Origin of the sequence: Raineyella antarctica, assembly GCF_900092135.1 — a bacterium.
Taxonomy (GTDB): Bacteria; Actinomycetota; Actinomycetes; order Propionibacteriales; family Propionibacteriaceae; genus Raineyella; species Raineyella antarctica.
On record NZ_FMYF01000001.1, the window covers coordinates 306,624 to 364,294 of the forward strand.

A 57,671-nucleotide genomic window follows, 5' to 3' on the forward strand; every position below is an offset into this window, starting at 1 on the left:
TCGACCAGCTCGGTCGGCATGGTGTCCGCCTGGGCCGACACCAGGATCCGGTCGTAGGGTCCCTCGTCCGGCAGGCCGAGGACGCCGGGGATCGCCTGGCGGACCTGCGCCCAGGGCAGGTGCTGGTCCTCCACGGCCTTGCGGGCCCGGCGGGTCAGCTCGGGGATGCGCTCCACGCCCAGCACCCGGCCGGTCTCGCCGACCAGGCGGGCCAGGATGGCGGTGGTCCAGCCGGAGCCACAGCCGACGTCCAGCACCGACGCGCCCGGCTCTACCTCCAGCAGTTCCAGCATGTTGAGCACCGTGCTGGGCTGGGAGTTCGTCTGGCCGTGGCCGATCGGCAGCGGTGCGTCGACGCCCGCGTACGGTCGCTGGTCCGCGGGCAGGAACGGCCGGCGCCCCAGCTCCCGCATCACGAGCAGGATCTCGGCCGCCGTCGCGGCGCCTGCCGCCTGGTCCGCCATGCCGCGCCTCCTGACCCACGTGGGTGCTGGATCCCTTCAGGCTAACCACCCCGGACGGGGGCCACAACGGATTCCCCAGGACGGGGCCGCCGGACAGCCCCGCACGGCGACCGCGAACCGCTCGGCTGCGAGCCCGAAACGGCCCCAGAGCAGGCCCCCGAACAGGCCCCCAACAAGCCCCCGACCCGGCCGGGGACCGTGATCCGGGGTACCTCCGGACTCTCCCTCGGTGACCCCCGGGCGGGTCCAGACTGACCGGTGGCGGGCAGCACCGACGGCGACCACGCCAGGGCCCGGGGAGCGAGGACGACCATGCTGTGGAGGATGCTGCGGACCGACCTTCGGCGCACCGGTGCCATCGGCGTGGTGCTGGCCGGCCTGGTCGCGATAGCCGCACTGCTCGCCGCCCTGGGCGGCACCGCCCTGGTGCAGCTCACCGGCTCCCTGGACCGCCTGTTCACCACCGCGCGGACCCCTGACATCGTGCAGATGCATGTCGGCGACATCGACGCCGACGCGATCCAGGACTGGTCCGCCGGCCAACCGGCCGTGCAGGACGCCCTGGTCTCCACCACCGTCCCGATCCCGGTCGACCGGCTGGTCATCAACGGCGTTCCGGAGACCGGCAGCGTGCTCCAACCGGCCCTGACCGTGCAGAACCCGGAGTTCGACCACCTGCTCGGGATGGACGGCCAGGTGCTCACGGTCCGGTCCGGCGAGATCGCGCTGCCGGTCTACTACGCGCTGCAACGCGACGTGGAGGTGGGGGACCCGGTCACCGTCCGCCTCGACGGCGCCACGTACGACTTCCGGGTCGCAGCCTTCCTGCGCGACTCGACGATGAACCCGACCTTCGTGACCTCCAAGCGGCTGCTGGTCTCCCCCGAGGACCTTGCTGCCGTGCTGCCGCACGCCGGCGAGCCCGAGTACCTGGTCGAGTTCCTGCTCACCGACACCAACCGGACCCGGGAGGTTGCCGAGGCGTACGCGGACTCCGGCCTGCCGCAGAACGGCATGATGATCGAGCGGTCCTCGTTCTACCTGTTCAACGCCATCTCCCACGGCATCGTTATCGCGGTGCTGGCCCTGTTGGCCGGCCTGCTGGTGGTGGTCGCCGTGATCGCGCTGCGGTTCAGCTTCCTGACCTCGATCGAGCGCGACCTGCGCGAGATCGGGGTGATGAAGGCGATCGGCCTGCCCCGGCGTACGATCCGCGGCCTCTACCTGGTCAAGTACGCCGCCCTCGTCGGCGTCGGCGGACTGGTCGGGCTGCTCGCCTCGGTGCCCGCCGCGCGCGTCCTCACCGCCGGTCTGCGCCAGCAGTTGGGCGCGGCCGACCGCTCGGTCCTGCAGGTGCTCGTGCCGGTCCTCGCCGCCGCAGCGGTCGTGCTGCTGGTGATCGCCATGGTGGCGCTGGTGCTGCGCCGCTTGGACCGGATCACCGCGATGGATGCCCTGCGTGCCGGGACGGCCGTGGGGCCGGGGCGTCGCCGTTCGCCACGACTGCGGCTGTGGCGCTCCACCCGGCTGCCACCTCCGGTCTGGCTGGGGTTGAACGCGATCAGTCGCAACCTGCGGGCGCACGGGATGCTGCTGACCGTGCTGACGCTGTGCACCTTCATCATGGTGGTGCCGCTGAACCTGCACACCACCGTCACCTCCCCGGCCTTCATCACCTACATGGGGGCCGGCCGCTCGGACCTGCGGCTGGAGCTACGCGACCAGCAGGTCGTGGCGCAGGCGCCGGCCCTGGGTCGCGCCCTCGCCACCGACCCGCAGGTCGGCCGGTTCACCGAACTGGTCACCATCCGCCAGGAGGTGCGCAACCCGGCGGGGGAGTGGGAGTCGCTCAACGTGGAGAACGGCGACCACACCGTCTTCCCGGTCTCCTACCTGGAGGGGCGGGCGCCGACCACGCCCGACGAGATGGCCCTGTCCTCCCTGGCCGCCTCCGGGCTCGGCGTGCGCGTCGGTGATGCCGTCCCGCTGCGGGGCGCGACCGGCGAGCGTCGGCCGACGGTCAGTGGCATCTACCAGGACGTGACCAACGGGGGTCGTACGGCCAAGGCGGTGCTGCCCACGGCAGGGGAGCCGGTGCTGTGGGACACGATCGTTCTCGACCTGGCAGCCGGAGCCGACCCGGCCGTGGTCGGCCGGCGCCTGGCGGCGCAGTGGCCGGGGGTCCAGGCGGTCGACGTACAGGAGTTCACCCGCCAGAGCCTGGGCGAGCTGGTCGACCAGACCCGTACGCTGACCGGCGTGGCCGCCGCCGTGGCGCTCCTGCTGGCCTTCCTGATCACGGCGATGTTCGCCACCATGGTCATCGCCCGGGACACCTCCCAGATCGCCGTGCAGCGTGCCCTCGGGATCTCCGACACCTCGCTGCGCACCCAGTACCTGACCCGGTTCGTGGTCGTGCTGCTCGCCGGGGTGCTGCTCGGCACGGTGCTGACCGCCACCCTGGGCCAGTACGGGGTCGCCGCCGCCCTGGGCGCCTCGCTGGGGGCGCCCGCGATCCGCTTCGACGTCGACCCCCTGCTGGCGTACGGCGTCTTCCCTCTCGCCCTGGTCCTCGCGGTCGTGCTGGCGACCGTGCTGGCCACCCGTACCTTCCGCCGCACCACCGTGACGCAGCTCTCCGAGGAGTGACATGTCCATCACCGCCGACGCCACCACCGACCAGTCGACCGCCATCCGTGCCCGTGGGGTGCGCAAGTCCTTCGGGGAGGGGAGCGCCCGCACCGAGGTGCTGCACGGGATCGACCTCGCCGTCGCCGAAGGGGAGTTCCTCGCCATCATGGGCCACTCGGGCTCGGGCAAGTCGACGCTCCTGTACTGCCTCAGCGGGATGGACGCGGTCACCGATGGCACCGTCCACGTCGGCGGGCAGGAGATCACCGCGATGTCCCAGAAGGACCTCGCCGCCGCGCGGCTGACCACCATGGGCTTCGTGTTCCAGCAGGTCCACCTGCTGCGCAACCTCACCGTCCTCGACAACGTGGTCCTCCCCGGCGTCACGGCCACGCCGAGGGACCGGGCCGCCGTCGTGGCCCGGGCCCGGGGCCTCCTCGAACGGGTGGGGATCGGCGAGCTCGCCGACCGTGACATCACCGAGGCCTCCGGCGGCCAGCTCCAGCGCGCCGCGATCGCCCGGGCGCTGGTCAACCGGCCGGCCGTGGTCTTCGGTGACGAACCGACCGGAGCGCTCAACGCGACGGCCGCGAGGGGGATCCTCGACCTGCTCGGCGAGGTGAACGCCGAGGGCCGGACCGTCGTGGTGGTCACCCACGACATCAACGTCGCGGCCCGTACCCGGCGGGTGGTCGTGCTGCGCGACGGTGCCGTCGACGGCGACCTGCGCCGCGGAGCGGACCACGACGACGCCTCCTGGCTGGCCACGCTCGGCGGTTGGCTCACCGGCCGCGGCGTCTGAGGGCGTCGGAACACCCTCCCAGCCCCGGAATCCCGGCAATTGCTGACAACCGGGCCTCCGGATTTATTTCCACTCCTTCGCTGGTGGTATTCCTTTACAGGTGTCCTGTCGGCGTGCGGGACAGCACAGGCGTGAGGGCCGTCCGATCGTTCGGATGCCCGCCTGTCGGGCGGTCGATGACGATCCGTGCCCGGGCCGAGGCCGCTGTCGATGCGCCGGGACCCCACCCCTTGGGAATCCGTGATCGGTGCTGCTCACTCCTGCCTCCGCGGATGCAGACCGATTCCCGTCGCGGCGCGCGCTCGACGTACGCCGATCCCCGCTCCGGCGCCCTGGCTCCGGGACACCCACGTCACAGGAGGTAGCAGTGAACGCAGCCGAAGCAGTCCTCGCCGGATCAGGCGGGACCACGGCCTGGCAGGAGGAGCTGTACAAGGACCTCCACCGCCACCCCGAGCTGTCGATGCAGGAGAGCCGGACCGCCGCCACCATCACCGAGCGACTGGCGGCCTTCGGGTACGAGGTGAAGCAGGTCGGTGGTGGCGTGGTCGGTGTCCTCGCCAACGGCGAGGGCCGGAACGTGCTCTACCGCGCCGACTTCGACGCGCTGCCCGTCACCGAGGACACCGGTCTGGAGTACTCCTCGACGGTCCAGGGCGTCATGCACGCCTGTGGCCACGACATGCACGTGGTCGCGGCGCTGGGCGCGGCCGAGCTGCTCGCCGCCCGCCGGGACGCCTGGTCGGGCACCTACATTGCGCTGTTCCAGCCCGGTGAGGAGACCGCAGCCGGGGCGCGGTCGATGGTCGAGGCCGGACTGGCCGACCAGATCCCGCACCCCGACGTCGCGATGGCCCAGCACGTGCTGACCAAGCCCGGGGCCGGCCACGTCGGCACCGCCGCCGGTCCGGTGCTGTCCGCCGGTGACTCCATCCGGATCACCGTCTTCGGCAAGGGCTCCCACGGGTCCATGCCCCAGCTCGGCGTCGACCCGGTGGTGCTCGCCGCCTCCATCGTGATCCGGCTCCAGACGATCGTCTCCCGCGAGATCTCCCCGAGCGACTTCGGCGTGGTGACCGTCGGCAGCCTGCAGGCCGGTTCCAAGAGCAACATCATCCCGGACCGGGCCGAGCTGCTGCTCAACCTGCGTACGTACGACACCGCCGTCCGCGAGAAGATCGTCGCCGCCGTCGAGCGGATCGTGCGGGCCGAGTGCGAGGCCTCCGGCTCCCCGCAGGAGCCCACCTTCGAGTACTACGACCAGTACCCGCTGACCAGCAACGACGTGGAGACCAACACCGTCGTCACCTCCGCCTTCGTGCAGCACTTCGGTGCCGACCGGGTCGAGCACCTCGACCCGATCACCGCCAGCGAGGACTTCAGCAACATCCCCGACCAGCTCGGGGTGCCGTACGTGTACTGGGGCCTGGGTGGCTTCCTGCCCGGCATGCCCGTCTTCCCCAACCACAACCCCAGATTCGCACCCGCGATCCAGCCGACCCTGGCGACCGGCACCGAGGCCGTCGTCGTGGCCGCGATGGCCTACCTCGGAAAGAACTGACATGACCACTACCGTGATGAAACCGACCGACACCGGCTACAAGGGCACCGAGAAGCTCCTCTGGGGCATCGTCCTCGCCGTCGTCACCTACTGGCTGTTCGCCGGCACGATGGGAACCGTCGCCGTCAACGTGCTGGCCAACCTGAACCGCGGCGGGGAGGTGATGAGCGCCGACGGGATGAACCTGGCCGTCGCCATCACCGCCCTGTTCTCCGGGATGTTCATCGTGGTCATGGGCGGCGTCGCCGACAGGATCGGCCGCGTCAAGATCACCCTGGTCGGCAACCTGATGGCCATCGTCGGCTCGTTGCTGGTCGTCCTGGCCACCGGCAACGCCTCGCTGCCGCTGATGCTCGCGGGCCGTGCGATCCAGGGCTTCTCGGCCGCCTGCATCATGCCCGCCAGCATGGCGCTGGTGAAGACCTACTGGGACGGCGCCGCCCGCCAGCGCGCCGTGTCGATGTGGTCCATCGGCTCCTGGGGCGGTAGCGGCCTGGCAGCGATCTTCGGCGGCTACATGGCCACGATGGTCAACTGGCGCGCGATCTTCATCGTCTCGATCATCGTCTCGGTCGTCTCCATCCTGATGATCGTCGGCACTCCGGAGTCCAAGGTCGCCGCCACCGGCGAGAAGAAGCGCTTCGACGTCGCCGGCATGCTGGTCTTCATGGTCACCGTGCTGGTCCTGCTGGTCGTGCTGACCTTCGGCGGCAAGTTCGGCTGGGGTTCCCCGCTCACCTTGGTTCTCGCCGCGGCCGCCGTGCTCGGCATCGTCGGCTTCCTGCTGGTCGAGCGCGGGGCCGAGCAGCCCTTCGTCGACTTCAAGCTCTTCGAGAACCGTACGTTCACCGGCGCGACCATCTCCAACTTCATCCTGAACGCCTCCATCGGCATGCTGATCGTCTCCCAGCAGCTGCTGCAGCTCGGCGGCAGGATGAGCGCCTCCCAGGCGGGCCTGCTGACCCTCGGCTACGCGATCACCATCATCGGGTTCATCCGGGTCGGCGAGAAGCTGCTGCAGCGCTTCGGCCCGCGCAAGCCGATGGTCTGGGGCTCGCTCATCGTCGGCCTGGCCGTGATCCTGCTGCTGCCGACCAACCTGCTGCTCGAGCAGTACAAGGTCCTGGCCATCATCAGCTACGCGCTGTTCGGTCTCGGCCTGGCCTTCTACGCCACCCCGTCGACCGACGCCGCACTCTCCAACCTGCCCGCGGCCCAGGCCGGCTCCGGCGCGGGCATCTACAAGATGGCCAGCTCGCTCGGCGGCGCCATCGGTGCAGCCGCGTCGCTGGTGCTATTCACCGGCTTCGCCAAGGGCGGGCCGATCCAGCTGGTCGGCAACGTGCTGGTCAACCACGGCCTCACCGTCAACGTCGCCGTCCGGCAGGCCGCGTTCATCGCCCTGCTGTTCAACCTCGTCATGGTGGCCCTGGCCGTCGTGTCGATCATGTCCACCGTGCCCAAGGGCCGGGAGGTCGAAGCGCAGCGCTGAGAGCGCTCTGCCCGTGCACCACGGCTCCCGAGAGGATGTCCTGGGGCCCCGCCCCGCCCCGGTCCGGGGCGGGGCGGGGCGGGGCGGGGCGGGGCGCCGGGTGGATCGGGGCCACGTACGATCCGAAATGTTAGAGTCGGCTGCCGCATCCGCAGCGCGGCTCGTCACCTCGTGCGGTGAGCGGGAGGCCGCTCCCGGGAACGGAGTCCCCCGATGACCGAGCTCTACCTCGTCCGCCACGGCCAGACCGAGTGGAGCAGGACGGGTCGGCACACGTCGATCACGGACCTCGACCTCACCGAGACCGGGGTGGCGCAGGCCGAGGCGCTGCGTACGCGCCTGAACCCCGCCGACTTCCAGCTGGTGCTGAGCAGCCCACGGCTGCGGGCCCGCCGGACCGCCGAGCTGGCGGGCTTCGGGGACCACCTGGAGGTCGAGGAGGACCTGGCCGAGTGGTACTACGGTGACTTCGAGGGCCTGACGAGCGACCAGATCCGCCAGCAGCACCCCGGCTGGCGGATCTGGTTCAACGGCTGCCGCGGTGGGGAGTCGGCGGACCAGGTCCGGGCCCGGCTGACCCGGGTGGTGGCCCGGGTGCGCGCCTCCGGGGCGGAGCGGGCGATCTGCTTCGCGCACGGGCACTCGCTGCGCGTCCTCGCCCTGAGCTGGCTGGACTTCCCGCTGATCTTCGGGCAGAGCTTCCCCCTGGAGGTCGCCAGCGTGTCGGTGCTGGGGCGGGAGAAGGAATCGCCGGCCGTGATCCGCTGGAACAGCTGAGCAGTGAACGACGTCACCCCAGACACGCTCTTCCGCACGGTCGACCTGATCGGCGTGGTCGCCAACAGCCTGCTCGGCGGTGCCGTGGCCCGCGGGCGCGGCTACGACATGATCGGGTTCCTGTTCCTGGCGATCAGTTCGGCGCTCGGCGGCGGCATCATGCGCGACGTCATGCTCAGCATCGGGTTCCCGGTCGCGCTGACCGACCCGTTCTACCTGACCGGGGCGATCGCCGGGGCGGTCATCGCGTACTTCATCGTGCTCGACGACAAGTTCTCCCGGGTGCTGCTCTCGGTCGCCGACGTGCTGGCCCTGGGATGCTGGTCGGCGACCGGCGCGTCGAAGGCCCTCGCCGCTGGACTCGGCTGGGTCCCGGCGATCTTCATCGGTGTCCTGACCGCCGTCGGCGGCGGCGTGCTCCGCGACGTGATGACCAACCAGGAGCCGTCGGTCTTCGGAGGGCAACCGGTGTACGCCACGCTGTCCATCTTCTCCAGCATCGCGATGGTCGTGCTCCAGAGCAACGGGCTGTACGCCTGGGGCATGGGGCTGGCGATCGCGCTGGCCGGCGTCCTGGGCCTGCTCGCCCGCTGGCAGAACTGGCAGCTTCCGGGCGCGGCGACCCTGGTGCTGCCCCGACCCAGCCTGTCCGGGCGGCGCCGACCCGCGTGGTTGCGCCGCAGGCGAGCAGACGAGGACGAGGACTGAACCCGCTCCCGGGCCCGGTGCGTCCGCGCCCAGAGGCGGCATAATGGCCCCATGCCCGAAGCCCCCGAGCTCGATGCAGCCGCCGCGTTCCTGCGCGAGCGGGGGACCGGGCGGGCCGTCACCGGCGTCGAGGTCGGCGACATCAACGTCCTGAAGACACCCACCCCGGTGGCCGACCTGGTCGGCCGGCGCCTGGAGCAGGTCCGGCGCCGCGGCAAGTTCCTGCAGCTCGACTTCGAGGGGCTGTGGCTGGTGGTGCACCTGGCCCGGGCCGGTTGGTTGTCCTGGGCCGAGCCCGCCCCGGCCAAGCCGGTGCGGATGGGCCGCGGGCCGGTGTCCCTTCGCGTACGCCTGGAGCCCGACGCGGCCCTGGTCCTCACCGAGGCCGGCACGCGCAAGAGCGCGGCGGCCTACCTGACCCCCGACCCGGACGGCCTTCCGCAGGTGGCGGGCCTCGGGCCCGAGGCGGGCGAGCTCGACCGTGACCGGTTGGCGGCGGTCCTGGCCGGGACGACCTCACGGGTCAAGACGGTGCTGACCGACCAGGGGGTCCTCGCCGGGATGGGCAACGGCTGGTCCGACGAGGTCCTGCACCGGGCCCGGCTCTCGCCCTTCGCCACCGCCAACAGGCTGGCCCCGGAGGCGGTCACCGCGCTGCACCAGGCGATCGCCGCCACGTACGCTGCGGCCGCCGAGGCGATGGACGGCGTGGCCCCCGACAAGCTGAAGGCCACGAAGAAATCGCTCTACCGCGTGCACGCCCGCACCGGTCTGCCCTGCCCCGTCTGCGGGACGGACATCGCCGAGGTCGCCTTCGCCGAGAAGTCGCTGCAATACTGTCCGACCTGCCAGACCGGAGGCCGTCGACTCAACGATCGGCGGATGGATCGGCTGCTGAAGTAGTCGATTACGCTTCTCGGGTGATCAACGACAAGAAGCAGTTCTCGCTCGGATTGCTGCCGCGCATCCTCATCGCGATCGTGCTGGGCATCATCACCGGGCTGTTCTTCCCCGACGGGCTGACCCGGGTGTTCGTGACGTTCAACGGACTGTTCGGCAACTTCCTGTCGTTCATCATCCCGCTGATCATCGTCGGCCTGATCACCCCGGCCATCTCCGAGCTCGGCCGGGGCGCCGGCAAGTGGCTGCTCGCCACCGCGGCGATCGCCTACGGGTCGACGTTGTTCGCCGGCTTCTTCGCCTACGGGGCCAGCATGCTGTTCCTGCCCCGGGTGCTGGCCGGCCGTAGTGCCGTCACCCTGGCCAATCCGGAGGACGCGCTGCTGGCGCCGTACTTCAAGGTCGAGATGCCCCCGCTGCTGGGCGTGATGTCGGCGCTGATCCTGGCCTTCGTCGTCGGGGTCGCCCTGACCGCGATCCACGGCGACGTGCTGGAACGCGGGTTCGCCGAGTTGCGCGACGTGGTCAACAAGGTCATCTCGTCAGTCATCATCCCTCTGCTGCCGCTCTACATCTTCGGCATCTTCCTGAACATGACCGCCGCCGGTGAGGTCTTCACCGTGATCAGCACCTTCCTCGGCGTCATCCTGATGGTCTTCGCCCTGACGGTGGTGCTGCTGCTGATCCAGTTCAGCGTCGCGGGCGGCCTGGCCCGTCGCAACCCGCTGAAGATGCTGCGTACGATGCTGCCCGCGTACGCCACCGCCCTGGGAACCTCGTCCTCGGCCGCCACCATCCCCGTCACGCTGCGCCAGACGATCCGCAGCGGCGTCTCCGAGCCGGTCGCCTCCTTCGTCATCCCGCTGTGCGCGACGATCCACCTGGCCGGCTCGACCCTGAAGATCACCACCTTCTCGCTCGCCGTGATGATGCTGTACGGCATGCACATCAGCCCGGCAGTCATCGTCGGGTTCATCTTCATGCTGGGCATCACGATGGTGGCCGCCCCCGGTGTTCCCGGTGGTGCGATCGTCACGGCCGCCGGGCTGCTCAGCAGCATGCTCGGGTTCACCGAACCGCAGGTCGGCCTGATGATCGCGACCTACATCGCCATCGACTCGTTCGGCACCGCCACCAACGTGACCGGTGACGCCGCGATCGCGACGGTCATCGACACCTTTGCGAAGCGCTCGCCGATCACTGCGGAGGAGATCCTCGACGCCGAACTGGACGCGGTGGAGTAGGTCAGGGCGGCCGGCGGGCGGATCCAGCCAACCGGACACCTCCGACCCCGGGCGAACCTACGCTGAGGCCATGATCGAACAGCAGTCCCGACCCATCGGTTACTGGGCCAAGCACCTCGACACGCTGATCAACCGGGCGTTCGAGCAGGCCCTTCAGGACGACGACGTCACCCGCCGCCAGTGGCAGGTGCTCAGCACCCTCTCCTGGGGTGGACGCTCCGCGGAGAGCCTGCACGAGACCCTGGACGCGTTCCGGTGCGACGAGGGCGACTCCCTCGATGCGGCGATCAAGGCCCTCGAACAGCGGGGATGGCTGGTCGCGCGCGACGGGATCCTGGCGCTGACCACCGCGGGGGAGACCGCCTGCGAGGACCTCCGCCAGGACGTCGACAAGGTCCGGGCCGACATGAGCCGCGGGATCAGTCCCGAGGACTTCCGGATCGCTGTCGACACGCTGCAGGCCATGTGCGACAACCTGTCGCCCGCCCACAAGGACTGACAGCCGGACGGCTCCCCGGAGCTCACAGCTCCACCAGCTCGGCTCCCGCCAGTCCGGCGTAGCGGTCGGTGTGGCAGGTGAACAGGATGACCTGGGAGGTCTGGGAGGCCAGCGACAAGGCGCGGCAGATCGTCTGCAGCCGGTGCCGGTCGGAGTAGCCGAGCGCGTCGTCGAGCATCACCGGCACGCCCTCGACAGGATCGACGAGCATCGCGGTCGCCAGCCGGATCAGGATCACCAGCTGTTCCTTGGCGCCGGTCGAGAGCTGCTCGAAGGCCAGCGTCGTCCCCTTCAGCCGGCGCTCGGTCACGGTCAGGGCGTCGTCGACGGTCACTCCGAAGCCGGGATCGCCGTACGTCGCCCGGCCCAGCTCCTCGATCCGCTCGCGGAACGGCGCCACGTACGCCGCCCGGACCGCCCGCTGGCGGGCCATCAGGGTGCGCTCGAGCAACAGGGCCGCCTCCGCCCGGCGGGTCATCGCCTCTAGGGCCCGTTCCGCCGCGACCAGCCCGGTCTGCGCTCGGTCGTAGTCCGCCTGGCGTTGGTCGCGTCCCATCACCCGCAGCCGGGCGTCCAGTTCCGTGCGCTTCTCCCCCAGGGCCTGCCGGCGTCGCTGGGTCGTCTCCAGGGCCGTCGTGACGTACTCGTGCCGGGCCGTGACGGTCTCGGCATCGAGCCCGCGGAGCACGTCGACCGCCGCTGCGGCCCCTGCCTCGGCTGCGGCCATCGCATGGCGCGCCTCGGCCAGGGCCAGGTCGAGGGCGTCGTCACCCTCCTTGGCCCGGGCCGCGTCCAGTGCCGCCCGGCGGTCGGTCAGCGTGGATCGCTGGTTGGTCAGCTCCCCGGACAGCTGCTGGAGCCGGGTGCTCCGAGCGGCCAGGTCCTCGCGCGTAGTGCTCGCGGCGGTGTGCGCCGCCACCAGGGCACTCCGGGCCTCCGCGAGGCCAGCGGCGATGCTCGTGGCACGGGCCTCGGCCTCGGCGAGCGAGCCGGGCAGCGGGGTGGTGCCGGTCCGGGTGGAGCCGTAGCTCCTCGTCCTGGCGTCCAGGTGCTCGACCTCGTCGCGCAGCGTGGCCTCGTCATCCTTGCGCAAGATGGCGTCCCGGTCGGCCTCGGCGTCCGCGATGGCGCGGCTGGCGGACTCCGCGTCCAGGTGACGGGACCGTGCCTCCTCCGGGTCGGCGACCCCGAGGTCGGCGAGCAGGTCGGCGACCAGCTGGCGGGCGCTGCGGGCGGCTTCGGCCCGCGTCTCGGTGGCGGACTCGGGGGCGACCGTGATCCGCCACTGGCCAGGGATCTCGACGGTGGTCTCACGGACCACCGGGGTCTGCCAGTCACCGGTCAGGTCGGTCGGCTCGCCGTCGAGGACCAGCGTGCCGCCGTCGCCCAGGGGCGTGACGGACAGGTGGGCGCTGCCGACCCCGATCGCCACCTCGGCGCTCCTTGCCGCGTCGACGGCCCGCTCGATCTCGGCCAGCTGCTGTGTCGTCACCGCCCGGTCGGCCGCCTCGCGCAGGCCGGAGATGCGCTTGCGGAGCTCGTCGAGCCTGTCGAGGGTGATGCGCAGGTCGGCGAGGCGGCCGAGGTCGAGCAGGTGGGTACGGTCGTCGGTGGCCACCTGGTCCTCGTCCCGGGCCAGGTCCCAGGCCTGCTGGGCGGCGTCGTGCGCTGCCTCGGCCTCCCGGGCACGCTCGCGCGCCGGGGCGAGCTCCTCCTCGGCCCGGGCGATCGCCGCCGTCAGCCGATCGACCTGCGACTCGGCCTCGGCCACCTGGTCACGCAGGTCGGCGCGCTGCTCGTGGCGTGCCGCGACGGCCTCGTGGTGGCGGGTCGTCCGCTCGACCGCCTGCTCGGCCTTCTCCAGTTCCGCGTGGGCGGAGGTGATGGCGACCAACTGCTCGGCCAGCCCGTCGCACTCGAGCAGGTGGTCGGCGACGAGGTCATCGAGGTGCGCGAGGTCGTCCAGGACGATCGCCAGCTCCGACTCGGTCGTGGCCACCTCGTCGAGAGCGGCCCGCGTGCCGGCGACCTCGGCCCCTGCCTCCTCGGCGGCGGTCTGGAGGGCTCGGTAGTCGGCGTTCGGCTTGCTGCGGGTCGCGGTCCAGTACCGGTCCGCTTCTGCCTGCACCCGCTCGACGAGGCTGTCCGCCTCGGGGTCCTCCATACTGGTGCCCCCGGCCTGGGCCTCCAGGGCCCTGCGCAGGACGGTGCTGCCACCGAACCCGACCGCCTCCAACTGGCTGGCCTGCATGATCCGCATGGCCTTCCAGAGCGTCGTGTCGGAGTTCTCCCACAGCGCCGTGGCGGCATCGTGGGCCTCGCCGCCGGTCACCGCACGACCTTGCCGGGGCCCGCTGACGAAGCGCAGGGTGGTGGCGGGCTGCTTGAGCCACTGCTTGCGGTAGACGACGCGCTCGCCGGCCACGGTGAACTCGGCCTCCACCACGATGGGGTCGTCCCGGTCCACCGGCTTCGCCTCGCGGATGGTCTTCGTCCTGCTGGAGTCCTTGAGGCTGATCAGCGCGTCGAAGGCCTCGATCATCGAGGTCTTGCCGACCTCGTTGCGGCCCTGGACGACCACGACTCCGGTGTCCGGCACGCTCAGGTCACGGGTGTCGATCGCCTTGAAGTTCTCGATGTGCAGCCGGTGCAGTCTCATCGGGCCTCTCCTCCGGTGAAGCGGTACAGGAGCTTCAACGCGTCCCGGGCGGTGTCCGCGTCAGGCCCCCCGGCCTGCGCGGTGGCCGCGAGCTCGTGCGCGGACTCCAGGACATACCCGCCCGCCGCCAAGGCGCTGAACTCGGCCTCGTCGGGCACCACCGCGAGATCGGTATGCCGCTCCCACGAGTCCAGGGCGGCGAAGACCTCCCGCTGGGCGTCCAGCAGGGCGTCCAGGCGGCTCGCGTCGGACACGCTCAGCGTGCCGGCGAACCGGGTCTTGAGGATGATCCGCTCCTTGGGCTCCAGCGCCGCCAACCGAGCCTCCAGTGCGTCGATGTCGGCCGCGCCGTCCAGGTCGGCCTGCACGATGTGGTGCAGCCACCGGCCGACCTCGTGGGAGGTGACGGTGGGCAGGTCGTCGGCCAGGACCACCTCGAGGACCCGCCCCCGGTCCGGCTCCCGGAACCCGGTCGTCTCGTGCGCCCCGGAGTAGTGGATCGCCCCGTGGTCATGGCCGGGCTCGCCGTCGGCGGGCCACTGGATGTGCCGGTCACCCAGCGCCACGTAGTGCACCGTGCCGGCGGCCAGGGCGGCATCCAGCGGTCCCCGGTGGACGGTCTCCAGGGCCGCCCGGTCCGGTTGCAGTTCGGCGAGCATGCCGTGGCCCACGACGATCCGTACTGTCCCGTCGGCGGGCAGGCCTTGCAGGGCCGGCGCCACCGGGTCGCTGTCGGGATGCTTGGTCCGCCAGGGCGCTGCGACGATCTCCACGCCCTCACGTACGGGCCAGGGGCCGACATCGTCCAGCAGGATGACGTTGTGCTGGCGCCGCCCGACGAAGTCCGGCGACTCCCACAGGGTCCCGGGCCCCAGCGGGTCGTGGTTGCCGGGAAGCAGGTAGACAGGCACCTGGATCGAGCCCATCGCCTCCAGGGCGCGGAGGACGTCCTGTCGCCCGAGGTTGTGGTGCTCGAAGACGTCGCCGGCCACCACGACGAACTCCGCGCCGGTGCTGGCGGCGAGCTCACCGATCCGCCGGATCGTCTCGACCCGGTCCCCGGTGAAGCGGGCCTGGGCCTCACCGGCCAGGTAGTGGCGCGTCATCCCGAGCTGCCAGTCGCTCGTGTGCAGGAACCTGACGGTACCCATCACTCTCCTCCGCTCGTCCTGCCCAGCACACTAGGCACCCGCTCTGACGTTTTCGGGAGCTGGGCCCCGCCCCGGGCCACGAGCGGCGCACCGACAGTCCATGATGGGGGCATGTCCGCTGGTGGGATCGACCTCACGACCGTCCGTGAGACGCGGGTCGGGCTGGTCCTCAACCCCAGGGGACGCCTGGCGGAGCGGGCGCGCCGTGAGCTCGACCGGGTCCTGGCCTCGGCCGCTGCACCGCCGGCCCTGGTGCTCCGGACCACCGTCGCCCGGCCAGGTGCCGACCAGGCCCGCGAACTGCTGCGGGCCGGGGTGGACCTGGTGGTCGTGGCCGGGGGGGACGGGACCGTACGGGAAGTGGTCTCGGTGCTGGCCGGCAGCGGCATCCCGCTGGGGATCCTGCCCACCGGAACGGCCAACCTGTTCGCCCGCAACCTCGGCCTGGGCCGGGGGCCCGCCCGCGCGGCGCGGACCGCGCTGGCCGGACGCGAGCTCGTCCTGGACGTCGGCCGTGCCCGGGTGCGGACCACCAAGGACCCCACGCGGTGGCAGGGCCCGCTCACGTTCCTGGTGATGGCCGGGATCGGCCGGGACGCCCGGGCCGTCGAGGCGACCGGCCTGCGGCTCAAGCGCGCGCTGGGCTGGGTCGCCTACCTGGCTGCGGGGATCGGAGAGGCGTTGCGTCGCCCGCTGCCGATGCTGGTCGACCTTGACGGCCGGCCGCGCCGGACCCGTACGTGGACGGTCCTGTTCGGCAACTGCCCGCGCATCCCCGGGGGGATCGCTGTCTTCCCCCGGGCCCGCCCCGACGACGGGCAGCTGGACACCCTCGAGGTGGCGCTGCGCAGCCCGTTCGACTGGCTGGCGGTCGCGGCGTTCGGCGTGTTCGGCCGGCCGAGGAGGGTGCGGGCGCTGTCGTACGGGCGGACCAGCCACGCGCGGGTCACCCCCGAGCAGCCGGTGGCGGTCCAGCTGGACGGCGATGTCGTCGCCGGCGTGCTCGAGCTCGAGGTCGGCGTGGACGCGCACGCGCTGCTGGTCCGTACGCCCCTGCCGCGGCACCGGTCCCAGCGGCGCCGAGCGGTGGGACGACGCTGGCCACTTCCCGGATCGGTGCCCCGCCGGTCGCGGGGGTGAGGGCAGATCGGTGGCGGCGTCAGCCGCGAGCGCCGACCGCTGCGGCGAGTCGCCGGAGAGTGCGCTCGCGGGCCGGTGTCCGATCCAGCGGATCGGCCGCCTGGTCACCGGCCACCGGCTGCACCATCACCTCGTCGACGCCGTAGCGATCGGCGAAGGCGACCAGCCGGTCGGCGACGACGTCGGCCGTGCCGACGAACCACGACTCCCGCACGGCCCGGAAGGCCGTCGGTGGCAGCGGCAGCTCCAGGGCCTCGGCCTCCTCGACGGTCGGCAGCGCGATGGGCGGGAGGTTGGTGCGCAACCGGCCCATCATGTGCTGGAACGGCAGCGCCAGCCGGTCGGACTCCTCCTCGGTGTCGGCCACCACGACGTTGGCGGTCAGGAAGGTGCGCGGTTCACCCTCTCCCCGGAAGCCGGTGCGGTACAGCTCCAGCGCCTGGTCGACGCCGTGGCCGGAGAAGTGGTGGGCGAACACGTACGGCAGGCCCAGCTGGGCGGCCAGCCGGGCGGAGTAGTCGGAGGACCCGAGCAACCAGACCGGAGGCGCCGCGACGGCATGCGGGGTGGCGGTCAGGGTGAACCTGCGCCCGCCCAGGTGGCCGGCGAGTCCGGCCCCCTCGAGCATCGCCCGGACCTGCTCGACGTGCTCGGGGAAGCGCTCGACGGGTTGCTGCCCGTCGGCGCCGGCGCGCAACGCCCAGGCAGTGACCGGGTCGGCCCCCGGTGCCCGGCCGATGCCCAGGTCGATCCGCCCGGGGTACGCGGCCTCCAGCAGCGCGAACTGCTCGGCGACCACCAACGGGGCGTGGTTGGGCAGCATCACCCCGCCCGAGCCGACCCGGATCCGCTCCGTGGCGGCGGCCAGCAAGCTGATCAGGACCGGCGGGTTGGTCGAGGCGACCGATGGCATGTTGTGGTGCTCGGCCACCCAGTAGCGTCGGTAGCCCGCCTCGTCCGCGATCCGGGCCAGGCCACGGGCGGCACTCACGGCGTCGGCCGTGGTCTGGCCGGTGCGGACGGGGAGCAGGTCGAGGACGGAGAGGGCGAGGGGCGACATGGCTCGAGACTAGTCGCCCGGCTGCCGCGCCTCGTCTGTCCCGATCGGCTCAGGCGTCCTGGGCCGCAAGCTGGGAGGGGGTGAGCGCGGGTACGTCGGCGGCTGCAGTGCCGCCCCACAGGGCGTCGCGGTCCGCGCGGTAGGTCTTGGCGTAACGATCGAACACCAGCAGGCGTGCGAGGAGAGGGACTCCCTGCAGGAACTGCTGACGCTGGTCATCGCTCGTGCCGTCCAGGATCCAGTTCGCGTCCCACCCGATCTCACGGATGCTCCGACCCTTGAGGGCGCCCTCCTTCTCGAACTTCAGTGCCTCCTTGTGGGTGACCAGGCGGGCCATCACAGGCATGGCCACTTCTTCTTCGTGGGCCAGGTGTGGGGCGAGCGCGTCCTGCAGGGCACGGACAGCTGCGCTCAGCACAGCCGGGGTGGCTTGACCCTTGCGGTACGAGGCCGCCGCGGCACGGAGAGCCGTCATGCGAGGATTCACGTCCTCGTGCTCGGCGGCCATGGCATCAGCCAGGGCGACCTCTCCCCGTTCGCGGAAGAAGGGCCACAACCACTTGTCCTCCGCCTTGTGGTGGTGCTCCAGGAAGTCCAGGAACCACTCGAAATGGGAGCCGAGGGCTTCGCGCGTTGCCGGTTCGTCGGCCGAAGGGTCGTCGAGGAGCAGGCGGATCCGGACCAGGTCGCGGCGCATTGCCGAGTGCACCACGCCCATGTTGCGCGTGTCAGCCATCCTGGGTTCCTTGTGGAAGACGGTGAGCTTCATCGGAGTTCCTTCCCTGTTGCGGCGAGCAGGCCACTCGCCTGGTGTGATACGGCTCACATTCCGGAATTACTACGATTGTAGCTCAATTCCACTATGTTGCTAGTGTAGGCGACGAGTGGGGGCGCGATCCCGGGTGGAGGTAGCGGAATGACGAGCATCGGTGACCGGCGCACGCAGGTGCTCGAGACGGCGGTGGAACTGGTCGGCACCCGGGGGGTTCGTGCCCTCACCCACGGTCGCATCGACGAGCGGTCCGGTCTCCCCAAGGGCTCCACATCGAACTACTTCCGGACGCGTGCAGCGCTCCTGGCCGGGGTGTGTGACTGGATCGTGGAGCAGGAGCTCGCCGAACTGGATCCCTCGTTCAGACCCGCAACGGTGGAGGAACTCGTGGTCGGACTGTCCCGGGGCATCGAGGCACTCACCGGGCCGGCACGTACCAGGACCGCTGCGCGGCTCGCCCTCTTCCTCGAGGCGAGCCACGACGCGGAGCTTCGCACCGCGATCTCGCGGGGACGCATGATGATGGAGGCGATCCTCACCGCGGCGCTGGCCCGGCTCGGAGCACGCGACCCCGACGTGGCCGCCGCGGCCGTCGCCGCCTGCTCGGAGGGCATCATCCTGCACCGGGTCGTACGACACGTGGAGATCGACCCGTACCCGGTGATCGACCTGGTCGTGCGGGCGGCGGTGGGGTATCCCGGCCCCTTGCCGCGGCCCTAGGTGCGCCGAATCTGTCGCTGGACCAACAGATTCGGCGCACCTAACGGCCATAGCCCCGGGTGGGGCCGCCCGTGCCCCGGAACCGGGCAGTCGAAGCGCCCCTGCGGCAGGCGCTGGCGCCGAAGGGGCGCCGGGACGAACCCGGCGCCCCTTCGGCGCATCCTGCTGCGGCTCGTACGTACGCCGCTGCCCCGGAGGGACCGGATCAGGCCAGCTTGGCGATGATCGTGTTGAAGGTCTCCGACGGGCGCATCACCGCGGTGGTCTTCGCATCGTCGGGACGGTAGTAGCCGCCCAGGTCGACCGAGCGGCCCTGGACACCGATCAGCTCGGCGTCGATCGTCTCGGCGTTGGCGGCCAGCTCGTCGGCGACCGGCTTGAAGGCTGCGGCGAGGGCGGCGTCCTCGGTCTGGGAGGCCAGCTCGTTGGCCCAGAAGTTGGCCAGCCAGAAGTGGCTGCCACGGTTGTCGATCTGGCCGACCTTGCGGGCCGGGCCCTTGTTCTGGTCGAGCAAGGCTTCCGTCGCCTTGTCCAGGGTGTCGGCCAGGACACCGGCCTGCGTGTTGCCCTTGTTGGCCTCGTGGCGGAAGGACTCGGCCAGCGCCATGAACTCACCGAGGGAGTCCCAGCGCAGGTAGTTCTCCTCCAGCAGCTGCTGCACGTGCTTGGGGGCGGAGCCGCCGGCGCCGGTCTCGAACAGGCCACCGCCGTTCATCAACGGGACCACCGACAGCATCTTCGCCGACGTACCGACCTCGAGGATCGGGAACAGGTCGGTGTTGTAGTCGCGCAGCACGTTGCCGGTCACCGAGATGGTGTCCTCACCCTTGCGGATGCGGTCGACCGAGTACCGGGTCGCCTCGACCGGCGACATGATCTCGATGGTCAGGCCCTCGGTGTCGTAGTCCTTGAGGTAGGTGCGGACCTTGTCGGCCAGGTTGCGGTCGTGGGCGCGCTCCGGGTCCAGCCAGAAGATCGCCGGGGTCCGGGAGGCGCGGGCGCGGGTGACGGCCAGCTTGACCCAGTCGCGGATCGGGGCGTCCTTGGCCTGGCAGGCGCGCCAGATGTCGCCCGCCTCGACGGCGTGCTCCATCAGCACGTCGCCCGCGGCGTTGGTGACCTTGACGGTCCCGGCGAAGGGGATCTCGAAGGTCTTGTCGTGGGAGCCGTACTCCTCGGCCTTCTGGGCCATCAGGCCGACGTTCGGGACCGAACCCATGGTGGTCGGGTCGTACGCGCCGTTGGCCTTGCAGTCCTCGATCACGGTCTGGTAGACGCCGGCGTACGAGGAGTCCGGGATCACCGCGAGCGTGTCGCCCTCGGCGCCGTCCGGGCCCCACATATGGCCGCCGATACGGATCATCGCGGGCATCGAGGCGTCGACGATGACGTCGGAGGGGACGTGCAGGTTGGTGATCCCCTTGTCGGAGTTCACCATCGCCAGCGCCGGGCCCTCGGCGATCTCCTTGTCGAAGGACGCCTTGATCTCGGCGCCGTTCTCGAGCTTGTCCAGACCACCGAGGATGGCGGCGAGGCCATTGTTGGCCGACAGGCCGGCCTCGTCCAGCTGGGCACCGTACTGCGCGAAGGTCTGCGGGAAGAACGCCTTGACGACGTGGCCGAAGATGATCGGGTCGGAGACCTTCATCATGGTGGCCTTCAGGTGTACCGAGAAGAGCACCCCGTCGGCCTTGGCGGCGGCGACCTGCTCGGCCAGGAACTCGTCGAGCTTGGCGGCGTTCAGGAAGGTGGCGTCGACGACCTCGCCGGCCAGGACCGGCAGGCTCTGCTTGAGGACCTTCTCGGTCCCGTCCTCGCCGACCAGGGTGATCGTCAGGGTGTCGTCGGCGGGCAGCACGACCGACTTCTCGTTGGTGCGGAAGTCGTCGTGGCCCATGGTGGCGACGCGGGTCTTCGAGTCGGCGGACCAGGTGCCCATCGAGTGCGGGTGCTTGCGGGCGTAGTTCTTCACGGCCAGCGGGGCGCGGCGATCGGAGTTGCCCTCGCGCAGGACCGGGTTCACTGCGGAGCCCTTGATCTTGTCGAACCGTGCCCGGTTGTCCTTCTCCTCGTCGGTCTGCGGCTCGTCGACGTAGTCCGGGACGGCGAAGCCCTGCGCCTGGAGCTCCTTGACCGCGGCCTTCAGCTGCGGCACGGAGGCGGAGATGTTGGGGAGCTTGATGATGTTGGCCTCGGGCGTCTTGGCCAGGTCACCGAGTTCGGTCAGCGCGTCCGGGACCTGCTGGTCGGTGGGCAGCTTGTCCGCGAAGGCGGCCAGCATGCGCGCGGCCAGCGAGATGTCGCGGGTCTCGACCTCCACACCCGCGGTCGAGGCGAAGGCCTCGATCACCGGCAGGAGGGAGTAGGTGGCCAGCAAGGGCGCTTCGTCGGTATGGGTGTAGATGATCTTGGCCATGTGTGAGGCAACTCCCTGGGGCGTACGGCTTCGTAACGGACTCTCGGAGGCTCAGATTATCCCGAAAGCCGCCACCCCACAGTGCGCGTTCAGTCGCCTGTGCCACAGGGCAGCAGGACGACGTTGTCGATCAGCCGCGGACGTCCCACCCGGACGGCCAGGGAGAGGAGGGCGCCGACGGCCGGATCCACCGCCGACAGCTCGGCCAACGAGTCGGGATGCGCGACGCTGACGTAGTCCACCTCGGCGCGGGGTTCGTCGGCCAGCACCTCCAGCATCAGCGTACGGAGCGCGGTGGCGTCGCGCTCGCCCGCCAGCCAGGCGCCCTCGGCGGTCCGCAGCGCGCGGGACAGCACGGTCGCGGCATCCCGGTCGGCGGCGGTCAGGTAGCTGTTGCGGCTGCTCAGGGCCAGCCCGTCCGGCTCGCGGACGATCGGGCAGGCGACCACCTCGACGTCGAGGACCAGGTCGCGGACGACCTGCCGTACGACTGCCACCTGCTGGGCGTCCTTCTGCCCGAAGTAGGCACGCTGGGGCTGCAGCACCCGGAAGAGCACCGTGAGGACGGTCGCGACGCCGCGGAAGTGGCCGGGACGCTGGGCGCCCTCGAGCACGTCGGCGACGCCGCCGGGCACCACGTACGTGTCGAAGCCGGGCGGGTACACGTCCGCCACGCCGGGGGTCCAGACCAGGTCGACACCGGCGGCCTCGAGCAGCGCCAGGTCGCGGTCCAGGTCCCGGGGGTAGGAGGCCAGGTCCTCGTTCGGGCCGAACTGGGTGGGGTTGACGAAGATCGAGACGGCCACGGCGTCGTTCTGCTGCTGGGCCGCCGCGACCAGGCTCAGGTGGCCCTCGTGCAGGTAGCCCATCGTCGGCACGAAGCCGAGCGAGCCGACCCCCTCGGCGCGCAGTTCGGCCCGGGCGGAGCGCAGCTCCTGGCGGGTGGTGGCGATCCTCATGACCGGGGCTCCGAGGCGGGGCCCTCGATCGCCGCGAGGGCGTCGGCCAGGACCGCCGGGTCCATCGCGGCACTGTTCGCGGCGGTCGGGAACGCGCCGGAGCGTACGTCGTCGGCGTACTCGCGCAGGCCGGCGGCGACCTCGGCCGCGAGGGTGCGGTAGCGACGGGTGTGCCGGGGCACGAAGTCGCTGAACAGCCCGAGCACGTCGTGCCAGACCTGCACCTCGCCGCTGCAGTCGGGGCCGGCCCCGATGCCGATGGTCGGGATGTCGAGGCGTCGGGTCACCTCGGCGGCCAGCGGGGCGGGGATGAGCTCCAGCACGATCGCCCAGGCGCCGGCCTCCTGGAGGGCGAGGGCGTCGTCGACCAGGTCACGTGCGGCCGCGGCCTGCTTGGCCTGGACCCGCATACCGATCTGGTTGACCGACTGCGGGGTGAAGCCCAGGTGGCCCATCACCGGTACGCCGGCCCGGACGAGTCGACGGACGGTCGGGGCGACCGGGCGGCCGCCCTCGAGCTTGACGGATGTGGCGCCGCCCTCGGCCAGTAGCCGGGCGCCGTTGCGCAGTGCGTCGGTCTCGGTCGCGTACGACATGAAGGGAAGGTCGGTGACCACCAGGGGGGTCGAGCAGCCCCGGACGACCATCCGGGAGTGGTAGACCATGTCGTCGACGGTCACCGGGATGGTCGAGTCGCGGCCCTGGACGACCATGCCCAGCGAGTCCCCGACCAGGATCATCGGCAGGCCGGCCTGTTCGACCAGCTGGGCGGAGGTGTAGTCGTACGCGGTGACCATCGGGATCCGCTCACCACGGGCGTGCAGGCCCCGGATGTCGGCGATCGACGTGCGCACGGTCAGCCGAGGTCGGCCGGCATCGGCCCGTGCAGGGCGAGCGGGTCGTCGACGTCGGTGATCACCCGGGCGATCGAGTTGTCGGTGGCGTCGACCAGGACGACCTTCGGGTGCCAGCGGTCGGGCACCGGGTGGGCCACCTGGCCGTACGCCATGATGATCACCAGGTCGCCGGGCTGGACGAGTCGTGCGGCCGCGCCGTTGAGCTGGACCTCGCCGGAACCGCGGGCGCCGGCGATGGTGTAGGTCTCCAGCCGCTCGCCGTTGTTGAGGTCGACGACCTGGACGCGCTCGAACGGGAGGATGTCTGCCGCGTCGAGCAGGTCCTCGTCAACGGTGATGCTGCCGACGTAGTTGAGGTCGGCCGCCGTCACCCGGGCACGGTGGATCTTGCCCGTGACCATGGTCCTGAACCGCACGTTGGTGCCTCTCTGCCGTGGGGGTTCTTTACACGTTACGAGTCGAGGGTACGTGGCGCCGCGCCGGGGTTCCGCACAGCGGCATCCGTACGGGCCTCCGGCGGGGGTTCTCCCGGCGGATGCTCAGCCGGGCCTCAGCCACGCGCGAGGGAGCGTCAGCTCCCGTCGCCCGGATCCTCCCCGAGGATCGTGCCCAGTTCGTGCCGCGTCGCCGCATCCAGGCCGCGCTCGCGCAACAGCGGCATGGCGGCCAGTCCGGCGGCCCGGTAGAACCGCTCGGTCTCGGGGCGGTCGGCCAGCGCCGCCAGGTGGCGCCGGATCGTGCCGACGTCGCCGCGGGCCAGCGGGCCGGTCAGGCCGTCGGGCAGCCCGGCCAGTTCGAGCCCGTCCAGGCTGGTCCGGACCAGGGGAAGCAGGACTCGCAGGGCGTCCGCCGGGTCCAGCCCGCAGTCCTCCAGCAGGAGCGTGGCGTGGTGGACCAGGACGTCGGTGTAGTTGGAGGCCATCGCCGCGGCCGCGTGGTACCGCGCCCGGTCCTCGGGGCGGACCACGAAGGGGTGGCCCCCGAGCCGGCGGGACAGCTCGGCCAGGCGCGCTGCCGGGTCCGGCTCCGCCGTGATGCCCCAGCCGATGCCGGACTGCAGCGGGCTCGCGACGGAGGCGAAGGCCTGCATCGGGTGCCAGGCGCCGGTCGGCAGTCCGCGGTCCGCGCACGACTGCAGGGCATCGGTGCCCAGCGCACCCGAGCAGTGCACCACAGTCGTGCCGTGCGGCAGCAGGGGAGCGAGACGGGAGGCGACGGCCGCGATGGCGTCGTCGGGGACGGACAGGACCACCAGGTCGGCGGTGGCCGTCTGCTCGGCGACCTGCCGTCCAGCGGACTGCTGCTCGGCGGCGCGGCCCCCGACGAAGGTGGTCGCCACCCCTTCGGCGGCCAGGGCACGTCTCAGCGCGGAGCCCAGCCGGCCCCGGCCCACCAGGGTCGCCCGCTCGGGCCAGGTCACCGCTCCACTTCCTTGCGGCTCGCCGCGGCGACCTCGATGACGTACGTGGCGCCGGTGACCACGTGCAGGCCGACCGTTGCCCAGACCAGGACCAGGGCGGCCGTGGTCAGGCCCGGGGCGAAGGAGACGGCCGCCACCAGGGCCGCTATGGCGACCAGCATCAGCGCCGTGCGGACCTTCCCGAGTCGGGAGACGTGGATGTCCCCCCGGGCCGCGGCAGGGCCGGCGACGAGGAGGGAGAGCAGGTCGACGGCCGCGATGATCCCGACCGCCCACCAGGACAGCACTCCGGCGAGAGCCAGTGACAGGGCGACCAGCGCGATCCCGATCCGGTCCGCGATCGGGTCCATCACCTCACCGGTGCGGCTCCTCTGGTCCAGGCGCCGGGCCAGGAAGCCGTCGATCCAGTCCGTGCTCGCCCAGACGAGCAGCAGGACCAGCGGCAGCGGGTGGCCGCTGGGGCCCTGCAGGACCAGCCAGCACACCGGCCCCAGCAGCAGGAACCGGAGCAGGGTGACGGCATTGGGGATGGTCGCCCAGTCGGGTCGGTCAGCCACGTTCCTCGTCCTTCCCACTCAGGATCAGCGACACCCAGTGCGTGTTGCCATCGTCCACCAGGGGGATGCGGGCGAGGTCGTCGGGGCAGGGGACGTCGGCCTCGTCGAGCGTCAGTCGGGTGATCCTCCGGGCATCGCTGCCATGAGTGTCGATGTCGATGTCGTACGTGCTGGTGCCGAAGCGGTAGCGGATGCTGACCCGGGGCCACTCTGGCGGCAGGCAGGGACGCAGCGCCAGGTGCTGGCCCTCGCGGTGCAGCCCCAGGATGGCCTCCAGACCGGCCCGGTACATCCAGCCGGCGGACCCGGTGTACCAGGTCCAGCCGCCCCGGCCCACGTACGGCTCGGCCGCGTACACGTCCGCCGCCACCACGTACGGCTCCACCCGGTAGGTGTCCGCCTCGGCCCGGGTCCGGGCGTGGTTGACCGGGTTGATCATCCCGAAGGTGGTCGCGGCCCGGTCCGTACGTCCCAGCGCCGACCACGCGAAGATCGACCAGAGGGCGCCGTGGGTGTACTGGCCGCCGTTCTCGCGGACGCCCGGGGGATAGGCCCGGATGTAGCCGGGATCAGGTTCGGACACGTCGAACGGTGGGGTGAACAGCCGGACGAGGCGGTCCTCGGGCAGCACCAGCTGCGACTGCAGCTGCTCCATCGCCTGTTCGGCCCGCTCCGGCTGGGCGGCGCCCGACAGTACGGCCCAGCTCTGGGCGATGCCGTCGATCCGGCACTCGGGGCGGTGGGCCGAGCCGAGCGGGGTGCCGTCGTCGAAGTAGCCGCGCCGGTACCACTCGCCGTCCCAGCCGTGGGTCTCCAGGGCGCGGAGCAGGCGCTGCTGCTCGGTGCGGAACTCCTGCAGCGTGGGTGCGTCCTCGCGACGGGTGGCCAGGGGACAGAAGCCCGTCAGGGTGGTGTGCAGGAACCAGCCGAGCCACACGCTCTCGCCCCTGCCGTCCACACCGACCCGGTTCATCCCGTCGTTCCAGTCGCCGGTGCCCATCAGGGGCAGCCCGTGCTGGCCGTGCGGGAAGGCGTGCCGCAGCCCGGCGACGCAGTGCTCGTACAGGCTCGCCGTCCGCGTGGAGGTCGTCGGCACGAAGAAGTCCTCCGTCTGGTCCTCCTCCAACAGCGGGCCCTCCAGGAAGGGCACCTGCTCGTCCAGCACCGCGGCGTCCCCGGTGAGCCGGACGTAGTGGCAGACCGCGTACGCGAGCCAGATGGTGTCGTCGCTGATCCGGGTGCGGATCCCGGCACCGGTCTCGGGGAGCCACCAGTGCTGGACGTCCCCCTCCAGGAACTGGCGTCCGGCCGCGCGCAGCAGGTGGCCACGGGTCAGCGCCGGGTCGACGAGCGCGATCGCCATCGAGTCCTGCAACTGGTCGCGATAGCCGTACGCCCCGGACAGCTGGTAGAAGCCGGCCCGGGCCAGCATCCTGGCCGTCCAGGTCTGGTAGAGCAGCCAGCCGTTGACCATCAGGTCGAAGCCGGCCTCCGGCGTGCTGACCTGGATGGAGCCGAGGCGCTCCTGCCACTGGTCCCGGACCGCCTCCAGGACCCGGTGCGGATCGGTGTTGCGGTAGCGGTGGACGAGACTGCGGGCCTCCTCGGTGGTGTGGGCAGCACCCAGCACCACCACGAGCTCCACCGCGGCCCCCGGGTCGACCTCGACGGTGCGCTGGAGCGCCGCGCAGGGGTCCGGGCCGGCCCCGACCCGGCCGGACAACGGTAGGCCGTCATCGATGGCGGAGGGCATCTCAGTGCTGCCCTGGACGCCGAGGAACTCCAGTCGGTCGCCGGTCCACGTCTCCTGGGCGCCCTGCATGTCGAAGAACACCACCTGGTCGGTGAACTGCGTCGCCCAGGGGTTCCGGACCAGGAAGGCGCCGGAGTCGTCGTCGACGGACGTGACCAGGTGCCGGGAGGACGAGCGGGTGTCCGACCCGAGGGCGAGCTCGGCGTAGCTGGTCACGGTGAAGGTCTTGCGCCTGCGCGAGTGGTTGACGATCCGCAGCAGGGAGAGCTTGACCGGGTCCTCGGGTGCCACGAAGACGGTCTGGCGCAGGTCGACGGAGTCACTCGTGGTGTGCTCGTACGTGGTGTAGCCGAAGCCGTGGCGGGCGACGTGCCTGCCGCCGGCGACCGGGGAGGCGGTGGGGCAGGCGACCTGGCCGGTCGCCTCGTCGCGGACGTACAGCGCCTCCGAGACCGGTGCCGTCACCGGATCGTTGTGCCAGGGGGTGAGCTGGTTGTCGCGGCTGTTGCGCCACCACGTGTGCCCGGCACCCTCCGCGGTCGCCTGGAACCCGAACTGCCGGTTGGCCACCACGTTCGTCCATGGCGCCGGCGTGCTCGCGTCGTCGAGGACGACGACGTACTCGCGCCCGTCGGGGGTGAACCCGCCGTAGCCGTTCCAGAGGACCAGGTCGCCGGTCGGGTAGGGGGGCGGCGGGGACTGCCGTTCGCGCCGTGCCCCGAGGGCGGCCAAGGCTCGCGGGAGGGGTTTCGGCAGTCCTGCGGCCCGTTGGCGGGTGAGGTCTCCGCGCCGGGCCAGCAGCACCACGGCGGCTGTTCCCAGCAGGGTCGCCAGCGTCCTGGGTGCCGCGGAGTCCGCCTGCACCACGTAGATGGTGCCGGTGGAGTCGGGGGAGCCGGTCCGGGTCTGGAGGCCGGCCGCATGCCGCTCCAGTTCGTGCTGCAGGTCCTGGGCGTACGAGGTCGACTGCTCGTTCAGGAGCACGACGTCCACCGAGAACCGCTTCAGTCGCCAGTACTCCACCGCCCGCAGGACCTGGCGGACCATCTCCATGTCGGCGATGTCCTCGATCCGGACGAGCAGGATCGGCAGGTCCCCGGAGATCCCGAGGGGCCACAGGTCGGCCTGTGAGCCGGCGGCCCGAAGCGTCTCGGCCGAGGAGCGCCTCGACTCGGTGGGGTAGACGACTGCCCCGGCCAGGTTCTGGAAGTGGCCGGCCTCGTCGTCGGTGATGCCCAGGTGCCGCAGCTGCACCTGGCTCTGGGTCCAGCTCAGGGCGGTGGCCCGGTCGTACGCGCCGGGGGAGCGTAGCTGGTCGACCACGGCGAGCAGCTCCTCGCGGGAGGAGGCCGCGGCCGTCCAGAAGGACAGGGTGGCCCGGCCGTCCGGGGGGATCTCGACGTGCTGGGCCAGGGAGAAGATCGGGTCCAGCACGTAGCCGGTCAGGCCCGGCCCGGTATCGCCGGCCAGCCGCTGCGGATCACGCGGGGTCCGGCCGCGGCCGAGGAACTGCCGGCGGTCGGTCTCGGCCACCGGGTCACCGATCGCTCCACGCTTGGTCACCAGCAGGTGGGCCGCCCACACCTCGGGCTCCTCCGGCGAGCGGCGTCGCCGCGTCGCCAGGATCGCCCCCAGCTCCGGGAGGTACTCGGTGTGGACGAACATCTTGGAGAACACCGGGTGCGCGTCGTGGTCGGCCATCCGGCCCAGGACGAGCTCCGCGTACGAGGTCACGGTCAGCCGCCGCGCCCGTCGGTCGTGGTTGCGGATCACCACGCGCCGAACGGCGGCGTCGGTCTCCGGCGAGATGAAGTGCGACACCGTCGTGGTGAGGAACCCGTCGCGCCGCGAGTACCGGGCGCCGTCCTCGCTGAAGTGCACGGCGTAGTCCGTCGGCTGGACCCGCAACGGGAGGGCCGCGCCGGACCAGACCCGTCCGGTGTCGTCGTCCCGGAAGTAGAGGTAGTCCCCGGCCTCGTCGCTGGTCCGGTCCGCGTGCCAGCGCGTGATCGCCGAACCACGCCACAGCACGTGCCCTCCACCCGCCGGGGTGAGGACCATGCTCAGCCGCCCGTTCGACATCAGGTGGACGGCCGGCGCCAGGGCGGCCGGTCCGACGAGGGCGCGCTCCGAGGGGCGGACGACCGCCCGCACGGTACGCGTCGTGCTGATCTCCTCGCGGCGGGCGTTGCTGATCGGGATCAGGCGCGGGGCGGGCTCCTGCAGCAGCAGTTCGGTCGCGCGGACCCGGGGCTCGACGTGGAAGCGCTCGCGCATCAGTCCGTCGTGGACCACGTTGGAGATGGCGACGATCGTCATCCCCGAGTGGTGGGCCATGTAGCTGCGTACGACCGCGTGGTCCGTCCCCGGCAGCAGCCTGGACTTGGTGAAGTCGATCGCCTCGTAGTAGCCGTACGGTCCGAGGGCGCCGTACTCGGCCAGTACGCGGAAGTTCGCGGCCGCGTCGTCGGGCTGCACCATGGCGGCCAGTCCGGTGGCGTACGGCGAGATGACGAGGTCGTCGGCCAGTCCGCGGACCACCCCCAGGCCCGGGACCCCGAAGGGCGAGTACTGGTAGTTCAGCTGCTGGTCCCGGGCGTTGAAGCCGGACTCGGAGATGCCCCACGGCACACCCAGTTCCCGGGCGTACTCGATCTGGCGGGCGACGACCCGCAACTGGGTAGTGTTCAGCAGTCCGTCGGCGGGGGAACGCATGACCAGCGAGGGCATCAGGTACTCGAACATCGACCCGGACCAGGACAGCAGCACGGCACCGCCGCCGGCAGCGGTGACGGTCCGTCCGAGCCGGAACCAGTGCGTGGTGCGGATGTCACCCTTGGCGATCGCGACGTAGCTGGCGAGCCGGCACTCGGAGGCCAGCATGTCGTAGCAGGACTCGTCGAGGGTGCCGTCCTCCACGTCGAACCCGACCGACAGCAACCGGCGCTTGGGGTCCAGCAGGAACCGGAACGACATCTCCTCGAAGGCCTGCCGGGCGTAGGCCTCCAGCCGGGCGAGCCGCTGGCGGAGCTGGTCGTGGCCGGCGGTGTCCAGGACGAGGTCGCGCCCGAGCGAGTCGACGCCGGAGCGGACGGCGTTCGCCCAGACCGTGAGCCGGTGCGGCAGGCGGGAGTGCTGGACCAGGCGGACCAGGAGGTCCTGCAGGTGCGCCAAGTCCTCCAGTGGGTCCTCGGACGTGCCGAGGGTCGCCACGGCGTGGGTGATCTCGGTCAGCCGCGCCCCGGCGGTGGTCCGGTCCGGCGCCGGGAAGTCGGTCTCGGGAAGAGCCTCGAGCTCCTCGCCGAGGACCCGCAGCGTGTCCTGCAGGCCACTGGGGTCGACAACGATGGGTGGCGCGGCCTCGCGCCACTCGCGGCAGGTGTTCGCCACGGTCACCAGGTGGCCGGCGAGGTTGCCGCTGTCGACGCTGGAGACGTAGCGAGGGGGGAGCGGGTCGAGCGTACGGGTGTCGTACCAATTGAACAGGTGGCCCTGGTAGTGCTCGAGGTCCCGGACGGTGGACAGGGTCTCCTCGAGGCGGTCGGTGGCCTCGCCCATCCCGATCCAGCCGAAGTCCCGCGCGCTGATCGTGGCCAGCAGGTACAGGCCGATGTTGGTCGGGGACGTCCGGTGCGCCAGCCGGTCGTCAGGGACCTCCTGGAAGTTGTCGGGCGGCAGGTAGTGGTCGTCCTTGGTGACGAAGGTCTCGAAGAAGTGCCAGGTCCGACGGGCCACCGTACGCAGCTCGGTGATCTCGTCCGGGCCGGCCTCCAGTTCCACCCGGTCGAGCGGACGGCTGAGGCGCTGGGCGACCAGCGGCGCGAGCAGCCACAGCACGACGAGGGGAGCGGCGATCGCCAGCACCATCGGCCCGCGCAGCACGCCGATCGCCAGGGCGACCAGCGGGGCGGCGAAACCACCGGCCATCAGCCGGACGAACCCGCGCAGGGTGCCGGTGGCGTGGCGACCTGCGGCCTCGGCCGTGGTCCACTCCAGCAGGTGGCGGTGGGACCACAGGCGGGCGAGGGTGCGCCCGATCGCGTCCGCCATCAGGGCGGCCTGGTGGCTCAGCAGGACCAGGTTGATCGCGGTGGCCGCGAGCCCCTGCCGGGCCTGGTGGCCGAAGGCCCGCCACTGGCTGGCGACGGTGACCTCGGCGGCCGCCCGGGGCAGGGCCTGCCCCAGCGGGACGATGAAGGGCAGGACCAGGCTCATCAGGGCCACCACGAGGTACGTCAGTGCGCCCGCCGGGGGAAGGACCGCCAGGGCGACGAGAACCCCCAGCACCCAGAACACCGGGACCAGGGACCGCCGCAGGTTGTCGGTCATCTTCCACAGGCCGAGTCGGGACAGGCCTGAGTGGCGGTACAGGATCCACGGCAGCAACTGCCAGTCGCCGCGGGTCCAGCGGTGGCTCCGGGAGACCGCGACCTCGTACGAGGTGGGGTAGCCCTCGACCACCTCGACGTCGGTGACCAGGCCGGACCGGGAGTAGTTGCCCTCCAGCAGGTCGTGGCTGAGGACGGCGTTCTCCGGGATCCTGTCGTCCAGCGCCCGGGTCAGCGCGTCGATGTCGTAGATGCCCTTGCCGGCGAAGGAGCCCTCGGCGAAGAGGTCCTGGTAGGCGTCGGACACGGCCGAGGCGTACGGGTCCAGGCCCTGGGTGGTCGAGAAGACCTGCTGGAAGGCCGAGGTGTCCTCGGTCATCGGCAGCGCGGGAGTGACCCGCGGCTGCAGGATGGAGTATCCCCGGAACACCCGTCCCCGGGCGTCGAACCGCGCCCGGTTCAGGGGATGGGCGAGCTTGGCCACCAGCTTCAGGGCAGAGGTGCGGGGCAGCATCGTGTCGGAGTCGAGGGTGATCACGTACGTGAAGGGGCCCGGTCGGCGTCCCTCGACGGTCACGTAGCTGGTGTCCTTCGCGCCGCGCAGGAGGGAGTTGAGCTCGGCCAGCTTGCCGCGCTTGCGCTCCCAGCCCATCCAGACGCCCTCGGCAGGGTTGTAGCGCCGTTCGCGGTGGAAGAGCAGGAAGCGGTCGCCGTAGCGCGCATTGAGGGCACGGATCCCGGCCACGGCCCGGTCCAGCAGGGCCTGGTCGGCCGGGGTCACCTCGCTGTCGCTGTCGGCCCAGTCCGTCGCCGCGGCGAAGTAGAGCTCCCCGTTGTCGTTGCCCAGGAAGTGCACCTCCAGCTGTGCGAGGAGGTCGTCGACGCCGTCGGCGGAGGTGATCATCGTCGGGATGGTGACCAGCGTCCTGAGCTCGTCGGGGACGCCCAGGTCCAGGTCGAGGGACGGCAGGATGGTGGCCGGGATGAGGCGGCTGAGGCGGTAGTTGATCGCGCCGAGGGCGAGTTCGCTCAGGGGAACGCTGAGCAGCACGGCGAGCACGACGTACCAGCCCCAGGGCACGCCCGGCCCGAACCGGAGGATCAGGGCCATGCCGACCAGGAGCGAGATGAACGTCCCCCCTGCCAGCGCGGCGAGGTAGCCGGCCAGGCCTGCACGCCGCACGCCACGTACGAGTCGCTCACGTGCCGTGGGTCGGAAGGCGACGGTGCGCTCGAGCTCGGCCCGGCCGTCGTCGACCAGCCAGTACCCCACGTCGCTGCTGACCTCGTCGCTCGTGGCCGCCGCATGGGAGAGGGCGAGCCGGGTGACGTCGATCTCGCGCTGGCCGGAGCCGCGGGCGAGGCGTTCGATCGCGGATCGGTAGAGGTTGCGGGTGGCGAAGTCCAGGCGGGAGTAGCAGTCGTTCGTTCGCAGCTCCGCCTCGATCAGGCTGACGTCCTCCAGCCATTCCTCCCAGTTCACGTCGGACAGCAGCCGCAGTGACCGGAAGATGTTCCGCATCGTCAGCGTGGCGCCGGCCTGCTGCTGGTGCTCGAGTTCCACCGCATGGGTCGACGCAGACTCCTGCTCGGTGAACCGCTCGGTCGCCCACTCGACCGCTTCCCGGCCCTCGGGTGCCTCGGCCAGGCGGCGGACGAGCTGGACGTAGAAGGCGCGGCTCGGCGTGTACGTACGCCACTCGGGCAGGGCCTTGGCCAGCGGACGTGGCGGGTTCCCGTCCACGCCGAGGACCAGGTCCGCCACCCGGTCGGCCGCGCGGCGGCCCACGCCGGAGTGCACCACCAGCTCGGCCACCCGCCGGGCGTTCTCGATCAGCAGGATGCGCAGGTTGATCGCAACGGCCCACAGCTCACCGAGGGTGAGGGCCTTGCGGCTCTCGTACGAGCGGATGTAGACGCCGAGCTGATCGGGATCGAAGAGACTGTCGGTGTGGGCGACGTAGGCCCACATGATGCCGAAGATGCGCGGATGGCCCTCCAGGAAGCCGGCGCCCAACTTGGGCAGCTCGGCGAAGTAGGAGCGGGGCAGGTCGTGGCGGACCTGGCGGATGTGCTCCTCGAGGGTGTGGAAATTGTCCACCAGCCACTCGGCGGCCGGCGTGATCGTCTCGCCGGCCTCGATGGCTGCCATCACGGTCCGGTAGCTCTCGCTGAGGGCGCGGTGGTTGTCCTTCATCCGCTTCAGCAGGCTGACGACGGGACGGGCGGTGGGCACGACCACCTGGGCGTCGGCGAGGGAGACGGCGTGGTGGTTCAGCAGTTCGTCGCTGTAGACCTCCGCGCGGATGATCCGGTGGTCGTCCCACGGGGCCTGGGACCTGCGTCCCGGTCGCTCCGTCCGAGCCTCCTGAGGTGGCACCGTCATGATCCTCCTCGCTCGAAGAGCGTCCTTGTTCCGAAGCATACGACCCGTCCGAGGCTTCCCGGACGGGTTCTGTGACCGGCTCGCGGGGACGGCCGGTGGATCGCGGCTACAACAGGGGCGGTGCGCCGTGCGGGTGCCCCGCCCCTGCCGCGGATGTTCAGCCGACGAACAGGCTGAGCAGGAGCACCACCACGAGGCCGACGACCGAGTTGGAGAGCTCGAGCAGGCCCCAGGTCTTCAGGGTGTCCTTCACCGACAGGTCGAAGTACCCCTTGAACAGCCAGAAGGAGGCGTCGTTGATGTGGGTCAGCGTGTTGGAGCCGGCGGCGGTGGCCAGCATCAGCAGCTCCGGGCTCACCCCGGCCATCATGTGGCCGGTGGCGGGGTCCATCACGGCCGAGCCGATGATGCCGGCGGCCGTCATCGCGGACACCACGCCCTGGCCGGTGGCGAGGCGGATCAGCACGGTGATCAGCCAGGCCATCAGGTATGGGTTGACGCTGCTGCCGGTCATCAGCGAACCGATGTAGGTGCCGATGCCGGTGTCGATGATGATCTGCTTGAGGGCGCCGCCGGCGCCGATGATCAGCACGACCATGGCGATCGCCTTCACGGCCAGGCCGAAGACGTCCATGATCCAGTCCATGTCCCGGCCGCGGCGGGTGCCGAAGAAGAACATGGCCGCCAGCAGGGCCAGCGAGATCGCGACGATCGGCGATCCGACGAAGTTGACCCACGCGTACGCGGTGGACTTCTTGTCCAGCCAGAGGTTGGCGACGGTCGCGGCGATCATCACGATCGCGGGGATCAGCGGCACCAGTAGGGAGATCCCGAACGAGGGACGGTCCTCCTTGGCGACCTCCTCATCGGGACGCATGATGCTGGGCGTGGCGTAGTCCAGGTTGCCCAGCAGGCGGGGCAGGACCCAGCCGGTGAAGGCGACCGTCGGGACCGCCACGACGATGCCCCACACGTACGCCATGCCGACATCGGCCCCGTACGCACTGGCGAGGGCGACCGGACCGGCCTGCGGGACGAACAGGGAGTGCGCGGTGGTCGTCGCCGCGATCGCCGGGATCGCGATCTTCATGAACGGGACCTTCGCCTCGTGGGCGACCGCCACGATCAGCGGCGCCATGATGATGAAGGCCACCTCGTAGAACATGGCCAGGCCGAACACGGTGCCGGCCAGGACCATGGCGATCTTGACGTTGCGCACGCCCAGCCGCTCGATCATCGTCTCGGCGATCTGGTTGGCCGCCCCCGAGTCGACCATCAGCTTGCCGATCACCGCTCCGAACACGACGATGATCGCCAGTGAACCAAGGGTGCTGCCGAAGCCGGTCTGGATGGTCTTCAGGAGGCTGGCAGGCGTGAGCGCCGACTCAGGCGGGGGTGCGGGCAGCCAGCCGGCGCTGACGGAGAGCATCTCCATCAGCCCGATCAGCAAGGCGCCCAGCAGCAACGCCAGCATGGCGTTGATCTTGAAGCGCATGTTCAGCAGCAGCATGATGCCGATGCCGAGCACGACGAAAACGATGTGTAGCCACTCCACGGTGGACCTTCCAGGGGTAGGGGATGGGGCCGGACAGGGTCCGAGCCGTCAGCGCGGGTAGTGCTGACGGCTCGGAAAGAGCGGTGAGTCGGACGAGCAGGTACTCAGAGCGCAGTGACGGAGTACGTGGCCTGCAGGGTGTGCTGACCTCCCGCGGCGAGCTCGACCGCGCCGGCCAGCGCGTTGACGGCCTCGAGGCAGACCATGCCGGGCCACTCGTCGTCACCGAAGTCGGGCATCGCGGCGGCCTTGGCGGTCCAGGGGTTCCAGACCACCGTCGCGCCCGAGCCGGCCTTGGCCAGCGTGATGGCGCGGCCGTTGGCCGGGTCGACGACCCGGGCGGAGCCGGTGTGCGCGTAGACGCGGTCGGTCTCGCCGGTGAAGGTGACGTCGCCGGACTGGGTGTTGTCGGGGCTGCCGCCGGGCGCCTTGTCGACGTAGCTGCAGCCGTCGAGTCCCTCGACGGTGACCTGCTCGATGTCGCCGACGGCCAGGTAGGTGTGGAACGCCTCCTCCAGGACCAGGTCCTCGGCCGTCGTCACGGTCAGCTCGAGGGTCAGTTCGTCGCCGAAGCCGACCACGTAGTCGGCCTCGATGCCCGGGTGCCCGGCCGCCGCGCCGTCGAGGTGGAGGGTGAGGCGTACGGTGCCGTCGTTGTCCTCGGCGCCGGTGAGCTGCCAGGGGGATACCCGGAACCAGCCGTGGGCCGGAGCCTTGTCGCCGTCACGCCCGGTGCCGAACCAGGGCGCGCAGACCGGGATACCGCCGCGGATGGGCTGGTCGGCCGCGAACGCGGACGCCTCGCTCATCCAGAGCACGGGGGACTGGCCGGCGGGCTGCCAGGCAGTGACATGGGCGCCGTGGAGGTAGACCTCCGCGCGGCAGCGGGCGGTGTCGACGGTGAGGGCGGTGAGACCGCCCCGGCCCTCGGTGACGGTGACGGACGAGGGGAGAGCAGCGGTGATCTGATCCATGGTCCGACCGTAGGATTCCTGGCCGGTCGGGCGTGAAGCCTTGCCCGGAGTTGCCGGGCGCCACGTGCTCAGGCCTCGGCGGTCACCTGTTCGAAGCGTTGTTGCCACTGCGCGCCCTCGCGGACCCACAGCGTCGTCCGCAGCGTGGTCTGGGGGGTGCCGTCGCCGGCCACGCCGCGGGTGAGCAGCAGGACCTCGTCGGGACGGACCCGCCGTGCCTCGATCACGTCGAGGTCGCACCGGTCGGGGGAGAGCACCCCGCTGAGCACGTCGGCCCGGTGGTGCAGCGTCCCGTCCGCCCGGACCCGGAACCATCCGGAGTGCAGCAGGCTGGCCCACTCGCTGGTGTCCTCGGACGGATCGGCGCCGTGCAGCCAGCGCTCCAGCTCGACGACCTGGTCGACGTCGGGCAGGTCGAGCTCCGGGCCGGCGGGCTCGTCGGAGAACAGCTCCGGCTGGAGGTAGTCGTCGGCCGGGTCGGTGCCCTCCACCTCGGGCCCGCCGCCGAGGTCGGCGAAGGACGGAAGCGGTCCGCCACCGGTGCCGGCTCCCGGGAAGCCGGGGCCGGGATCGGGGTCCTGGTGCCGCTGGTAGGCGGTGGCCGCGGCCCGGGCGCGCAGGTCGGCCGCCTCGTTCATCTCGTGCCCGTTGTGTCCGCGGACCCACTCGAAGGTGACCGTGCGACCCTGCATCGCGGCGTCCAGGTCCTTGACCAGGTCCACGTTGAGGACGGGCTTGCCGTCGGCCTTCTTCCAGCCCTTCTTCTTCCAGCCCTTCGACCACTTGGAGACGACGTTGATCGCGTACTGGCTGTCGCACAGCACGTGCAACGGCTCGTCCACGTGCGCGGTCTGGCGCAGCAGGTCGAGCACGGCCATCAGCTCACCCATGTTGTTCGTGCCGACCGGCCACCCGCCGGAGGCCCAGCAGTCGTCGTCGACGTACCACGCCCATCCGGCCGGGCCGGGATTGCCGAGGGAGGAGCCGTCCGCTGCTGCTGTGATCGTCACGGGCCCGATTCTCACATACCGCCCCGACATCAGGCGCGGGGCGCAGCGGCCGGGGCGGTCAGCGGCCGTCGGCGAGGGTATGGCGCAGAAGCAGGGCGGTGCCGACCTGGCTGGCCGCGACGACCGCGACCAGGGTGGGGAGCGAGGTGTCGTACAACCAGCCGGCCAGCGTGCCACCGGCGATCGCCGCGGCGCCCTGGATCGCCGCGAAGACCCCGTACGCGGTGGCCCGCCGGCTGCTCCCGACCAGGTCGGCGACCAGCGCCTTCACGGTCGAGTCCTGCAGGCCGTTGGCGGCGCCCCAGGCCAGCACGCCGAGCAGTGCCACCCAGGGGGTCCAGGTGAACGCCAGCACCGGGACCAGGGCGACCAGCACCGGCAGGACGTACAGCACGCGGGGTCCCCAGCGGTCGTAGCCGTGCCCGGTCGCGAGGGCGGCGAGGGCCGAGGCACCCTGGCCGGCCGCGTAGACGACGGGGACGGCGGCCAGCGGCAGGACCCGCGCCTGGACCAGGTGGAAGGAGATGACGCCGAAGGTGACCAGGCCGCCGGTGGCCAGGGCGGAGCAGCCGGAGAACAGGAAGAAGCGCCGGGGCAGTCCGCTCCCGAACGTCTGTCCCCACCAGTTGCGGGTCCATCCGCGTGCTCCGGGCGCCGCGGAGCCGGCCGGCGAACCGGGCGCGGCTGCGGTCGTGGGTCGGCTCGGGGCCGGCCCGTCCGTGGGGGAAGGAGCGCCGGGCCGCGGTGGGACGTCGCGGGGCTGTTCCTCGAACACCGACGTGTCGGGGACCCGGATCCGCAGCACGAACAGCACGGCGATGGCGATCGCGCCCGGGACGGCCAGCCAGGCCATCGCCGGCGAGATTGTCCCGGTGGTGGCGATCAGGACGGACACCAGTAGCGGACCGGCGATCGCCCCCAGTTCGTCGAGGAACTTGTGCACGCCGAAGCCCCGGCCGCGTCCGACACTGCCGGCCGCGTCGGCCAACAGGGCCGTCTTGGAGGGGCTGCGGATGGCCTTGCCGGTCCGTTCGAGCAGGATCAGGGTGATCGCCAGGCCGAGGCCGGCCGCGCCGACCAGCGGAGTGATGGCCAGCAGGGGTACGCAGACCGCCGTCAGGCCGTAGCCCAGCAGCGTCAGCGACCAGTAGCGCCCGGTCCGGTCGGCCAGCGGGCCCGACACCAGGCGGAGCACCAGCGCCGTCGCCTCGCCGGCCCCGGTGACCAGCCCCACCACCAGGGCAGAGGCCCCGAGCTGGCCGAGCAACGGACCGGTGATCGCGCGGGCACCCTCGTACACCATGTCCGCGAAGAGGCTGACCAGGCCGAAGCCGATCACCACCTGCCAGGCGGTCGCGCCGGCGGCGGTCGTTCCCCTGTGTCGTGCACGCTGCTGCATCCGAGCCTCCTGCGGGTGGTCCGAGGAGCGAGGAGTGGTCCTGGCCTGCCCGCGCCAACCCTAGGGCCAGGAGGGAGGGGTGCGGGGTGAGGCGGGGCCGGGTGCCGCCCAGCGTACGGTTGGCGGTCGCTGTCCGTTAACTGGCAGGGCGACGGAATGTCACCCGTTCGTGGAAAGAATGTCGCGTGAGCATCTCTGAGGCTGTCGGGGTCCCTCCGTCATCGGATCCGGTGGTAACCACCCTTGCAGGACCGCGCCCGGCCCGCGCCGTCGACGACGCGCCGCGCCCGCGGTGGGCCGATCGGCAACCGTGGCACGACGTCCTCACGTCAGTGGGGCTGGTCTGCGTGGCCCTGATGTTCCTGGAATCGGTCACCGACATCCTGCCGGACGGCGCCTGGTTCTGGCTGGTCACGCCCGCGCGGGCCGTCCTGGTCGTCGGCCTGGTGGCGATGGCTGTGGTGGCACCGCGCCGGGCGGCCTGGCGGACCTGGCTCGACGTCCCGTTGCTGGTCCTGGTCCTGACGAGCCTGCTGGCGTCGTACGGGCGCGCCGACAGCATGGCAGGCTGGCGCTGGCTGCTCACCGAGGTCGGCTTCTACTACCTGGTCGTGATCGTGCGGCGTACGCACCGCGACACCCATCGGGCCGCCCTGGTGCTGGCGCTCACCGGTGCCGCGGTCGCCACGCTGGTCGCCCTGCAGCAGGCGGCGGCCCAGACCCCGACCGGCTTCTGCCGGGCCCCCGGGGCGGGGATGGCCGACGGCTGCGAACAGCCCGGCGCACTGGTCCGGGTGATCGGCACCTTCGCCAACCCGAACCTGCTGGCCGCGTTCCTGCTGCTCATCCTGCCGCTGGCCTGGCTGGCCGTGGACGAGTGGCTGAACGGCTCGATGCGGCTGGTCGGCTGGGTACTGGTCGCGCTGGCCGCCCTGGCCCTGCTTCACACCTGGTCCCGGGCGGGCATGGCCGCCGGCGTGCTCGGCGCCGCCGCCCTGGTCACCCTGCTGCGCCCCTACGGTCTGCGGTTGCGCCGGGGCGGCGTGCTGGTCATCGGTGGCCTGGTGGCGGCGATCGTCCTGGTGGTGGTCTCCGGCGCCGGGATCCGTACGCACGTCTGGGGCGAGTCGCTCCGGATCGCGTTCCGGCACCCCCTCGGTGTCGGGATGGGACGTTCCGGTGCACTGCTGGACGCGGCGATCCCCGGCTCGCTGCAGTTCCAGCACGCCCACAACACCTGGCTGAACTGGCTGGTCGAGGCCGGCTGGATCGGCTTCCTCGCCGTCCTGGCGATCACCGGCCTGGTCTGCTGGCGGGCCTGGCGCTCGGCCCGTGAGGGGTCACGGATCGCCGCCGCGTGCGGCGCCGGGCTGCTGGGCATCGGGATGATGAGCCTGGCCGACCATCCGGCCAACTCCCTGCGGATCGCACTGGCCATGGCGTTCGTGATCGGCCTGCTGATGAGCTCCCCGCTCTCCGACACCTCGATCCGGGCCGGCCTGCCCGCCGTGCTGGCCGGCTTCGGCCGCCGTCCCCGGGCCGTGGCCCCCCTCGCGGCCGAGGTGCCCGCCGCCGACCGGCTCCCGGCCTCCCCGGCCCGTCCGGTCGGTGCCCGCGGGGTCCCGGACGAGGGATGGGCGCCGCGACCGTCGAACCCCTGGGCGCCCGAGCGCGCGAACCCGGTGCTGAAAGGCCAGACTGGGGCGTACGAGGACCGTTGAGGGCTCTTGCGGTGCACACCGCAGCCCCGGGCCCGCGCGTACGAAAGGGACGGGAGCCATGACCGAGATCACCAGCATCGCCCGGAGCCGGTCCTGGCGGGGCGGTCTGGTCGTCGACGACGACGTCCGTCCCGACGAGGTCGCCGCCGCGGTCCAGGCAGCCGATGGACTGGTCTGGATCGACCTGTTGCGCCCGGGCGTGGACGAGCTGACCGAGCTGACCGAGGACCTGGGGCTGCCCGCCACCGCCGTGGAGGATGCCCTGGAGCCTTGGGAGCGGCCGAAGGTCGCCCGGCACGAGGACTACCTGTTCTTCACCGTCTACGCCGCCCGGCTGGTGCCGTCCGAGGAGGGTGAGGTGCTGGGTGGACGGATCACCACCGGCCGGGTCTCCGGCATCGTGACACCCCGTGCGCTGCTCACGATCCGGATCGACGACGAGTTCGACATGGCCGATGTGCTCCGCCGCTGGGAGGAGTCCTCCGACCTGCTGCGGTTCGGCTCCGGGGCACTGGTCCACGGCCTGTTCGACGTGGTGGTCGATGGGCACTTCGACACCATCCAGCAGCTCGACGACGAGGCCGAGCGCCTCGAGGACCTGCTGTTCGGGCAGCGGCGGACCAGTTCGGCGTTCATCCGGCAGGTGTTCGAGCTGCGCAAGCACCTGGTGCAGGTCCGCCGGGTCGTCCTGCCGATGCGCGAGGTGGTCAACACGCTGCTGCGGCACCGGGCCGGTGAGAGCGACGGCCTGGACTCCTGGTACGACGACCTCTACGACCACGTCCTGCGGGCGAGTGAGTGGACCGAGTCGCTGCGGGACATGGTCACCACCCTGTTCGAGACCAACCTCTCCCTGCAGGACTCCCGGTTGAACCAGATCATGAAGAAGCTCGCGGGCTGGGGCGCGATCATTGCGGTCCCGACCGCCATCACCGGCTGGTTCGGCCAGAACGTCCCCTACTGGGGCTTCAGCCAGCCCTTCGGCGTGGCACTCAGCGCCGGGTTGATCGTCGCCACCTCGGCAGGCCTGTGGGCGGTGTTCCGGGCCAACGACTGGTTGTAGGCGTAGGCGGAGCCCAGCGCCGGAGAGCCGCGAGCCGGAGCCCAGAGCCGGAGAGCCGGGGGTCGGGCCCAAGGGTTCGGGGTCGTGTCCGGGGTCATCCTGACGCGTACGGCCCCCTCGGCAGGGAGGATGGGGCAATGATCTGGCGTTGGTTGGTGAACTCCCTGGCCGTGGCCGCGGCGACCTTCCTGGTCGGCGGCATCACGGTGCACGCTGCAGACATCACGGGCACCGTCGTGACCCTCGTCCTGGTCGCGCTGATCCTCGGCGCGGTCAACACCCTGGTCAAGCCGCTCTTCGAACTGCTCACCGGCTGCCTGGTGATCCTCACCTTCGGCCTGTTCCTGCTGGTGATCAACGCACTCATGCTGCTGCTGACGTCGTGGCTGGCCGGCATGCTGGGGATCGGCTGGAACGTCGCAGACTTCCCGGCCGCCTTCTGGGGGTCCGTGGTCATCTCGGTGATCAGCCTCGTGCTCGGTTCCTCCCCCTGGCGCGGGCGCCGCGCCTGACCCGGCTAGTGTCGTGCCGTCGGCCATCGGGTCGGCAGGAGGGAGTGGGCCGTGCTCGTGCTGTTCGACTTCGGGGAGGTCCTGGGCCTCCCGCAGACCCTCGAGGACAGGCGGTCGCTGGCCGCCGGCTGCGGCCTTGACCTGGAGACCTTCGACCAGCGCTACTGGGCACACCGCCACGCGTACGACAGCGGCGACCTCACCGATGCGGCCTACTGGTCGGCGATCGCCGACCGTACGCTCGAGACCCCGGTCGTGACCGGCCTGGCCCGGCTGGACACCGACAGCTGGCTGCACCTGTCGGATCCGGTCATCGCCATCCATGCCGACCTGGTCGCCCGCGGGATCCCGACCGCCCTGTTCTCCAACGCCCCGGGGGTGATCGCCGACGCGATCGACGCCCTGCCGCCGTTCGCCCCGATGCGCGGCCGCTACTTCAGCGCCCGGCTGCGCCTGGCCAAGCCCGACCCCGCCGCCTTCGCGGCCGTCCTCACCAATCTCGCCCACCGACCGCAGGACGTGGTCTTCGTGGACGATCGACCGGTCAACGTGGCCGGCGCCGAGGCGGCCGGGCTGCGCGGGGTGCTGTTCACCGGCCCGGAGCACCTGCGCGCCGACCTGGCCAGGGTCCTCGACAGCTGACGGAAGCCGACCCGCCGGTTCACGCGACGCAGGCCCGGTCCCTGCGTAGGCTCGCACCATGACGACTCGTCCCCAGTACCTGGCCGACCTCAAGCGGCTCCAGCGCGAGACCGACATGCTCCTGGCCAACGTCGCCTCCTTCACCGACCAGGAGATCACCCGCCCCTCCCAGTGCGAGGGCTGGACCCGCGGGCATGTCATCACCCACCTGGCGCGCTCGGCGGAGGCCCTGACACGCATGCTCGACAACGCACTGACCGGCAGCAGCGATCCGATGTACCCCTCCCCGGAGCAGCGCAACGCCGACATCGAGGCCGGCGCGGGCCGCCCCGCCAAGGAGCAGCTCGCCGACCTGCAGCAGGCACACGCCGCCTTCATGGCGCGCGCCCAGGCCCTGATCGACACCCCAGGGGCCGCCGAGCAGGTCGACCTGCGGGGCCGCCCGTTCCAGTCGCATGCCCTGCCCAACCTGCGCTGTGCCGAGGTGGTCATCCACCACCAGGACCTCGACTCGACCTTCGAGCTGCACGAGGCCGATCCCGACTCGCAGCTGGACGCCCTGAACTCCGTGGTCTGGATGCTGCAGGGCAAGCCTGAGGCTCCCGGACTCACCGTCACCACGTACGAGGGTGACGAGCTGGTGGTCGGGGACGGCGCGACGACGGTCATCGGCGAGCGCGACGGGGTGGTCGACTGGCTCGCCCGCGGGCACACCGAGCGGGTCCGTACGACGGACGGCTCACCGCTGCCGGACGTGCCGCGCTGGTGACCGAACCTTGGGGGCGCCGGGACGAGGATTCGCGCCCGGCGCCTGCAGCACGGTAAACTTTGCCGAGGTGTGCTGGGAAGTCTGGTCAGCCGGTGACGGAACCCCGTCGCTGAACATGTGACCCAGGAGGACCATGTCCCCGGACCAGACGACTGCCCCCGACGCCCTCTCCCGCGGGTCGTGGCCGGAATGGCGGCGCATCCAGGACCTGCTGCGGACCGAGTCCGTGGGTGGCATCCTGCTGCTGGCCGCAACGCTGCTGGCGGTCGTGCTGGCCAACTCTCCGTGGAGCGAGGCATACTTCGCGGTCCGCGACACCCACTTCGGCTCCGACATCGGACCGCTGCACCTCGACCTCTCGATCGGCCATTGGGCCGCGGACGGCCTGCTCGCCGTCTTCTTCTTCATGGCCGGGCTGGAGCTCAAGCGGGAGTTCGTCGCCGGTGACCTGCGCGACCCGCGCCGCGCGCTGCTGCCGGTCGTGGCCGCCTTCTGCGGCGCCGCGGTGCCCGCAGCCTTCTACCTCCTCGTCGCCGCCAGGGGCGGAGCCGAGGCGATGCGTGGCTGGGCGATCCCCTCGGCGACCGACATCGCCTTCGCGCTGGCGGTGCTTGCCGTGATCGGTTCGCACCTGCCGTCGGCGCTGCGGACCTTCCTGCTCACGCTGGCGATCGTCGACGACCTGATCGCCATCGTGGTGATCGCCGTCTTCTACACCTCCGACCTGCAGCCCCTCTACCTGCTGCTCTTCCTGCTCCCCGTCGCCGTGTACGCCGTCCTGGCCCGGCGCGGCCAGCGATGGTTCCGCCAGCACGCCTGGGGTGCCTGGGTGATCCTGCTGCCGATCGGTGTGGTGGCCTGGGCCCTGCTGCTCAACTCCGGTGTGCATGCCACCATCGCCGGCGTCGTGCTCGGCTTCACCGTCCCGGTCCTCGCCACCGACCGCGCCGACGGCGGCGGCCCGCTGCCGGCCGACCATGACCCGTCCTACCACGGGCTGGCGCACCAACTGGAGCACCGGATCCGTCCGCTCTCGGCAGCCGTCTGCGTGCCCATCTTCGCCTTCTTCTCGGCCGGGGTGGCGATCGGCGGCTGGTCAGGGCTGGTCTCGGCCCTGCAGGAGCCGGTGGCACTCGGCGTCCTGGTCGGGCTGGTGCTCGGCAAGATCGTCGGCATCGCCGGGGGCACCTTCCTCATCACCCGGATCCGTGGAGTGGACCTGGACCCCGACATCGCCTGGATCGACCTGATCGGCCTCGGGGCCCTCGGCGGGATCGGCTTCACCGTCTCGCTGCTGGTCGCCGAGCTGAGCTTCCCCTCCGGCTCCACCAACGGTGACGTCGCCAAGATCGGCATCCTGCTGGCCTCGGTCGGGGCCGCCCTGCTGGCCTCCGCGATCCTCTCCCCGCGCAACGCGCACTACCGCGCAGTGGCGGCCGCCGAGCGGGTGGACACCGACGCGGACGGCGTGCCGGACCTCTTCCAGGACCACACCAGCAGCCGCTGAGCCCTGACGCGCCACTCGACGCGGGCCACACCGCACCGTGGGACACTCCTGCCATGACACCTGCACAGGAGGCCGGAGCGGTGGACCAGGGGAGCACGCGCACGGCGCGGCTGGACCGGCTCCCGTACACCAGGCAACACCACAAGCTGCTGATCGGGTCGGGGATCGGCTGGGCCCTGGATGCGATGGACGTCGGACTGATCTCGTTCGTGATGGCCGCCCTGGCCGTCGAGTGGCACCTGGGCCGGTCCACCCTGTCGTTGATCGCCTCGATCGGGTTCGTTGGCATGGCCATCGGCGCCAGCCTCGGTGGTCTCCTCGCCGACAGGTACGGACGGCGCCAGGTCTTCGCCATGACGCTGCTGGTCTACGGCCTGGCCACCGGTGCGGCCGCGCTCTCCTGGTCGGTCGCGGCCCTGCTCGTCTTCCGCTTCGTCGTCGGGCTGGGCCTCGGAGCCGAGCTTCCGGTCGCCTCCACCCTGGTCAGCGAGTTCGCCCCGACCCGCATCCGCGGCCGGATGGTGGTCTTCCTGGAGGCCTTCTGGGCGCTCGGCTGGATCCTCGCCGCGCTGATCGGCTACTTCATCATCCCCTCCTTCGCGAGCGGATGGCGCTGGGCCCTCGCCGTCGGCATCCTTCCCACGCTGTACGCGCTGGTGGTCCGCTTCGGCCTGCCGGAGTCGGTCCGCTTCCTGGAGGCGAAGGGCCGGGACGCCGAGGCGGAGGCCTCCGTACGGGCGTTCGAGACCTCACCGCCGGTGCTCCGCGGGGTCAAGGTGCCGCGCTTCCAGCCGACCGGCAGCGACGACATCGAGGCCGCCACGATCTGGTCCCGACCCCTGGCCCGCCGCACCGCCGCCCTCTGGGTGGTCTGGTTCGGCATCAACCTGTCCTACTACGGTGCCTTCACCTGGCTGCCGACGCTGCTGATCGAGCAAGGCTTCACGCTGCCCCGGTCGTTCGGCTACACGCTGCTGATCACCGTGGCCCAGATCCCCGGCTACCTCGCCGCGGCCTGGCTGATCGAGGTCTGGGGCCGGCGGGTCACCCTCGCGGTGTTCCTGGCCGGCTCAGCGCTGGCCGCCGTCACCTTCGGCCTGGTCGCCACCGGCGAGGGCGCGCTGGTGGTCTGGCAGGTCCTCGCCGCAGGCATGGCCCTGTCCTTCTTCAACCTCGGCGCCTGGGGCGCGCTGTACGCGATCGGCCCCGAGCTCTACCCGACCCGTTTGCGGGGGACCGGAACCGGGGCGGCCGCGGCCTTCGGCCGGATCGCCTCGATCATCGCGCCGCTGCTGGTACCGGTCCTGCTCGGCTGGGGCGGGCAGGCGTACGGCTTCGTCGTCACGTTCTCGGTGTTCGGGGCGGCGTTCCTGATCGCCGCGGCGGCCGCCTTCCTGCTGCCCGAACAGCGCGGCCGGCTCATTGACTAGGCCCGATCGTCCAGTGGTCTCGGATAACGAAAAGGTCTCGATGCGGACCTGTATCCTTCCGCTGGCCTACTCGGTGCGGATAGCGTCCACCAACAGCACGTAGAGCCGCTACGGTCTACTACGTACGACGTACAACTCGCGTGCTGTTCGGTGGGACGTGAGCCACGTCCTGCCGGCTGCAGGCGGGCCCCGGGCCGGCTGTGCAGCCAGAACCGGCCACCGGTCGGTCAGGGCCCCGGCGATGTCGTCCGGGCCGGACTAGGAGGAAACAGATGCGACGAAGCGTTCGAGTGGCCGCGATGGCAGCGGTCGCCACCCTGTCCCTGGTGGCGAGTGCGTGTAGCGGCGGAGGAGGATCCGCCTCCAACAGCGGTACGGCGGGGACCGGCGGCGAGATCACCGTCCGGGGCTGTACGCCGCAGGAGGCACTGCTGCCCGCCAACACCACCGAGTCCTGCGGCAACATGGTCCTTTCCACCATCTCGTCCCAGCTCGTGCACTACAACGTCGACACCGCGGCGCCCGAGATGGACCTCGCCCAGTCGATCGACACGACGGACAACCAGAACTTCACCATCAAGCTGAAGCAGGACCGTACGTTCCACGACGGGACCCCGGTCAAGGCGAAGAACTTCGTCGATGCCTGGAACTATGCCGCCTACGCGCCCAATGGTCAGCAGGGCAGCTCCTTCTACGAGCCGGTCGAGGGTTTCGCTGACCTGCAGTGCCCCAGCACGGACAAGAAGTGCGCGACCAGCAAGCCGAAGACCGACAAGCTGGCCGGTCTGAAGGTCGTCGACGACTACACCTTCACCGTCAAGACCACCACCCCGGTCTCGAACCTGCCGGTCCGTCTGGGGTACAGCGCCTTCGCCCCGTTGCCTGATTCCTTCTTCAAGGACCCGAAGGCCTACGAGAAGAACCCGATCGGCGCCGGGCCGTACAAGTTCGTCTCCCAGGACACGCAGAACATCGTGGTGCAGAAGGACCCGTCCTACAAGGGACAGTGGGCCGGCCATACGGACAAGATCACCTACCGGATCTACCAGTCCGTCGACGCGGCGTACGCCGATGTCGTTGCCAACAACCTGGACGCCACCGACATCGTCCCCACCAACATGCTGGTGAACGACCAGTGGAAGAGCGACGCCCCTGACCGCAACCTCACGGCGAAGGAGGGTGTCATCCAGTTGCTGGCCTTCTCCCCGGTCGACCAGAAGCTGCAGAACCCGACGCTGCGCAAGGCCATCTCGATGGCGATCAACCGCGAGGAGATCACCAAGCAGGTCTTCATGGGCACCCGTGCCCCGTCCGATTCCTGGGTCGCCCCGAGCGTCGACGGCTACAAGGCCGGCGCCTGCGGTGACACCTGCACCTACAACCCGGACATGGCCAAGCAGCTCTTCCAGCAGGCCGGCGGCTACTCGGGCACGCTGACGCTTGCGGTGAACGGCGACGGCGGCCACAAGCCGTGGGCCGACGCCACCTGCAACTCCATCAAGAACACCCTGGGCGTCAACTGCCAGGTGATCGTCACCCCGGACTTCAAGACCCTGCTCGACCAGATGAAGAACCGCGAGCTCCAGGGCATGTTCCGCTACGGCTGGCAGATGGACTACCCGTCGATCGAGGACTTCCTCACCCCGATCTACCAGACCGGTGCCTCGTCGAACTACTTCAACTACTCCAGCAAGGAGTTCGACAACCTCCTCGTCCAGGGCAACGAGGCGAAGACCCCCGCAGAGGCGAACGCCAAGTACCAGGAGGCCGAGAAGATCCTCGCCAAGGACCTGCCGGTCCTGCCGCTGTGGTCCACCACCCTGCCGCTGATCTGGTCGACCAACGTCACCAACGTCAAGGCGACGGCGTTCGGCGTGATCGACTACGCGGCCATCCAGAAGAAGTGAGCCGGGTCCACTGGACCTGTACGGCCTGAGTTCCGGCCCGTCGGGGAGGAATCCCCGTCGGGCCGGACCATGTCCGGCTCCCGAGTAGCGACCCGGGAGCCGGTGGGGCACCGTCCCAGCCGCACGGCGTACGCTGCGCAGTTGTACTGATACGTAGGTGGTCGCGGCAGATCGAGAGGAGCAGACATGGTGACATACATCATCCGCCGGTTGCTGCAGATGATCCCGGTCCTGATCGGGTCGACGTTCCTGATCTTCGTGATGGTGTTCGCGCTCCCGGGCGACCCAGTCTCGGGGCGCTGCGGCGAACGGGCCTGTCCGGAGGCGTACGTCCAGAAATTCACCCAGGAGTACCACCTGGACAAGCCGGTGGTCGTGCAGTACGCGTACTACGTGGGCAAGCTCGCGCAGGGTGACCTCGGCACCAACTTCTACGGCAATTCGGTGCGCAAGGAGCTTGCCGCCCGCTACCCCACCACGGCGAAGCTGGCGGTGATCGCGATCGTCTTCGAGGTCCTGGTGGGCATCGTGGCCGGCGTCGTGGCCGGCATGCGAAAAGGCCGCTGGCCGGACACCCTGGTCACCCTCACCAGCCTGCTGATCATCTCCATCCCGGTGTTCGTGCTGGGTTCGCTGGCCCAGCTCGTCTTCGGCATCAAGCTGGCCTGGTTCCCGGTCACCTCGACCGCCGGGACGTGGTCACAGCTGCTGCTCCCGGGCCTGGTCCTGGGGTCGGTGTCCGTCGCCTACGTCGCGCGCCTGACCCGGACCAACCTGGTCGAGAACCTGCGCTCCGACTACGTCCGTACCGCCAAGGCCAAGGGTCTGGGCAAGGGGCGCGCGATCGGTATCCACACCCTGCGGAACTCGCTGATCCCTGTGGTCACCTACATCGGGTACGACTTCGGCGCCCTGCTGGGCGGTGCGATCGTGACCGAGCGCATCTTCAACATCAACGGCATCGGCAGTTTCATCTTCCGGTCCATCACCGCGCGTGACGGCGTGTCGGTGGTGGGGGCCGTGGTCTCCCTGGTGTTCGTCTACCTCATCATGAACCTGCTCGTCGACCTGTTGTACGGCGTGCTCGACCCGAGGATCAGCCATGACTGACCGACAGGACATCGCCGCGGCCCAGGCGGAGCGTGACCGCCGATCGGCCTTCGCGCCCGCCGCGCCAGAGGCCGTGGTCGAGGACGCGGCCGTTCCGCTCTTCACCCCCGATCCGGACCAGGGCCCGGCCCGCTCACTCTGGTCCGACGCCTGGCTCGAGATGCGCCGGCGGCCCTTGTTCTGGTTCTCGGCCGGGCTGATCGTGCTCGTCGTCCTGATGGCGATCGTGCCGCAACTGTTCACCTTCCTCAGCCCGCAGCCCGACCCCAACTACGCCGACCTGTCGAAGGCGCGAATCGCGCCTGGGCCGGGCGCCTGGTTCGGTTTCGACGGTCAGGGCTACGACGTGTACTCCCGGACGATCTACGGCGCCCGCTCCTCGATCCTGGTCGGTCTGGGCGCCACTCTCGTCACCACCATGATCGGTGGCGTGATCGGTATCTTCGCCGGCTACTTCGGCGGGTGGTGGGACACCATCCTGTCCCGGGTCGGCGACGTCTTCTTCGCTATCCCGCTGCTGCTCGGCGGCATCCTTGCCCTGTACACCTTCCCCAACAAGCTCGACACCCCGTACCTCGTGATGGTCGGCAAGGTCGTCCTCGCCCTCGGCATCCTCGGATGGCCGAGCATCGCCAGGTTGATGCGGTCCTCGGTGCTGCAGGTCAAGCCGCACGACTTCGTCCAGGCCGCCCGCGCGCTCGGGGCAGGGCCCGGCCGGATCGTACGGTCGCACATCCTGCCCAATGCCGTCGCGCCGGTGATTGCGGTCTCGACCATCAACCTCGGCGTCTACATCGCCACCGAGGCGACCCTGTCCTTCCTCGGCATCGGCCTGCAGCCGCCGGCCATCTCCTGGGGCGTGGCGATCTCGGACGCCTCCGGCATCGGGTTGGTTCGGTCAACCCCGCACATGCTGCTGTTCCCCTCGCTCTTCCTGTCCATCACCGTCCTGGCATTCATCATGCTCGGCGAGGTCGTCCGGGACGCCCTCGACCCGAAGTTGCGCTGAGAAAGGAGTGACCCGTGACCACCACGCCACCCTCCGGCGTACGAACGACGCGGCCGACCCGCCGCGAGCCGGGCGCCCGCACCTGGATCCCCACCGACGGCCTGCTGCTCGACGTCGAGGACCTGCATGTCGAGTTCCGCACCCGTGACGGTCTCGCCCGCGCCATCAACGGCGTGAGCTTCGAGCTGCGCCAGGACGAGACGCTGGCGATCCTCGGCGAGTCCGGTTCGGGGAAGTCGGTGACGGCCCAGGCCATCATGGGCATCCTCGACACCCCTCCGGCGTTCGTCACGGCGGGGGCGGTCCGCTACTGCGGGACCGATTTGATCGGCCTCGACGAGAAGGTGATGCGCAGCGTCCGCGGTGACGAGATCGCGATGATCTTCCAGGACGCGCTCAGCTCGCTCAACCCGGTGTTCAGCGTCGGCTGGCAGATTGCCGAGATGTTCCGGGTGCATCGCGGCATGAACCGCCGCGACGCCGAGGCCGAGGCGATCCGGTTGATGGAGCGGGTACGGATCCCCGGGGCCCGCGAACGCGTGCACAACTACCCCCACCAGTTCTCCGGCGGCATGCGCCAGCGGATCATGATCGCCATGGCGATCGCCCTGGACCCGAAGGTGCTGATCGCCGACGAGCCCACGACTGCCCTGGACGTGACCGTGCAGGCCCAGATCATGGACCTGCTGAAGGAGCTGCAGGCGGACTCGCACATGGGCCTGATCCTGATCACCCACGACCTGGGGGTGGTCGCCGACGTCGCCGACCGGATCGGCGTGATGTACGCCGGTCGCCTCGTGGAGAAGGCCGACGTCTTCGACCTGTACGCGGATCCGGCCCACCCGTACACCCTCGGACTGCTGGAGTCGATCCCGCGGCTGGACCAGCAGGGTGAGCGGCTGAACGCGATCGGTGGCCTGCCGCCGAACCTGACCCGGATCCCGGCCGGCTGCCCGTTCCACCCCCGCTGCCGCTTCGCCACCGATATCTGCCGTGCGGGAGATCCGCCGCCGCTGCTGGAGGTCGCGCCCGGACGCCGGGTCGCCTGCCACCACTACGACCAGCTCCTGGGCCAGCACCTGCTGGAGACCGAGAGGGAACGATGAGCGCCGAACCCATCCTGAGGGCCGAGGGCCTGAAGAAGTACTACCCGATCCGCAAGGGCGTCACCCGCCGCCACGTCGGTGACGTCAAGGCGGTCGACGGGGTGGACTTCGAGCTGTACCCCGGGGAGACGCTCGGGGTGGTGGGGGAGTCCGGGTGCGGCAAGTCGACCCTCGGGCGGCTGCTCGTCCAGCTGGAGGCCCCCACGGAGGGCAAGGTCTGGTTCAAGGGCCAGGACATGTTCGCGCTGCCGACCGGGGAGCTGCGGCGCGCTCGCCGCGACATCCAGATCATCTTCCAGGATCCCTACACCTCGCTGAACCCGCGCATGACGGTCGGGGACATCGTCGGTGAACCGCTCGACATCCACCCCGAGGTGGTGCCGAAGGGCGGCCGCCGCAAGCGGGTGCAGGAGCTGCTCGACCTCGTCGGTCTCAACCCCGAGCACATCAACCGCTATCCCCACCAGTTCTCCGGCGGCCAGCGCCAGCGCATCGGCATCGCCCGGGGACTGGCGCTGAACCCCAAGGTGATGGTCTGCGACGAACCGGTCTCGGCGCTCGACGTGTCGGTCCAGGCCCAGGTCGTGAACCTGCTGCAGGACCTGCAGAACGAACTCGGCCTGGCGTACGTGTTCATCGCCCACGACCTGTCGGTGGTGCGCCACATCTCCGACCGGGTGGCGGTGATGTACCTGGGGAAGATCGTCGAGATCGGCGACGAGCACCAGATCTACGAGCGGTCCACGCACCCGTACACCCAGTCGTTGCTGTCGGCCGTGCCGGTGCCCGATCCGTCGGCGCGCGCGTCGAAGCACCAGATCATGCTGACCGGTGACGTGCCCTCCCCGGCGAACCCCCCGAGCGGCTGCCGGTTCCACACCCGCTGCCCGCTGGTACAGGCCCACCCGGACTTCATGCCCCGCTGCAGCACCGAGGAGCCTCCGCTGGACCCTCGTCCCGACGGCGGGTCCGAGCACCTGAGCGCCTGCCACTTCGCCCGGCTCCTCGAGAGGTACTGACTAGGCTGGCGTCGTGATCGAACAGACCTCCGCCGCCCGCCGGCTCCTCCTCGTCCACGCCCATCCCGATGACGAGACGCTGAGCAACGGCGTCACCATGGCGAAGTACGTCGCCGAGGGGGCCGCGGTCACCCTGGTCACCTGCACGCTCGGCGAGGAGGGCGAGATCGTCGTCGACGACCTCGCCCACCTCTCCAGTGACGGCGAGGACGTCCTCGGGGAGCACCGCCTGCGCGAGCTCGCCGAGGCGATGGCCGCCCTGGGGGTGACCGACCACGTCCGTCTCGGCGGCGACCACCGCTTCCGCGACTCCGGGATGTCCTGGGCGCCCGACGGCACCGCGACGGTCGCCGACGCCACCCGGGACGACTCCTTCCACGCCGCCGACCTGCTGGTCGCGGCCAACGAGTTGGTCCGGGTGATCCGGGACCGCCGTCCCCAGGTGCTGGTCACGTACGACGAGTTCGGCGGCTACGGCCACCCGGACCATGTCCAGGCGCACCGGGTGGCGACGTACGCCACGGCCCTGGCCGCCGTCCCGAGCCACCGCCCCGACCTCGGACCGGCCTGGCAGGTGCAGCGGACGCTGTGGACGGCGATGAGCCGCTCCCAGGTCGCCGAGGTCAGCGGACTCCTGGCCGACAAGGGGCTCCCCGAGGTGCTGGACGGCATGCCGACCGAGCCGGACTCACCCCTGTTCGCCGGGGACGAGGCGATCGCTGTCGAGGTCCGCGCCCCCGAGTACGTCGGCGCCAAGATGGCGGCGTTGCGCGCCCATCGCAGCCAGATCCGCACCGACCAGGGGTTCATGACCCTGCCCGAGGACATTGCCGGGCACTTCTGGGCGCGTGAGCACTACCGCTTCGCCGGCGGCGTCCCGCTTCCCGGCGAAGGATGGGCGACCGACGTGTTCGCCGGCCTCGACCCGGACCAGCAGGGGTAGTCACCGGGAAGCTGCGCCCGGCGGTGTCGGTGGTGTGCCCTGCGAGACGGTGGGCCTTCCCGAGGCGGTGGATCCGGCCGGAGCCGCCTAGGATGTGAAGAGTCTGTGCCCGTACCTGAGAGGACCCGTCGCCCATGAGTGTCGATCCCACCATGTCGACCCGACGCAAGCGGATCGCCGCCGCCGTGACCGGCGGCGTCGTCGTCCTCGCCGGCGCGACCTACGTGGCCGGCTACGCCGCTGCCGGGGAGAACGTGCCCCGGCGGGTCACGGTCGCCGGCGTGGACGTGGGCGGAATGGGCCGGGAGGAGGCCATCCGTACCCTCGAGGCGCAGCTGGGCCCGCGCGCGAAGGAGCCGGTGAAGCTCACCATCGGGGACGACCTGGAGGTGCCGGTCGTGCCGGCCGATGCCGGCGTGTCCGTCGATGCTGCGGCGACCGTCGACGCCACCGGTGCCGGCCGCAGCTGGAGCCCGGCGCACATCTGGCGGGTCCTGGTCGGCGGCGGCGAGACAGCCCCCGTCCTGGCCATCGACCGGACGGCGATGGACCGCACCTCGACCCAGGTCGCCGAGCAGGGCAAGCGCGACGCACGCAACGCCGCCGTGGCGTACGACGACAAGGCGAAGACGCAGATCGAGCCGGCGGTGAACGCCCGCGCGGTGGAGCCCGCGGCAGTCGAGGCGGCCCTGGTCGGCGCCTTCCTGCGGACCGACACCGCAGCGGTGCAGGCGAAGGAGACCGAGCCCGAGGTCACCAGCGCCGAGGCCGAGAAGTTCCGCACCGACTGGGCGGACCCGGCCGTCTCCGGTCCGATCCGGGTGAGCGCCGGCGACGCCGGCAGCTTCGAGGTGACCCCGGCGATGATCGCGAAGGCCACCACGTTCTCGGTCAAGGACGGCCAACTCGTCGGCAAGGTCGACCCCAAGCGGCTCGCGCAGGCCGCCAAGCCCGCGATCGGCCGCCTCAAGGGGGTCAAGGAGGGACAGGACGCCACCTGGCAGCTCGGTGGGGGCAAGCCTTCCATCGTGCCGTCCAAGGACGGGACCAGCGTGTCCCGTGATGACCTGTACAAGGCCGTCCAGCCGGTGCTCACCGCCAAGGGGGAGGCGCGCAAGGCCAGTGTGGCCGTGACGACGGTGCCCGCCGAGTTCACCACCGAGGACGCAAAGAAGGCCGACGTCGCCGGCGTGATCGGGCAGTTCACCACCAACTTCCCGCACGCGGACTACCGCAACACGAACCTCGGCCTGGTCGCCAGCAAGATCAACGGCTACGTCCTCCTGCCGGGGGAGACCTTCTCCATGAACGACGTGGTGGGCCAGCGCAACGCCGCCAGCGGCTTCGCCGACGGCTGGGTGATCCAGGGCGACACGCTGGTGAAGGAGGTCGGCGGCGGCGTCTCCCAGGGTGCGACCACGATCTTCAACGCGGCGTTCCTGGCCGGCCTGGAGGACGTCGAGCACCACCCGCACTCGCTCTACTTCGAGCGCTACCCGGCCGGGCGCGAGGCCACCGTCTACTACGGCTCGCTGGACCTGCGGTTCCGCAACGACACCGACCACGCCGTGGTGATCGAGGCCAACCGTGCCGCCTCCTCGCCGGGCAAGGACGGCGCGCTCACGGTCAAGCTGTGGGGCGACTCGCCGTACGACCGGATCGACTCCCCGACTCCGACGAAGTCCAACTTCACCACCGGCACCACCCGGACCGAGACGGGGCCGAAGTGCACCCCGCAGTCGCCCAGCCAAGGGTTCACCGCCTCCTACTACCGCGCCTTCATCAAGGGCGGGTCCGAGGTCAAGCGGCAGAACTACAGCTGGAAGTACGACCCGGCCGACAAGATCATCTGCAACTGACCGCGGTCAGTCCCGCGAGGGCCGACCGGGCGCCCCTGACCTGCAGGTTGCGGGCGTCCCGGTAGGCCGCCCAGCGGGCGAGGGCATGGACGACGTCGAGTTCGGCGTCCGACTCCGAGGAGTGCCCGGCCCCCGCATCGGGGACCGACGAGGCGGCGGTCCGCCCCTGCTGGGCAGTGGTGAGCCGGATCGTCGCCCACTCTCCGACCACCAGGGCCCGGCCCTGCACGCCGGCCAGGTCCCGGGCCGCGATGGAGTCGCCCAGGTCGTACGCCTCCGGGGGCTGGTCGGGGACGTCCGGCCCCAGCAGGTCCGCCAGCCGGGCCACCAGGCATTCCTCGTCCCGTACGGACGGGTGGGCGTCCGGCGCGTCGTCCTCGGGTGCGGCCAGCCGGCCGTCCGCAGCCATCCGGTCGAGCAGGGCCCGGTCGGCGGTGAGCGGATTGCGGCCGCGCGGCACCTGGGGGACGGCCCGCCAGGACTCCAGCGTCTGCCAGGCCAGCAGACGTGGGGCCAGCGTGCGGTCCAGCATCGACAGGCCCTCCGGGTCCACCGACCGCACGTAGCCGATCAGCTCCCGGGGCCCGGAATCGTCGCGGTAGCGCAGGGCGATCCGTCTGCCCGGCGGTGGTAGTTCAGTCACCGACACTGCCCCTCTCGAGTTTTCCCCTCGGGAGATACTAATGTCACTACTACGGCTCGGACCCTCCGGCCGAGCCACCAGGATCTGGCCGCCTCCTCCTGCGGGGGAGCGCCGAGTTGAGGAGCCCATTGTGACGTACATCATCGCGCAGCCGTGCGTGGACGTGAAGGACCGCGCCTGTGTCGACGAGTGCCCTGTCGATTGCATCTACGAGGGCGATCGCATGCTGTACATCCACCCCGAGGAGTGCGTGGACTGCGGCGCCTGCGAGCCGGTCTGCCCGGTCGAGGCCATCTTCTACGAGGACGACGTCCCGCAGGAGTGGGCCGAGTACTACGACGCCAACGTCCACTTCTTCGACGCGCTCGGGATGCCCGGCGGTGCCGCCAAGCTCGGCCCGCAGAAGATGGACCACCCGCTGATCGCGGCCCTGCCCCCGCAGAACCAGGCCTGACCCGTCCGTGCCGGGTGCGCGCCGCTGCCGGCGGTGGCTCGCACCCGGCACGTCCGGCCGGGCAGCCGTGCCCGGCCCTCCCGGACCGTCGGCCGCAGGCCGCCACCCCTCGACGTCGTACGTACGACGTCGTCCCGACACGAGTAGGACCCACAGTCGTGACCTCTGACCCGACCTCCGCCAGCGCGCCCGTACGACAGGGGCGGCCGCCCCGGCGTCGCGTCGCCGATCGACTGCCGGACTTCCCCTGGGACACGATCGCCGGGGCGAAGGCCACCGCGGCGGCCCACCCCGGAGGGATCTGTGACCTCTCGGTCGGCACCCCCGTCGACCCCACCCCCGACCTGGCCCGCCGGGCGCTGCTCGCCGCCGCCGACGCCCACGGCTACCCGACCACTGTCGGGACCGCGGAGCTGCGCGACGCCATGGTGGCGTACATGGCGGGACGATGGGGGGCCGTCGGACTGGACCGGGACGGCGTCCTGCCCGTGATCGGCACCAAGGAGCTGGTGGCCTGGCTGCCCACCCAGCTGGGTCTGGGCTCCGAGGACACCATCGTGGTGCCGGCCACCGCCTACCCGACCTACGAGGTCGGTGCCCGGATCGTCGGTGCCCGTGTCGTCGCCGCCACCGACCTGGCTTCGCTCCGGGCCGAGCTCGGTGACGTCCGGCCGTCGCTGGTCTGGATCAACTCCCCCTCCAACCCCACCGGTGAGATCCTCGATGCCGCGACAACGAAGGCCTGGGTCGACTGGGCCCGCGAGGTCGGCGCGGTGCTCGCCTCGGACGAGTGCTACGGAGAGTTCGGCTGGGACGCCGAGCCGTGGTCGGTGCTCCACCCCGATATCTGCGGGGAGGACCACCGCGGGCTGCTGTCCTGCATGTCGCTGTCGAAGCGCTCCAACCTCGCCGGCTACCGCGCAGGCTTCGTCGCCGGCGACCCGGAGCTGGTGGCCGAGCTGCTCGAGCTGCGCAAGCACGGCGGCATGATGATGCCCGGACCGGTCCAGGCCGCCATGGCGGCGCTGCTGGTCGACCAGGAGCACGTGGAGGAGCAGCGGCAGCGCTACCTCGCGCGCCGCGCGGTGCTCCGCCCGGCGTTGGAGGCTGCCGGGTTCCGGATCGACCACTCCGAGGGCTCGTTGTACCTGTGGGCCACCCGGGACGAGGACTCCCGTACGACCCTGGACCGGCTCGCCGAGCGGGGCATCCTGGCCGCCCCGGGCGACTTCTACGGTGCCGCCGGCGCTCGACACGTACGGATCGCGCTGACCGCCACGGACGAGCGGATCGCCGAGGCCGCGCGCCGGCTCACCGCCTGACGATCGTGCCGCCCGACGACCGCGGCACCTGAACCGCGGCACCTTCCGCGCCCCCTCAGGAGGCGCGGAAGGTGATCGTCACGGTGCGGCTGTCACCGCCGGCGGACGTGACGGTCGTCCAGTCCGGCAGGATGCGCGGCTTCCAGGTCCAGCTGCGGTCGGCCACCCGGATGCTGCTCACGCCGGTCTCGCCCGCGTTGACGACGGCATGGTGACCGATCGCCCAGGCCTGTTCGACCGAGGCGCCGGTGGCGGTGAGCTTGGTGCCGTCGGCGCTCACCTGGGCCTTCACCCCGAGGGACTGCCGCAGCGAGGTGGCCATGCCGTGCGCATCGGCCGCGGCCGGGGTGGTGTAGCCGCAGGTGACGCCACCGGGGGAGTGGCCGGCCAGCACGCTGGCCACCACCCGGGCGTTCGGCTCGTGCTTGCGGTAGGCCTCGGGGTGGCCGGAGCGCTGGACG

General features: G+C 71.0%; 45 protein-coding genes (2 of these 45 cut by a window edge). 27 read left to right on the plus strand and 18 right to left on the minus strand.

All coding sequences use genetic code 11. The annotated features are described in order from the left end of the window. Positions 1 to 464, minus strand: partial view of a protein-L-isoaspartate O-methyltransferase family protein gene (locus GA0111570_RS01410; protein ID WP_092605599.1) — the 5' portion only. Its footprint begins 130 nt before the window's first position; the window shows 464 of its 594 coding nt (coding positions 1–464); it begins with the start codon at positions 462 to 464; the stop codon falls past the left edge of the window. A 312-nt stretch (positions 465 to 776) separates the two neighbouring features. Between GA0111570_RS01410 and GA0111570_RS01415 the strand changes: the two genes are divergently transcribed. From GA0111570_RS01415 to GA0111570_RS01455, 9 genes are all read left to right on the plus strand, one after another. Beyond that, on the plus strand, positions 777 to 3,113 hold the full coding sequence (locus tag GA0111570_RS01415; protein WP_092605601.1) for an FtsX-like permease family protein: 2,337 nt from the start codon (positions 777 to 779) through the stop codon (positions 3,111 to 3,113). 1 nt (position 3,114) lies between these two features. After that, a complete protein-coding gene (locus GA0111570_RS01420; RefSeq protein WP_092605603.1) occupies positions 3,115 to 3,897 on the plus strand; it encodes an ABC transporter ATP-binding protein in 783 nt (260 codons plus the stop codon). Between the two features lie 367 nt (positions 3,898 to 4,264). After that, positions 4,265 to 5,458, plus strand: coding sequence for an amidohydrolase (locus tag GA0111570_RS01425; RefSeq protein ID WP_217633961.1), 1,194 nt, complete (start codon positions 4,265 to 4,267; stop codon positions 5,456 to 5,458). Between the two features lies 1 nt (position 5,459). After that, a complete protein-coding gene (locus GA0111570_RS01430) occupies positions 5,460 to 6,950 on the plus strand; it encodes an MFS transporter (RefSeq protein WP_092605605.1) in 1,491 nt (496 codons plus the stop codon). Positions 6,951 to 7,163: 213 nt separating this feature from the next. Beyond that, on the plus strand, positions 7,164 to 7,727 hold the full coding sequence (locus GA0111570_RS01435) for a histidine phosphatase family protein (protein WP_092605606.1): 564 nt from the start codon (positions 7,164 to 7,166) through the stop codon (positions 7,725 to 7,727). A 3-nt stretch (positions 7,728 to 7,730) separates the two neighbouring features. After that, positions 7,731 to 8,435: a trimeric intracellular cation channel family protein gene (locus tag GA0111570_RS01440; protein ID WP_092605607.1), complete on the plus strand. Its 705-nt coding sequence runs from the start codon at positions 7,731 to 7,733 to the stop codon at positions 8,433 to 8,435. 51 nt (positions 8,436 to 8,486) lie between these two features. Continuing rightward, the gene (locus GA0111570_RS01445) at positions 8,487 to 9,338 is read left to right on the plus strand and encodes a DNA-formamidopyrimidine glycosylase family protein (RefSeq protein WP_092605608.1); all 852 of its coding nucleotides are present in this window, start codon (positions 8,487 to 8,489) and stop codon (positions 9,336 to 9,338) included. Between the two features lie 17 nt (positions 9,339 to 9,355). Beyond that, entirely contained in the window at positions 9,356 to 10,579 is a 1,224-nt protein-coding gene (locus GA0111570_RS01450) for a dicarboxylate/amino acid:cation symporter (RefSeq protein WP_092605610.1), read from the plus strand. A 70-nt stretch (positions 10,580 to 10,649) separates the two neighbouring features. Further along, complete coding sequence (locus tag GA0111570_RS01455; protein ID WP_092605612.1) at positions 10,650 to 11,078, plus strand: MarR family winged helix-turn-helix transcriptional regulator; 429 nt, start codon at positions 10,650 to 10,652, stop codon at positions 11,076 to 11,078. Positions 11,079 to 11,100: 22 nt separating this feature from the next. Here the strand turns inward: GA0111570_RS01455 and GA0111570_RS01460 are convergent, their stop codons facing one another. Beyond that, positions 11,101 to 13,737, minus strand: a complete 2,637-nt coding sequence (locus tag GA0111570_RS01460) for an ATP-binding protein (RefSeq protein WP_092605614.1) — start codon at positions 13,735 to 13,737, stop codon at positions 11,101 to 11,103. Then, positions 13,734 to 14,888: a metallophosphoesterase family protein gene (locus GA0111570_RS01465; RefSeq protein WP_092605616.1), complete on the minus strand. Its 1,155-nt coding sequence runs from the start codon at positions 14,886 to 14,888 to the stop codon at positions 13,734 to 13,736. The genes GA0111570_RS01460 and GA0111570_RS01465 overlap by 4 nt, the downstream gene beginning before the upstream one ends. Positions 14,889 to 14,999: 111 nt before the next feature. Here GA0111570_RS01465 and GA0111570_RS01470 point away from each other — a divergent pair, with 111 nt between their 5' ends. After that, positions 15,000 to 16,028, plus strand: coding sequence for a diacylglycerol/lipid kinase family protein (locus GA0111570_RS01470; RefSeq protein ID WP_092605618.1), 1,029 nt, complete (start codon positions 15,000 to 15,002; stop codon positions 16,026 to 16,028). 19 nt (positions 16,029 to 16,047) lie between these two features. Here GA0111570_RS01470 and GA0111570_RS01475 read toward each other — a convergent pair whose 3' ends face one another. Both GA0111570_RS01475 and GA0111570_RS01480 read right to left on the minus strand, forming a co-directional pair. Further along, complete coding sequence (locus tag GA0111570_RS01475) at positions 16,048 to 17,088, minus strand: LLM class flavin-dependent oxidoreductase (protein ID WP_092605620.1); 1,041 nt, start codon at positions 17,086 to 17,088, stop codon at positions 16,048 to 16,050. A gap of 49 nt (positions 17,089 to 17,137) precedes the next feature. Further along, a complete protein-coding gene (locus GA0111570_RS01480; RefSeq protein ID WP_092605622.1) occupies positions 17,138 to 17,857 on the minus strand; it encodes a hemerythrin domain-containing protein in 720 nt (239 codons plus the stop codon). Positions 17,858 to 18,004: 147 nt separating this feature from the next. On the opposite strand from GA0111570_RS01480, the gene GA0111570_RS01485 reads away from it, so the two are divergent. Beyond that, positions 18,005 to 18,580, plus strand: coding sequence for a TetR/AcrR family transcriptional regulator (locus GA0111570_RS01485; RefSeq protein WP_217633963.1), 576 nt, complete (start codon positions 18,005 to 18,007; stop codon positions 18,578 to 18,580). 205 nt (positions 18,581 to 18,785) lie between these two features. Here GA0111570_RS01485 and GA0111570_RS01490 read toward each other — a convergent pair whose 3' ends face one another. From GA0111570_RS01490 to GA0111570_RS01540, 11 genes are all read right to left on the minus strand, one after another. Next, the gene (locus GA0111570_RS01490) at positions 18,786 to 20,996 is read right to left on the minus strand and encodes an NADP-dependent isocitrate dehydrogenase (protein WP_092605624.1); all 2,211 of its coding nucleotides are present in this window, start codon (positions 20,994 to 20,996) and stop codon (positions 18,786 to 18,788) included. An 89-nt stretch (positions 20,997 to 21,085) separates the two neighbouring features. Then, positions 21,086 to 21,955: a pantoate--beta-alanine ligase gene (gene panC, locus GA0111570_RS01495; RefSeq protein ID WP_092605626.1), complete on the minus strand. Its 870-nt coding sequence runs from the start codon at positions 21,953 to 21,955 to the stop codon at positions 21,086 to 21,088. Continuing rightward, entirely contained in the window at positions 21,952 to 22,809 is an 858-nt protein-coding gene (gene panB / locus GA0111570_RS01500) for a 3-methyl-2-oxobutanoate hydroxymethyltransferase (protein ID WP_092605628.1), read from the minus strand. The genes panC and panB overlap by 4 nt, the downstream gene beginning before the upstream one ends. 2 nt (positions 22,810 to 22,811) lie before the next feature. Beyond that, the gene (panD, locus tag GA0111570_RS01505; protein ID WP_425438590.1) at positions 22,812 to 23,228 is read right to left on the minus strand and encodes an aspartate 1-decarboxylase; all 417 of its coding nucleotides are present in this window, start codon (positions 23,226 to 23,228) and stop codon (positions 22,812 to 22,814) included. Positions 23,229 to 23,383: 155 nt separating this feature from the next. Continuing rightward, entirely contained in the window at positions 23,384 to 24,232 is an 849-nt protein-coding gene (locus GA0111570_RS01510) for a Rossmann-like and DUF2520 domain-containing protein (protein ID WP_175557266.1), read from the minus strand. Continuing rightward, positions 24,229 to 24,789, minus strand: coding sequence for a CDP-alcohol phosphatidyltransferase family protein (locus GA0111570_RS01515; protein ID WP_092605634.1), 561 nt, complete (start codon positions 24,787 to 24,789; stop codon positions 24,229 to 24,231). Before GA0111570_RS01515 ends, GA0111570_RS01510 begins: the two co-directional genes overlap by 4 nt. Further along, a complete protein-coding gene (locus tag GA0111570_RS01520; protein WP_139283111.1) occupies positions 24,782 to 33,256 on the minus strand; it encodes a GH36-type glycosyl hydrolase domain-containing protein in 8,475 nt (2,824 codons plus the stop codon). Before GA0111570_RS01520 ends, GA0111570_RS01515 begins: the two co-directional genes overlap by 8 nt. Positions 33,257 to 33,413: 157 nt before the next feature. After that, positions 33,414 to 34,811: a gluconate:H+ symporter gene (locus GA0111570_RS01525; RefSeq protein WP_092605638.1), complete on the minus strand. Its 1,398-nt coding sequence runs from the start codon at positions 34,809 to 34,811 to the stop codon at positions 33,414 to 33,416. A 104-nt stretch (positions 34,812 to 34,915) separates the two neighbouring features. After that, positions 34,916 to 35,785: a D-hexose-6-phosphate mutarotase gene (locus GA0111570_RS01530; RefSeq protein ID WP_092605640.1), complete on the minus strand. Its 870-nt coding sequence runs from the start codon at positions 35,783 to 35,785 to the stop codon at positions 34,916 to 34,918. Between the two features lie 68 nt (positions 35,786 to 35,853). Continuing rightward, a complete protein-coding gene (locus GA0111570_RS01535; RefSeq protein WP_092605642.1) occupies positions 35,854 to 36,795 on the minus strand; it encodes an RNase H family protein in 942 nt (313 codons plus the stop codon). A gap of 58 nt (positions 36,796 to 36,853) precedes the next feature. After that, positions 36,854 to 38,194 (minus strand): MFS transporter, encoded by a 1,341-nt coding sequence (locus GA0111570_RS01540; RefSeq protein ID WP_092605644.1) that lies wholly within the window; start codon positions 38,192 to 38,194, stop codon positions 36,854 to 36,856. A gap of 185 nt (positions 38,195 to 38,379) precedes the next feature. On the opposite strand from GA0111570_RS01540, the gene GA0111570_RS01545 reads away from it, so the two are divergent. The 14 genes from GA0111570_RS01545 to GA0111570_RS01610 all read left to right on the plus strand — a co-directional run bounded on the left by GA0111570_RS01545 (position 38,380) and on the right by GA0111570_RS01610 (position 54,791). Further along, on the plus strand, positions 38,380 to 39,915 hold the full coding sequence (locus GA0111570_RS01545; protein WP_139283112.1) for an O-antigen ligase family protein: 1,536 nt from the start codon (positions 38,380 to 38,382) through the stop codon (positions 39,913 to 39,915). A 58-nt stretch (positions 39,916 to 39,973) separates the two neighbouring features. Further along, the gene (locus tag GA0111570_RS01550; protein WP_092605648.1) at positions 39,974 to 40,978 is read left to right on the plus strand and encodes a magnesium transporter CorA family protein; all 1,005 of its coding nucleotides are present in this window, start codon (positions 39,974 to 39,976) and stop codon (positions 40,976 to 40,978) included. 137 nt (positions 40,979 to 41,115) lie between these two features. Next, on the plus strand, positions 41,116 to 41,490 hold the full coding sequence (locus GA0111570_RS01555; protein WP_092605650.1) for a phage holin family protein: 375 nt from the start codon (positions 41,116 to 41,118) through the stop codon (positions 41,488 to 41,490). 51 nt (positions 41,491 to 41,541) lie between these two features. Continuing rightward, entirely contained in the window at positions 41,542 to 42,132 is a 591-nt protein-coding gene (locus GA0111570_RS01560) for an HAD-IA family hydrolase (RefSeq protein ID WP_092605652.1), read from the plus strand. Between the two features lie 58 nt (positions 42,133 to 42,190). Continuing rightward, complete coding sequence (locus GA0111570_RS01565; RefSeq protein WP_092605654.1) at positions 42,191 to 42,901, plus strand: maleylpyruvate isomerase N-terminal domain-containing protein; 711 nt, start codon at positions 42,191 to 42,193, stop codon at positions 42,899 to 42,901. Between the two features lie 133 nt (positions 42,902 to 43,034). Next, positions 43,035 to 44,408 carry a Na+/H+ antiporter NhaA gene (nhaA, locus tag GA0111570_RS01570; RefSeq protein ID WP_092605656.1) on the plus strand — a complete coding sequence of 458 codons (1,374 nt, stop codon included), beginning with the start codon at positions 43,035 to 43,037 and terminating at the stop codon, positions 44,406 to 44,408. A gap of 53 nt (positions 44,409 to 44,461) precedes the next feature. After that, positions 44,462 to 45,838, plus strand: a complete 1,377-nt coding sequence (locus tag GA0111570_RS01575) for an MFS transporter (protein WP_092605658.1) — start codon at positions 44,462 to 44,464, stop codon at positions 45,836 to 45,838. A 272-nt stretch (positions 45,839 to 46,110) separates the two neighbouring features. Beyond that, positions 46,111 to 47,745: a peptide ABC transporter substrate-binding protein gene (locus GA0111570_RS01580; protein ID WP_092605660.1), complete on the plus strand. Its 1,635-nt coding sequence runs from the start codon at positions 46,111 to 46,113 to the stop codon at positions 47,743 to 47,745. A gap of 186 nt (positions 47,746 to 47,931) precedes the next feature. Next, entirely contained in the window at positions 47,932 to 48,855 is a 924-nt protein-coding gene (locus GA0111570_RS01585) for an ABC transporter permease (RefSeq protein WP_092605662.1), read from the plus strand. Beyond that, the gene (locus tag GA0111570_RS01590; RefSeq protein WP_092605664.1) at positions 48,848 to 49,864 is read left to right on the plus strand and encodes an ABC transporter permease; all 1,017 of its coding nucleotides are present in this window, start codon (positions 48,848 to 48,850) and stop codon (positions 49,862 to 49,864) included. The genes GA0111570_RS01585 and GA0111570_RS01590 overlap by 8 nt, the downstream gene beginning before the upstream one ends. Positions 49,865 to 49,950: 86 nt before the next feature. Further along, on the plus strand, positions 49,951 to 50,970 hold the full coding sequence (locus GA0111570_RS01595; RefSeq protein ID WP_092606011.1) for an ABC transporter ATP-binding protein: 1,020 nt from the start codon (positions 49,951 to 49,953) through the stop codon (positions 50,968 to 50,970). After that, complete coding sequence (locus GA0111570_RS01600) at positions 50,967 to 51,989, plus strand: ABC transporter ATP-binding protein (RefSeq protein ID WP_092605666.1); 1,023 nt, start codon at positions 50,967 to 50,969, stop codon at positions 51,987 to 51,989. The genes GA0111570_RS01595 and GA0111570_RS01600 overlap by 4 nt, the downstream gene beginning before the upstream one ends. A 13-nt stretch (positions 51,990 to 52,002) precedes the next feature. Then, positions 52,003 to 52,932, plus strand: a complete 930-nt coding sequence (gene mshB, locus GA0111570_RS01605) for an N-acetyl-1-D-myo-inositol-2-amino-2-deoxy-alpha-D-glucopyranoside deacetylase (protein ID WP_245702971.1) — start codon at positions 52,003 to 52,005, stop codon at positions 52,930 to 52,932. 134 nt (positions 52,933 to 53,066) lie between these two features. Further along, entirely contained in the window at positions 53,067 to 54,791 is a 1,725-nt protein-coding gene (locus GA0111570_RS01610; RefSeq protein ID WP_092605668.1) for a VanW family protein, read from the plus strand. Here GA0111570_RS01610 and GA0111570_RS01615 read toward each other — a convergent pair. Continuing rightward, positions 54,778 to 55,434: a hypothetical protein gene (locus tag GA0111570_RS01615; protein ID WP_139283113.1), complete on the minus strand. Its 657-nt coding sequence runs from the start codon at positions 55,432 to 55,434 to the stop codon at positions 54,778 to 54,780. The genes GA0111570_RS01610 and GA0111570_RS01615 overlap by 14 nt on opposite strands. Before the next feature lie 130 nt (positions 55,435 to 55,564). Between GA0111570_RS01615 and fdxA the strand changes: the two genes are divergently transcribed. Next, entirely contained in the window at positions 55,565 to 55,888 is a 324-nt protein-coding gene (gene fdxA / locus GA0111570_RS01620; protein WP_092605672.1) for a ferredoxin, read from the plus strand. Between the two features lie 158 nt (positions 55,889 to 56,046). Next, a complete protein-coding gene (dapC, locus tag GA0111570_RS01625; protein ID WP_092605674.1) occupies positions 56,047 to 57,210 on the plus strand; it encodes a succinyldiaminopimelate transaminase in 1,164 nt (387 codons plus the stop codon). A gap of 55 nt (positions 57,211 to 57,265) precedes the next feature. Here the strand turns inward: dapC and GA0111570_RS18320 are convergent, their stop codons facing one another. Continuing rightward, positions 57,266 to 57,671, minus strand: the 3' portion of a protein-coding gene (locus GA0111570_RS18320) for a hypothetical protein (protein ID WP_139283114.1). The gene runs 506 nt beyond the window's last position; 406 of the gene's 912 nt are visible here — the last part of the coding sequence; its start codon lies beyond the right edge, outside the window — the gene reads right to left on this strand; its stop codon occupies positions 57,266 to 57,268.

Coding starts and splice junctions, on each gene's coding strand:
- GA0111570_RS01475 (WP_092605620.1), bottom strand. CDS start 17,088: ATGTCGCCCCTCGCCCTCTCCGTCCTCGACCTGCTCCCCGTCCGCACC.
- GA0111570_RS01460 (WP_092605614.1), bottom strand. CDS start 13,737: ATGAGACTGCACCGGCTGCACATCGAGAACTTCAAGGCGATCGACACC.
- GA0111570_RS01465 (WP_092605616.1), bottom strand. CDS start 14,888: ATGGGTACCGTCAGGTTCCTGCACACGAGCGACTGGCAGCTCGGGATG.
- GA0111570_RS01580 (WP_092605660.1), top strand. CDS start 46,111: ATGCGACGAAGCGTTCGAGTGGCCGCGATGGCAGCGGTCGCCACCCTG.
- GA0111570_RS01415 (WP_092605601.1), top strand. CDS start 777: ATGCTGTGGAGGATGCTGCGGACCGACCTTCGGCGCACCGGTGCCATC.
- GA0111570_RS01480 (WP_092605622.1), bottom strand. CDS start 17,857: ATGAAGCTCACCGTCTTCCACAAGGAACCCAGGATGGCTGACACGCGC.
- GA0111570_RS01610 (WP_092605668.1), top strand. CDS start 53,067: ATGAGTGTCGATCCCACCATGTCGACCCGACGCAAGCGGATCGCCGCC.
- GA0111570_RS01470 (WP_092605618.1), top strand. CDS start 15,000: ATGTCCGCTGGTGGGATCGACCTCACGACCGTCCGTGAGACGCGGGTC.
- panC (WP_092605626.1), bottom strand. CDS start 21,955: ATGAGGATCGCCACCACCCGCCAGGAGCTGCGCTCCGCCCGGGCCGAA.
- GA0111570_RS01455 (WP_092605612.1), top strand. CDS start 10,650: ATGATCGAACAGCAGTCCCGACCCATCGGTTACTGGGCCAAGCACCTC.
- GA0111570_RS01490 (WP_092605624.1), bottom strand. CDS start 20,996: ATGGCCAAGATCATCTACACCCATACCGACGAAGCGCCCTTGCTGGCC.
- GA0111570_RS01530 (WP_092605640.1), bottom strand. CDS start 35,785: ATGGATCAGATCACCGCTGCTCTCCCCTCGTCCGTCACCGTCACCGAG.
- GA0111570_RS01590 (WP_092605664.1), top strand. CDS start 48,848: ATGACTGACCGACAGGACATCGCCGCGGCCCAGGCGGAGCGTGACCGC.
- GA0111570_RS01435 (WP_092605606.1), top strand. CDS start 7,164: ATGACCGAGCTCTACCTCGTCCGCCACGGCCAGACCGAGTGGAGCAGG.
- GA0111570_RS01565 (WP_092605654.1), top strand. CDS start 42,191: ATGACGACTCGTCCCCAGTACCTGGCCGACCTCAAGCGGCTCCAGCGC.
- GA0111570_RS01600 (WP_092605666.1), top strand. CDS start 50,967: ATGAGCGCCGAACCCATCCTGAGGGCCGAGGGCCTGAAGAAGTACTAC.
- GA0111570_RS01420 (WP_092605603.1), top strand. CDS start 3,115: ATGTCCATCACCGCCGACGCCACCACCGACCAGTCGACCGCCATCCGT.
- GA0111570_RS01540 (WP_092605644.1), bottom strand. CDS start 38,194: ATGCAGCAGCGTGCACGACACAGGGGAACGACCGCCGCCGGCGCGACC.
- GA0111570_RS01555 (WP_092605650.1), top strand. CDS start 41,116: ATGATCTGGCGTTGGTTGGTGAACTCCCTGGCCGTGGCCGCGGCGACC.
- GA0111570_RS01485 (WP_217633963.1), top strand. CDS start 18,005: ATGACGAGCATCGGTGACCGGCGCACGCAGGTGCTCGAGACGGCGGTG.
- GA0111570_RS01575 (WP_092605658.1), top strand. CDS start 44,462: ATGACACCTGCACAGGAGGCCGGAGCGGTGGACCAGGGGAGCACGCGC.
- GA0111570_RS01445 (WP_092605608.1), top strand. CDS start 8,487: ATGCCCGAAGCCCCCGAGCTCGATGCAGCCGCCGCGTTCCTGCGCGAG.
- GA0111570_RS01430 (WP_092605605.1), top strand. CDS start 5,460: ATGACCACTACCGTGATGAAACCGACCGACACCGGCTACAAGGGCACC.
- GA0111570_RS01585 (WP_092605662.1), top strand. CDS start 47,932: ATGGTGACATACATCATCCGCCGGTTGCTGCAGATGATCCCGGTCCTG.
- GA0111570_RS01520 (WP_139283111.1), bottom strand. CDS start 33,256: ATGACGGTGCCACCTCAGGAGGCTCGGACGGAGCGACCGGGACGCAGG.
- nhaA (WP_092605656.1), top strand. CDS start 43,035: ATGTCCCCGGACCAGACGACTGCCCCCGACGCCCTCTCCCGCGGGTCG.
- GA0111570_RS01550 (WP_092605648.1), top strand. CDS start 39,974: ATGACCGAGATCACCAGCATCGCCCGGAGCCGGTCCTGGCGGGGCGGT.